The organism is Buttiauxella cochleicola (assembly GCF_021282405.1).
In the GTDB taxonomy this organism is placed as follows: Bacteria; Pseudomonadota; Gammaproteobacteria; order Enterobacterales; family Enterobacteriaceae; genus Buttiauxella; species Buttiauxella massiliensis.
The window spans coordinates 402,816-459,651 of the sequence record NZ_JAJSOU010000001.1 but is presented as its reverse complement, the minus strand read 5'-3'; the positions used below and the strand labels follow the sequence as shown (position 1 = coordinate 459,651).

The window sequence follows — 56,836 nt, the reverse complement described above, 5'->3', positions numbered from 1 at the left end:
TTTTATCAGGCGTTTAATCTCTTCAATGCGCAGGATATCTTCGTCATCAAACTGGCGGTGTCCGCCTTCACTGCGTTGCGGCTTGAATAATCCATAACGGCGTTGCCACGCACGCAGCGTGACAGGGTTGATTGCGCATCGTTCGGCAACTTCACCGATACTGTATAAGGTCATTAATCCCTCGTTGTGAGCTTAAAACGTCCATGTTGAAACTAACGACTCCGTGCTGGTTGTACAACCTTTTTTACATTGTACAACCTGAATTAGAGATCTGCTTTCCTTTCAGGCCAGGCTACGGCAGATATGCCACTGAGTTGGGCACAGGCAAACAAGTTGCCCTGAAAATGCGAGATTCCGGCTGATTCCAGCCACATCCACTCCTCAGCCTTCTCCACTCCAACCGCCGAAATGGATATCTCAAGCGATGCGCAGCATTTGATAATGGCCTGGATAATTGCCTGCCGTGGGCCACTTTTATGGACATCTTTAATCAGCGCGCGGTTAATTTTAATTCTGTCTGGCTGAAACTGTGACAGCAACAAAAGCCCACCAAATCCGGCGCCAAAGTGATCTATTGCTACGCTAATCCCTGCTGCTTTGAGTTGTCTGATTCCATCGGTGAACTCGTCAATGCGCGATATCACCTCGCTCTCAGTAAACTCTACGGTTACTTGCTCTGGAACAAGTCCATTTGTCTTAATTTCTTTTAACAAGAATTCAACCGCATCAGGAATCATCACCAGCGTCATTGGCAACAAATTAACCGAAACAGACTGCTCGCCAAGTTTGAGCGCACTCGCCATCGCAAAGGCGACTTTTTTGCTATTGAGATCCGCTTCGTAAAGTGCATTACCGCTTAATCCTGCAAAATAGGTGGCTGTGGAATCTCCGCTCGGGGTGCGTAGCAAAGCTTCAATGGACAAGATTTTCTGAGCAAACGGGTCAACCATAGGCTGGAAAGCGAAACTACAATCTGCCGTGTTATCAGCAATAACAGCTTCGGTATGACCCCCTTTTTTGTCGGGGATAAACACCCAGGAGTCCGCTGGCGGAATTTCAAAATAGTTTTCTTTTTCAGTGGCTTCAACAAATGTACGCAAAAACTTAAGCGCGCGATCGTTGTAGAATAGCTGGTACTTCGAAGTCCCTTTATCCAGTACAGCCTGTAGCACTTCATCCCTGTCGTACTCTCTTAAATCAAAGAGTTCCATACCGGTTTTTCCAAATCGCCGTGCGGGAGCGTAATCACAAAGCAACTCAACAATGTTGTAGTGGCGATTATCCTGGCAAATATGTTGGTAAATACTTAAAACGCTCTCTTCCGGGCCTTCAATCATCTGAAAGAAATGCGTGCCGTTGAACAGCAGTATGCCAGTCACGTCGGCCTGGTCATTTTTAACATTTGCAGCGGCAACCATATCTGTAACAGATTGAAACGGTAAGTTTTTACAGATATGACTGCGGTAAATGATGGTTGTAAGCATGCTGTGTCCAATAGAAAGCTGTTTAGGCATTTACAGTAGCAGATGACTTGCCAAACCACCCATTTAAAATACATTAAAATTAATAACTTATTAACAATAAATGAACATGTGTACGCATGAACTCGCATGTTTTTGGTCATTGCGGAGGCCATGAAATGCTTAACCTATACAGTAAACGTTGCAGACCCAAACTACTTATCACGCTAACTAATTGAAATTAAATGTATAGCATTTAATGCTTAAGCTTTTAAGAAAAATCCTTACACTTTTTTATGTACAACTTTTTAATCATTGTATAACTTTATTTGTACATATTACTAAATACTGCATATTTACAGGAGTGACTGATGCAACAGAACAACTACGTACCCGATACAGCTAACGCTATCACCCGATATTTCTCCAAAGCAGCCCTGCCTTCTCAGCAGGAAACACTCGGGCAAATAGTGGTGGAGATCCTGAGCGACGGACGCAGTTTGAACCGCAAAGCAATCTGCACAAAATTGTTACGTCGGGTGGAAGAAGCATCAGGTCCTGAAGAAGAGAGTCACTACCACACTTTGATTGGCCTGCTTTTTGACCGTTAAGTTCAAACGGCCCTATAGCGCAAATTACTGGCTTTTTAGATCAACACTTGCGGGAGCATTATTTCGGGCAATATAGAAAGCCTGGCAACCTTCAGCTGACCTCCTGAGCGATGGCTGATTTCAAGCCACATTTCGGTAACGAAACAAGGTGGCAAGAAGAGACGCAGTTATGAGCAGAAGTAAAAGAGAGCAACAAATCGATCAACTGATTGGAGAAGCAGTTTTATCAATCCTTTACGATAACGGACCCATCAGTACCCGGTCCCTGATTGAAAGACTGCAAACAATGGAAGCCTCAGAAAGAGATGCACAGAGGCGAAATGTGATAGCGGATGTCATTGCCGATATCAGTCACCAACGCCTGGGCATTTCTCGACGTACTTCAGTTTCGGCTCAACAGCAGTGGGACATGGAGAGCCCGATAAAACATAAAAACAAGGCATATCCGTTATTCGACGATAGCCCTGATCCTGGCAGCAGTAAAAAACACTGACTGCCCTACACACTCAACTTACTCATGGTGAAAGTAAATGACCCAGATGACGCTTCATAAATCAGAAATTTATGCCACCCTGCCAAACACAGCTTTGACCGCATATTTTCGTAACGCTGGCGACATGCTGGCTGATGAGGCCGTATTACTCGGAGCGGTAATACGCAGCATTCTTGCTACTGATGGACATTTAACTAATAAAGCCATAATTCAGCGTTTGATTGAGGCTATTGAATCCACTGATGATGTCGTCACCATCGACATCGTGCGTAAAACCCTTGAGATTGTTGTTGACCATACTTTTGATGATATTTAATCGTGCAGCAATAGTATCAATTTTCCATTTCTTGAATGCTCGACTTCAGAAAATAGAAAAGTACGCTGTCATCCCTACTCCGGGATGACAGCAAAATCAGCATGCTAATTGCACAGCGTTATTACGTAATGAAAATACTCCCACCATCAATATAGTGATATTAATGATTTTTATAAAAGTGGTAGCATAAATACTTAGCCGACATAGAATCGAAACGTAAAGAAATGAAAATATCACCTATCATTATTAATGATGAGATTTTTTATCATTTGACTGTTTTTGGCAAAAGGCTAAACGTCTAAGTCATGGTTACAGTGTTTAATAATGATACTTATCAACCTATTATATTACCCACCCTCACCTAACCCCGTAAGAAAAACTTGCTACCAAACCCCCATCACATTAAGAAAATAACGTATTGTGATTACTGTTTGTCAGAATTGTTTCAACTTTTATTTTTTCTCATAAAAAAGCATGAGAGAAGTAACTCAAAGTAAAACCATAGTTATTAATATAACAAATGTATCATATAGGGTAAAAACCTCAGCCATCCAGATGAATCATTAATATTTAAAACCCTCCGCCTTGAATGCACCTGCAAATTCAAAAGGCTGAGGCTGTCTGTAACTTAATTAAAATTATCTTTGCAAGCGAGGAAATAAACTTATGCAGCTAAGTATTTCCACAGGGAGAATAACTCTTATAAGGTAGCCAATATTTTAATTACATAAAAAAGGACCTTGGTTGCGACATTGCAACTCGATAACTCATTTCAATACACACGGTTCATTCTCCTGCCTTTTTTGAAAAAGACGGGACGAGTGATGATAGCTAGTTCAAGGTAAAGATAGGGGTAATTATTTATGGCCTCACAATATGACTTTACTGTCACGCTGCACGATCTTGCTTTTATTCTCAAGCAGATAAAGATATCTGAAGCAGCGACAAACCCAGATGGAAGTGTCAATGGCGATGCACTTCGAGATTTAGTTTCCAGTCCGTTATTACCCTACGGTATCCGTACCGTAGATGGCTCGTGGAATAACCTTCTTCCGGGTCAGGAGCTATACGGTTCAGCCGATCAAAACATGCCAAGACTAACCGAGTTGAACTGGCAGGATGCAGATGCCATGACCAGTTATACCCAACTCGGTGGCACGGTCGTTGATGCCGACCCGCGCATTATCAGTAACTTGATATCGGACCAAACCGCGTCCAACCCGGCTGCGGTCGAAGCGCATAACGGGTTACAAGATGCCCCTGGAGGAGGAACCACATCGGCAAATGGAAGCTTGTCGATTCCTAACCTGTCTCCGGATGTGGGTTTATCCCCTGCTTTCAATGGCTGGATGACATTATTCGGGCAGTTCTTTGACCACGGTCTGGATTTAATTCCAAAGGAGGGAAACGGCATTGTATTCATTCCGCTGCAACCTGATGACCCCTTATATGTAGAAGGGTCGCCCACTAACTTCATGGTATTAACCAGGGCAAAAGTTGATGCTAACCATGAAACTGTCAACCTCACCACCCCCTTCATCGATCAAAACCAAACCTATACCTCCCACCCTTCACATCAGATATTCATCCGCGAATACGTCATGATAGATGGCAAGCCTGAACCTACCGGCAATTTATTAGGTGGTGCGAACGGTGGGCTGGCAACCTGGGCTGATGTCAAAAACCAGGCTGAAACCATGCTTGGAATTAAACTCACCGATCAGGACGTGTTTAATGTTCCGCTGCTGGCCACTGACCGTTACGGCAACTTGATCTTAAGTGAAAATGGCAAAGTGCAGATCGTTACCACTTCCGGGTTGGTTGAAGCGAATGGTGATTTCCTACCCCCAGGAACGTTGCGCACCGGGCATGCTTTCCTGGACGACATTGCTCATACCGCTGCACCAAAAGCAGGGTTGTTGGCCGATGACGATGATGTGATTGGTGGCGTTCAGGTCGCCGGAACCTACGATGACGAATTGCTCGACCGCCACTTCATCACCGGTGATGGACGTGGCAACGAAAATATCGGTTTAACCGCAGTGCATGCCGTCTTCCACAGCGAGCATAACCGCCTGGTGGAAGAGTATAAAACCACCCTGCTGGCAACCGGTGATATCGATCTTATCAACCAATGGCTGATGCCAGCGCACCAGATAACTGAGCTTCCAGCCGATACCAGCACCCTGGTCTGGAATGGTGAGTATTTATTCCAGGCAGGTCGTTTCACCACGGAGATGCAGTATCAGCACCTGGTCTTCGAAGAGTTTGCCCGCACCGTACAGCCTGCTGTTGACCCGTTTGTCTTCTCCAATACGGCAGACATTAACCCGCTGATTTTTGCTGAGTTCGCACACGTGGTTTACCGTTTTGGCCACTCTATGCTGACAGAAACCGTAGCGCGTACCGATATCGATATGCAAAACGGTGACATTGGTCTGATTGAAGCGTTCCTGAACCCGGTCGCCTTTAATGAAATTAACGGTGGTGCGGTTTCCGATGAACAAGCAATTGGCGCGATTGTTCGCGGTATGACACGGCAAGTCGGTAACGAAATTGATGAATTTATTACCGATGCGCTGCGTAATAACCTTATCGGTTTACCGCTTGATTTAGGTGCTCTTAACATTGCTCGTGGCCGTGATACGGCAATGCCAACACTGAACCAGGCCCGTGAGCAGTTCTTCGAACTTAGCGGCAACAGTGAGCTGCGCCCTTATACCAGTTGGGCCGACTTCACTACATACCTGAAAAACCCGGCCTCCATCATCAACTTTATGGCCGCCTACGGCCAACATGAGTTGATTCTTGGCGCAACCACCATTGAAGGCAAACGCGATGCGGTGAACTTCCTGCTGTTTGGCGATGGCACTTCCCAACCGCCTGCCGATGCGATGGATTTCTTCAACAGTACCGGCGCGTGGGCCACTAAAGAGTCTGGCCTGAACATGGTCGACTTCTGGATTGGTGGGCTTGCTGAGCGGAAGAACGAGTTTGGTGGGATGCTGGGTTCTACCTTCAACTTTGTCTTTGAAACGCAAATGGAAATGCTGCAAGACGGCGACCGCTTCTACTATCTGAGCCGAGCTCAGGGTCTGAACATGCTCAACGAGCTGGAAGCCAACTCATTCTCCGCGCTGGTTATGCGCAACAGCGACCTTGGGGAAAATGGTTCATCTCACCTGCCCGCTAACCTATTCCAGACTCCAGACCATATTTTCGAAGTGAACCGGGCTCTGCAAACAGAAGCTGACCCAACGTGGGGTAACCCATTAAAAGATCTCTTATCGCCTTTGCTGACACGACGCGCTGCCACTCAGGATGTTAACGGCGATGGCGCAGCTGACGGCGCTTACCTTAAATACACCGGCGATGGGCATGTGGTGCTCGGTGGTTCTGCTGGTAACGATACGTTAATCGGCGGTAAAGGCATCGACAGCCTGTGGGGTGATGGTGGCGATGACCGCCTTGATGGTGGCGACGAAGCGGATGTGGTTCACGGTGGTGATGGTAATGACATTATTACCGACACCGGCACGCCAGTTGGCGATGCAGACTTCCTGCACGGCGACGCAGGTCATGATGTCATCTTCTCCGGTAACGGTAACGATCTGGTATTCGGCGGCAGTGGCAGTGATTTTGTGGTGGTTGGCGAAGATGCCCAGGAAGTCTTTGCTGGCCGGGACAATGACTTTGTTCTGGGTGGCTCCGGCGCTGATGCTCTGCTCGGTAACGAAGGCGATGACTGGCTGGAAGGTGGTGACGGGTTTGACTCACTGACGGGTGAAAACTCCGAGCTGTTCTTCAACAGTACGATCGTTGGCCACGATGTGCTTAACGGCCAGGGTAACGATACGGACTACGATGGCGAAGCTGGCGACGACATCATGGTTCAGGGCGCCGGAATTCAGCGCAACAATGGCATGGCCGGTTTCGACTGGGCAATCCATAAAGGCGATCCGCATGGTGCTAATTCCGACCTCGGTATTCCAATTTTCGTTAACCAACAAGAGTTTATCCTGCGGGATCGCTTCGATTTGGTTGAGGGGTTATCGGGCTGGAAACACAACGACGTGTTAGTTGGCACCGAACAACCTCTCGGGACTGCACCGGTTCTGGGCACCCCGCTCTCCAACAATCTTACCCAGGAAGGTGCTGACAGGATTAGCGGTCTGCAGGCCATTCTCGGTGTTGCACACTCCGCGGACCCTAATGCAGTGTTGGTTAACCCCGATGATGGCAGTGATATTTTGCTCGGCGGTGGTGGCAGCGACCGCATAACCGGTAAAGCGGGCAACGATATTATTGATGGCGACTCGTGGTTGAACGTGCGAATTGCCGTCAGCGGAATGCCGGGCATCACCAGTGCAGACAGCATGAACGAACTGAAATCTTACATGCTGGCAGGCACCTTAAAACCGCATCAACTCTCGATAGTGCGTGAGATCTTGCGTGAGGGTAATGGCTCTGAAACCGACGTTGCGGTGTACCGCGATGTCAGTAGCAACTATGCCTTTACCCGTATGCCAGATGGTAGCCTCCGGGTTGACCATGCTACCCCCGACGCCGCATTGAATTTTGATGACGGCGTTGACCGCCTGCTGAACATCGAAAAAGTGGAGTTTGGCAACGGTGAACAGTTGTGGGTAACAGCACAACAGGCTACAGGCAATCTCACCATTGATAACCCAACACCAGAAGTTGGCGACCTCCTGCGAGTCAACCTGGCGAATCTGCAGGATGGGAACGGTATTGCGGCTAACGCAGCTATCACGCTGACATGGCAGGCATTTACCAATGGCCAATGGCGTGATCAGGCCGTTGGTGAGGAGTTCAGAGTCCCTGGCGCTATTTTGGGTGCTCCACTGCGTGTGGTGGCCAGTTTCAATGACCGTATGGGAGATGCTGAAACCCTGGTTTCGGCTCAAACCCAGGCCGTTATGGTGCGCGACCAACCGACTACCGGTGCTCCGGTGATTAATGACCTGACACCGACCGAAAGCGTCACGCTTACTGCTGTTGTCTCCGGTATTGCTGATGCGGACGGTTTGACCGGCGGTAACTTTAATTATCAATGGAGAATGAGCACTGCGACCGGGTTTGTGAATATTGTTGGCGCCACAGCGGCAACCTTCACTCCGGCTCAGGCGATGGTTGGCAGGACTCTGCAAGTGGTGGTGACAGTCACAGATGATGAAGGAAACGCCCCTGTTGTCCTCACATCTGCCGCTACACAGCCGGTTGGCGATCTTATTATTGGATCTAACGCTGGTAACACTCTCATCGGCACCGCCTGGAGTGACATCCTGCGTGGTGAAGGCGGCAACGATACCCTGCTTGGACGTGCGGGTGACGATTTGTTGGTTGGTGGTGCAGGCAACGACAGCCTGGCAGGTGAAGCAGGACAAGATATCTTGCAAGGAGATGCTGGCAACGATGATCTCGATGGTGGTCTGGGAGCTGATAGCATGGCCGGCGGTGCCGGAAATGATACCTATATCGTTGATAACGCGGGCGACATCGTTATCGAAGGTCTTAATGCCGGAACAGATATTGTCCGAACCAACCTCGCAAGCTACGACTTGACCGATAACATCGAAGAACTGGTGTTTACCGGCCAGGGCAGCTTCATCGGTACCGGGAATGCTATTGCCAACACCATTACTGGCGGCAACGGGAATGACTTTTTGTTTGGAATGGGAGGCAATGACCAATTAACCGGAGGGCTGGGGAATGACTTCCTTGATGGTGGCGATGGTGCCGATAACCTCCAGGGTGGGATTGGCAACGACGTGATGATTGGTGGAGCAGGTGCTGATGTTCTTTCTGGCAGCATAGGCAACGATATCCTCAACGGCCAGGCGGGTAATGACACCATGGACGGTGGCACAGGTAATGACATCTTCGCCTTCAGCGCAAGCTTTGGACAAGACCGCATCACTGGTTTTGATAGTAACGCCGTTGGCGGGCAGGACTACCTCGATTTAAGTTTGTTAGGTATTACTTCGGGTAGTTTTAACGGCAATGTCGCGATTACAGGAAACAACGGTAATACCGTCGTTACCGTTGGTGCTGATGTCATTACTTTAGTCGGGGTGAACTCAACCAGCGTTAATATTGGTGATTTCATTCTCGAATTACCATCAACCTTTGCCGCTAATAATGGCAATAACTCACTGATTGCGTAAGGAGAAGACTATGTCGCGCCAGCATACGCCAACAGAACTGAAGAGTGCATTAAAGGGGACTAAACCGACCTTTATAATGTTATTGTTTTTTAGTTGTGTAATTAACATGCTTATGCTGGCGCCGGCAATATATATGCTGCAGGTCTATGACCGTGTTTTGGTCAGTAAAAACACGACGACTTTATTGATGTTGACGTTACTTATTGTCGGTATATACATCGTTATTGCGATGATTGAATCGGCCCGTTCAAGCGTTATGATCAGGCTTGGCAATCGGCTCGATGTCAAAATGAATAAGTTAGTTTTTAATGCTGCATTTAAACGAAAAGTTGCTACAGGCGATAGTAACCCTGCCCAGGCGTTAGCCGAGTTGGACCAAATTCGTCAGTTTCTTTCCGGTAGTAGTTTATTTGCGCTGCTGGATATCCCCTGGACACCGGTATATTTATTTATTGCCTTTCTTGTCCACCCACTGTTGGGATACCTCTCTTTGGGAGGCATAACAATATTATTTATCCTGACCCTGGTTTCGGAATTTTCGACTAAACGCCCTATTCAGCAAGCACATGCGTTAACCATCAATAACGCCAGCAAACTCAATAAGCAATTACAAAACTCCGACACTATAGAAGCGATGGGAATGCTTTCCACCCTAAAACTCCACTGGGGGGAACAGCATGACAAAGTGTTGGTATTACAAACGCAGATTGCCGATAAAACAGCCGGGTTAAACAGTTTAAGCCGCTTTGTGCGTGTGCTGCTGCAATCTATTGCGCTGGGAGCCGGGGCTTTACTGGTGATCGGAGGCCAAATTACCCCAGGGCTGATGATTGCCGCTTCTATCATTCTAGGGCGCGTACTTAACCCGGTAGAACAAATCATCGGAAGCTGGAAGCAGTTTGTACAATTTCGTAGCGCATGGCATCAGATATCAACACTGCTGAAGGAGTATCCGGTGCCCAAAGAGGTCCTAACCCTGCCACGCCCTAAAGGAAATATTAGTGTTGAAAGTGTTTTTGCCGCAGCACCAGGCCAACATGCTCCACTGCTACGTAATATCTCATTTCAACTCGAGAAAGGTGAAGTGCTGGGTATTATTGGCCCTTCGGCCTCAGGGAAAACCTCACTAGCGAAGTTACTGGTCGGCGTCTGGAAACCTTTATCCGGTAAAGTTCGCCTTGACGGCGCAGATATTTGCCAGTGGGATAAAGAGTTGCTTGGTCCATCCATCGGTTATCTCCCACAAGATGTTGAATTATTCGACGGCAGCATCGCGCAAAATATTGCCCGTTTTGCTGAAAACGATAGCGAACTTATCGTCGCTGCCGCAACTTTGGCTGGCGTGCATGACATGATCCTACGTCTCCCCCAAGGCTACGACACGCCTCTGGGTGCAGGCGGGCACCAGTTGTCAGGTGGGCAACGGCAACGAGTAGGGTTGGCGCGTGCGGTCTATAACAATCCTGCATTCATCGTGCTGGATGAGCCAAACGCTAATCTGGATGATGCTGGTGAGTTTGCCCTCGTCAAAGCGATAAATACGCTGCGCACCCAAGGCCAAACCACCGTCATTATCTCGCACCGGCCGACGCTGCTTGGCGTGGTCAATAAAGTCTTACTGCTCAATGACGGAGCCATGCAAGAGTTCGGCACCCGCGACCAGGTTTTTGCCAATCTACGGCAGGCCAATATATTAAAACCGGTAGCGGCCTCCTCTCCATCAAGTACTGAACAGCAACGAGAGGCCTGATGATGAAAAAGAATAATAAAGACGCGCAAACCCCCGGTTCCGGCAGCGTTGATACCAATATATGGCCTCCAATACTGCGAGGGATCATCGTTATAACACTTGGCGTTGGTGGTTTCTTATTATGGGCGGTACAGGCTCCTTTAGATGCTGGTGTGGTGGCTGACGGGACGGTGACAGTTTCAAGCCACCGTAAAACTATTCAGCATTTAAGCGGTGGGCGAGTCACCGATATCTTTATTAAAGAAGGCGACCTGGTTAAAAAAAACCAGGTGTTAGTACGGCTGGATAAAATGCAACTTGGCATGCGTTACAGCACGTTAAATGCACAATATATGTCAGCAAAAAGTATTGAAGACCGTTTGCTGGCAGAACGAGGCGGCCTGGAAACCATTGCTTTTGATAATACATTGACACAAAAATTTGCTGATAATAAACGCCTGATTGAGGTCAGAAATCTGCAAGAAAAGTTATTCGATACACGCAGAAAAAATATCCAGGATGAATTATCAATGATTCAGGAGACGCTTGATGGCCTTATTGAGCAGACTAACAATCTAAATAAAATAAAGGGCTATCGTGACCACCAGTTCAGCCTGATTAACAGAGAGTTAGGTGCCATAAGAGCGCTAAGTGAAAAAAACTATTACCCTAAAGCACAATTGCTGGTGCTTGAGCGTGAGGCTGCTGAAATATCAGGTAGCGTTTCAGAAGATATTCTGAATATCGCAAAATTAAAGTCACAGCAAAATGAACTGAAGATCAAAGCGTATCAGGTACGTCATCAATATCTGCGGGAAGTAGAATCAGAGCTTACGGAAAAGCAAAAAGAAGTCTCCATGCTTGAAGATGAGTTAGTTTCAACTCGGCATGAACTGGATAATACGGAGATTCGTTCACCTATTGATGGCATCGTTCTGGATGTAAAAGTCAGTACTGTGGGCGGCATTATTCAGCCAGGAGAACATTTAATGGATATTGTTGCCGCCGGGCAACCTCTGCAAATAGATGCAAAAATACCGGTACATGCCATTGATAAACTGGTTCCCGGGTTGACGGTTGATGTGCTGTTCCCTGCCCTTAACCATGCTTTATTACCGTCAGTTCCTGCGCGCGTGTTAACTATTTCGGCTGACCGGTTAATCGATGAGGCCACACAGCAGCCCTATTACCTTGCCGAAGTTCAGGTCTCTACAGAAGGTGTGCGTTTGTTGGGCGACTACAAAATTAAAGCGGGCATGCCGGCAAGTGTGACGATTAAAACCGGAGAGCGAACATTCTTGAGCTATCTGTTCAAGCCATTAATTGCTCGTCTGGAACTGGCGTTCAAGGAGTACTGATGCCATCCTATTTAAGGCGAGTGGCCATAGTGCCACTCGCTACTATTTTTTCTTCTATATATACCCGTCGCCCTTCAAAATGCAGGGGTGTTGGCTACACTCACTCACCCGAATCACTTACTTCAGTAAGCTCATCGGGATTTGTTCGTTTGCCGCCTACCTGCATCTCGAAGTTTCTCGGGTATAGTCTTCCCGATGCTAATTAACATAATCTACATCATTGACTTAAATGCGAATCAGAAGAGAATATTCGTTCCTGACTATGTGCCGAAAAAATGGAGTCTACCATCAGCCGCTCTCGTAGCTTTCCGCTTATGACAAGAAAAGTGAAAACGTCAGGCGCCTTTGTTATCGCCGCTATGTTACTTGCCAGCTGTTCTTCAAAACCACCGGTCTCACTCGTGACCCCAGTGACTAAACAGACGCATCCGGCATCGCCTTCGCAAAATAAAGAACCAGTACGAGGCGTATGGCTCGCAACAGTATCTCGTCTTGATTGGCCCCCTGTTGCATCAGTAAATCCCAACAACGCTTCCACTCGCGTTAGCCAGCAACAGCAAGCGCTAAAAAACAAATTAGATAATCTGAAAAGTCTTGGAATTAATACCGTATTTTTCCAGATCAAACCCGATGCCACAGCGCTTTGGCAATCAAAAATTTTGCCATGGTCAGATGTACTGACGGGAAAAATTGGTGAAGATCCAGGTTACGACCCACTGCAATTTATGCTCGATGAAGCACACAAGCGCGGTATAAAAGTTCACGCCTGGCTTAACCCTTACCGTGTTTCCACAAATACCAAACCGTCGACCGTTGCAGAACTCAACAACACTTTGTCGGACCAGCCACCGAGCGTGTTCGTGCTGCATCGTGACTGGATTCGTACATCAGGCGATCGTTATGTATTAGATCCTGGGATTCCGGAAGTTCGTGACTGGATTACCAGCGTCGTTGCTGAAGTGGTATCGCGTTATGACGTTGATGGCGTGCAGTTTGATGACTACTTCTATACAGAATCCCCAGGGTCCTTCATCAACGACAACCCGACATTCCAAAAATATGGCCAGGGATTTGATTCAAAAGCGGACTGGCGTCGGCACAACACGCAGCAATTAATTGAACAAGTTTCTCGCACTATCAAACAGTTAAAGCCGGGTGTTGAATTTGGTGTGAGCCCTGCTGGCGTATGGCGTAACCGTTCATTTGATCCGGCTGGTTCCGATACCAGAGGTGCAGCGGCATATGATGAATCTTTTGCTGATACACGAAAGTGGGTGCAACAGGGCCTATTGGATTACATCGCCCCGCAGTTGTACTGGCCATTCGCGCGAGATGCCGCCCGGTATGATGTGCTCGCAAAATGGTGGGCCGACGTGGTGAAACCAACAAATACGCGGCTCTATATTGGCGTTGCGCTCTACAAAATCGGCGAACCGTCCAGGAAAGAGCCGGACTGGACTGTAAATGGTGGTGTACCCGAGCTGAAAAAACAGCTCGATCTGAACGAATCTTTGCCACAAATCAGCGGCACCATTTTGTTCAGAGAGAATAATCTTAACCAGCCACAGACCAGGGAAGCCGTTAGCTACCTTAAAAACCGCTGGGGCAGTTAATATCTACTATATAACCTATTGAATAAAATGGGTTTGTTTTAAAATAGCGTCGCTACGTGAATTCTGCTGTTTTGGCAGTACATCGGTGCAGCAGAATTCACGTAAATGCATCAAAAAATTGGGCTTCATTTATTCCCAACATGAGACAGCGTTGCCCAACTCTTCTTGTATCCCCACTGCGGTTCAAAAACGCCAATCGAAATAGTCTTATTTTGTTCAGCGATTAGCATATCAATTCAGCCGTATTAATTATTTGTTATATTTAATTATGATATGAATATTAATTGAGCAATATTGAGGAGAATGTGAAGGGGATGAAATTGAGTTTTATCTGGTTGTTCCAGTTTTATATCAACCGATAATCACTGGTAATGTTAACAGTGAGAAACGGTTTTAATCATGAAGAAATTTGCATTAATTATCAGTAGTATAGTAATTATCATGAGTCTGTCTGGCTGTATTTACAGGGATGGAGGCCATCACCACGGCTGGCATCATCATCATTATCGCTAATTAAAAATAAACCCCGGAATAATCCGAGGCTATTTATTTAACCGTTAGGGAAGTGACTACACTTCCCTATTATTCTTAATTGTTGGGTTTTACACTGTAACCCGCACCAACCGTTTTTTCGTGACGGTTTGGCTCAACTTCGCGCAGCGGTTCAACCTGGTGCATCGTTTGCTGGCAGCGGATTACCAGATCCTGATACTCACGTGTTCCGTGCTTTTTCCACTCAATCTCATCCGCTCGCAACTCGCGAACCACTTTTGCCGGACTGCCGAGGATCATCTGGTTGGCGCCAAACTCGGCCCGTGCTTTAACAAAAGCGGCAGCGCCGACAATACTGTTCTCACCGATCTGCGCCCCATCAAGGATCACCGCATTCATGCCGACCAGCGCATTTTTGCCAATTAAGCAGCCGTGCAGAATTGCACCGTGGCCGATATGCCCGTCTTCTTCAACCACTGTGTCCTGTTCGGGGAAACCGTGCATCACACAGTTATCTTGTACATTCGCCCCATCTTTGACGATGATGCGCCCAAAATCGCCACGTAAACTGGCATTCGGGCCGATATACACGCGATGGCCAAGAATCACATCACCAATCAGCACCGCCGTTGGATGTACGTAGCTATCTTCAGGTACCACGGGGATGAGTCCATCAATTTGATATACGGGCATAATTTCTCCTTACGGCTTCAGGCTGAGTCCACCAAAACGCTGGAAATAACCGCTTCCCGGCTGTGGCAAGTCTCCTACTGAGGTTTCACCATGTTCGCTAACAAAAGCCAGTGCCTCTGGTGCAACACGCTGATAAATGTTGATACACAGCTGGCGGGCGCTTTGCCCCAGCCAGTGCGGCGGCAGTAATTCATCAGGAAGCAATGGGTCTTTCAGCACGACGCGGCGGTAGAAATGGATAAGCAAAAGTTGAATCTGGAAGCAACGTAGCGGTGTAAGTTCGCTTGCATCTGCCTCACGCAATAACGGCAACAACGGGCGAAACGAGTTTATAAACTCGCCATAACGCTCGTTTTTATCGGTGAGTAACCAGCACTCTTCCACGCGGGCTTTGAGTGCGGTTTTGGAAGTTTGAAGCGGTGAACTGGCTTCAAAACAGATAACGTTATCCGCCACACCAGCTTCATGCAGTAGATTTTGTACATCGGCAAGATTTTGCGAAGGCGATGCCATCAGACTTGGGGCCAGTGTGCCAAACCCTTGCCAGATAAGCTGATTTTTCACTTGTTGCAGCGTGCTTTTTTCAAGCCCTTCAGAGAGCAAAAGCAGCCACTTACCGTCCCATTCAGGTTGCCCCGCACGGTAGATTTTCGCTTCCGCCCGGCGAGTCATGCGCTGGCCCATTTCTGTCAGGCGATAAAAACTACGCCGCCCTACGCGCTCCACATCCAGCCAGCCCTCTTTATTAAGTCTGAACAGTGAAGTACGGACAAAACGCTCACCAAAACCCAGCGACTCAAGCATTGTGGCAAGGCTTCCGAGCCAGATTTCACCGCCGCGATGCGCCAGCGCATCACCGTATAAAGAGACGATCAGTGACGTTCCGCTTATAGGAACGGCACTGACCGCCTGCTCTATAAACTGTTCCAGTTTGTTGTTCATCATCTTCCAGAAATTCCGTGTTTAAAGCTCATTACCAAAAACATAGCATAAGAAAGATAATAAAAATTATGTCACTAACAATGTGATTCACATTTTTGCATTTATAGTTTTTTATGGAGTGCATGGCGGATAAGTGCTGTGCCACCCGCCATTGTCTGTTATTGGTTCGCAGCCTGGCGTAAATCACAAACGCGAGTCGCTTTTCCTTCCGAACGAGGCAAACTGCCGCAATTCACAATGCTGATATCGGTTGAAATCCCCACCATCGACTTAATTTGGTGGCGCAACTGGTGGCATACGGAACAACGCTGTTCATGGCTTAAATGCAAACTGCTCTCTTTGAGCTCAACTTTCACTGCCAGCGTATCGAGATGGCCATCGCGATGCACTTCCAATTGGTAATGTGGTGCCAGGTGCTCGAACTTCACGATTTCCTCTTCCAACTGCGATGGGAACACATTCACACCACGGATGATGAGCATGTCGTCTGAACGCCCGGTGATGCGGTCCATGCGTCGCATGGTTCGGGCTGTTCCTGGCAGTAAACGCGTCAGGTCGCGAGTACGATAACGAATCACCGGCAGCGCTTCTTTGGTCAGCGTAGTGAACAGCAACTCGCCCTGCTCGCCATCGTCGAGCACAGCACCGCTTATCGGGTTAACGATTTCTGGGTAGAAATGATCTTCCCAGATTGTCGGCCCGTCGGTGGTTTCCAGGCACTCCATCGCCACGCCCGGGCCCATCACTTCTGACAGACCGTAAATATCCAGCGCGGTAATGCCGAGGCGGCGTTCAATTTCCCGGCGCATAGCATGGGTCCAGGGTTCTGCGCCAAATACACCGACGCGCAGCGAACAATCGCGGGCATCGCCCCCCATCTGGCGCTCCAGCTCTTCAATCAGGTTCAGGCACCATGATGGCGTGACCATAATCATGTCAGGGCGAAAATCGCGGATCAGTTGCGCCTGCTTCTCAGTTTGCCCACCGGACATCGGAATAACGGTCGCCCCGAGGCGCTCAGCGCCATAATGCGCGCCCAGCCCGCCGGTAAATAGCCCGTAACCATAAGCGATATGAATTTTATCTTTCGGCGTACCGCCAGCCGCACGTAGCGAACGGGCGACAATATCGGCCCAGGTATCAATATCTTTCTGTGTGTAGCCGACTACCGTAGGTTTCCCGGTAGTGCCGGATGAGGCATGAATACGTACAACCTGCTCCATTGGCACAGCGAAAGTGTCGAATGGATAGTTGTCGCGCAGATCTTGTTTAGTCGTGTAGGGAAAAAGCCGAATGTCTTTCAGCTCTTTAAAATCATCAGGATGCACACCCACCGCATCAAATTTGCGTTTGTACATCGGCACATTGTTATAAGCGTGATTAAGAGTCCATTTCATTCGCTGCGTTTGTAAAGCCTGCAGCTCATCAACTGACGCGGTTTCAATCGGTTCCAGCTTTGTAGTAGAGGTTATCATTATAGGATACTCGCAGGGTTGATTAGCTCACACGCTCAAGGATCAGGGCAATGCCCTGGCCAACACCGATACACATCGTACACAGGGCATAGCGCCCTTTGCGGCGATGAAGTTCGTGGCTGGCGGCAAGCGCCAGTCGGGCTCCACTCATACCTAACGGATGGCCTAACGCAATCGCACCGCCGTTGGGGTTAACATGTGGGGTGTCGTCAGGCAGCCCTAACTGTCGTAATACCCCCAAAGCTTGCGCGGCAAAGGCCTCATTCAGTTCGATAACATCCATATCGTTGATGGAAAGCCCTGCGAGCTCCAGCACCTTGCGGGTTGCGGGAACTGGCCCAAGGCCCATCAATCGCGGCTCAACGCCTGCGGTCGCCATCGCCACAATGCGTGTTTTCGGCGTTAAACCGTGGCGCTGTGCAGCGGACGCACTGGCGATAATCAGCGCGGCGGCACCGTCGTTAACACCGGATGCATTCCCCGCCGTAATCACGCCGTTTTGGCGAAATGGCGCTTTCAGTTCATTCAGTTGTTGCAGCGTTGTTTCCGGGCGCGGATGTTCGTCTTCGCGAATTTCAGTCACCACACCTTTTTTACCCTTGAGCTGCACAGGCACAATTTCCTGCGCCAGAATGCCATTTTCGCGAGCGAGCTGTGCACGTTGCTGGCTGCGCCATGCAAAAGCATCTTGATCGTCGCGGCTTATATTTAACAACTCCGCTACATTCTCTGCCGTTTCTGGCATGCTGTCAGTACCAAAGTGTTCAGCCATGAGCGGGTTCACAAAACGCCAGCCAATCGTGGTATCGAACATTTGCGCCTGGCGCTGAAACGGTGTGTTGGCCTTGCCCATCACGAATGGGGCGCGTGACATCGACTCCACGCCGCCGGCAATCATCAGTTCGGCATCACCCGCTTTAATGGCACGCGCCGCCATGCCTAACGCATCCAGGCCGGAGCCGCATAACCGGTTAATCGTGGTACCGGAAATAGCCTGTGGCAGCCCGGCGAGGAGTGTCGCCATTCGCGCCACGTTACGGTTATCTTCCCCTGCCTGGTTGGCGCAGCCGAGAATCACATCGTCTACTGCATTCCAGTCAAGGTTCGGATAACGAGCCATCAGTTCTTTTAGCGGGATCGCGGCAAGATCATCGGCACGAACTGACGAGAGTGCGCCGCCGTAACGGCCAATGGGCGTGCGTACCCCGTCACAGATAAAGGCATCTTTCATAATTTGGCTCCGGATAATGTTGTGCCAATACGGTGCGAACGCCCGCGAAACAGGGCGATTGTTTTCTCATCCTGATTGATAATTTCAATGTCGTAGACGCCGGTTTGTTTCCCCTGAGTACGCACCTGAGCTGTCGCCGTCAGCACATCACCTGCTTTTCCAGGTCGAACGAAATCGATACTGCAGCCGGAAGCCACAGCTGCCAGACCTTGACTGTTGCAGGCATAGGCAAACGCAGTATCAGCCAGCGTAAAAAGTTGTCCGCCATGACAGGTTTTGTGGCCGTTAAGCATCGCGTCGGTGATGGTCATCGTCAGGCGTGCAAACCCTTCGCCCATTTCCTGAATCTCAATTTCCATCTGCTGCGCACAGTTGTCGCGAGCGTACATTTCCCGGGCATTCGCCCATGCATTAGTGCTCATGTTGTGTCTCCAGAAGTGTGCGTTGGCGCAGCAGTGACGTTGGGCGGTAACGTTCCTCGCCGTAATGTTGTTGCAGATTTTCCAGCAGGCGCAGCACCTGTTGCCAGCCGAGTTCAGCCCCCCACGTAAGCGGGCCGTGAGGATAATTCCCCCCAAGGCGCATCGCGGTGTCGATATCCTCTTCACTGGCGACACCCTTTTGTGCAGCATCGGTCGCTTCGTTTGCCAGCATCGCTACAGTGCGCCAGACCAACATTCCAGGATAATCATTGATCATCAGTACCTGTTTGCCCTGCTGCTGGAAGAAATGAACCGCTTTGGCGGTCTGTTGCGCGGTGTTACTGGCTGCGGCTGCCAGCACAATCAATGGCGAGCGCTGCCAATCATTAACCAGGTCAAGCAGCACTACCGGGCGCTGCAAGCGTTTAGCCAGTTGAGTCGCTGTTTCGCCTTGCGTTACCTGCACCAGAACATCGTCCAGTTCAAGATAAGAATCAGTGACACTGTCACTAGAATGATGATTGTTCAGCCATGCTGCGTAACCATGGTGCCGGATGTCCTGTGCACATGACTCAGCGGTTTCTACGGGCTGGTAAGGTAATGATTCGTTGAGTGGCCAACTGTAAACCCCCTGCCCAGTTTTCTTGCCAAGGCGCTTACCAAATACCAGCTCCTGCTGGATAAGCGACGGTAAAAAGCGGCGCTCTTGCCAGAAACCGTTGAACACCGAACAGGTCACGGCAAAGTTCACGTCCTGGCCAATCAAATCAGTTAACGCCAGCGGCCCCATCGGAAACCCGCCGCAGTCGCGCAGCGCCGCATCAATCACGCCAGCCGGAGCCACCTGTTCCTCCAGTGCGCGCCAGGCCTCTGCATAAAATGGGCGCGCCACGCGGTTAACGATAAACCCAGGCGTTGAGTGGCAACGCACCGGTTGTTTCCCCCAGCGCAATGCCAGCTCAGTCAGGCTCTCCAGCACCGCCGGCGCGGTTTCCAGTCCACTCACCACTTCCACCAGTTTCATTACTGGTGCCGGGTTAAAGAAATGCAGCCCTGCCACGCGTTGTGGTTGTGGAATGCCACTGGCAATCGCAGTAATGGAAATCGACGATGTATTGCTGGCAAAAATCGCCTCTGCTGAACAGAACTCTGCTAGCTCTTTGAAGATTGCCTGTTTGATGTCGATTTGTTCGGCTGCGGCCTCAATGACCAGCGCCGCATCCGCCAGTTCACTGATGCTTTGTGCGGCGTTTAAACGGCTTTCAACGTCATGCTTTTCGGACGCCGTCAGTTTGCCCTTAGCCATGCGGGCACTCAGTGCTGTGGCAATTGCGTCAATGGCACGCGCCGCAGCGCCGGGTTGAATATCATAAATTCTGACCTGATGCCCAGCCTGAGCGGCAACCTGCGCAATGCCAGCCCCCATGGTGCCGCCGCCAATCACGGCAATAATTGATTGTGGTGTCAGCATCATCATTTCCCCTTAAACACCGGTGTGCGTTTAGCCAGAAATGCCGACACCCCTTCGCGGTAATCTTCGCTACGTCCGGCCAGGCGCTGGTAATCGCGCTCCAGATCCAACTGCTGCGAGAGCGTATTTGTTTCGGAAGCGTTCAGTGCCTTCTTCACCAGTCCCAGACCAAAGGTTGGCTGGCTGGCAAAATGCACGGCGAGCTGGCGAGCGGTATCGTTGAGTGCTTCATCATCAACTACTTGCCAGATCATGCCCCACTGCAAGGCTAGCTCGGCGCTAAGTTTGTCACCCAGTAACGCCAGCCCCATGGCCCGCGCACGTCCGGCAAGGCGCGGCAAATACCAGGTACCGCCGCAATCAGGAACGAGGCCTAATTTGCTAAAAGACATAATGAAGTTTGCCGAACGTGCCGCAATCACCATATCGCAGCCCAGTGCAAGCGTTGCCCCGGCCCCTGCGGCGACACCGTTTACCGCGGCAATAACCGGTTTTGGTAATGCGGCCAGGCGCTTAATCAGCGGGTTGTAGAAATTCTCAACCGAAGTGCCTAAATCTGGTGCAGCTCCGCTTGGGTCAACATTGCGGTCATTGAGATCTTGTCCGGCACAAAACGCACGGCCCGCGCCAGTTATCAGCAGGCAGCGAATGGTGTCGTCACGTTCGACTTGCGTCAGCACATCGGCAAGCTGGCGGTGCATTTCGTCATTAAAACTGTTCAGGCGCTCCGGGCGGTTTAAAATCAGTGTCATCACGCCGTTTTGCACATCGCTAACAATGAATGTCATGGTTATCGTCCTTTAAACGCAGCGGGTCGTTTTTCGAGGAATGCAGCAATGCCTTCCTGGCGGTCTTCGGTGGCTGCAAGCAGCGTGAAAAGCTGCCGTTCATGAGTTAAGCCCTGGCTGAGTGACAGTTCATGTGCCTGGCGCAACGCCGTTTTCGCCGCCTGTAATGCCAGCGGCGCATGTTGTGCGATGCGGGCCGCCAGCTTCTCGCTGTATTCAAGCGTTAACGCCGCAGGGCAGATATCTGCAACCAGTCCGGCTTGTAGCGCCTGCTGCGCGGTGATGGTTTCGCCCGTCAACACCATTTTGTAGGCCAGCGCTTTGCCGACACTACGAATCAAACGTTGCGTGCCACCCGCACCAGGCATAATGCCGAGGGTGATTTCCGGTAGGCCAAAGCGTGCGTTGTCACCCGCGATTACGATGTCGCACAACATCGCCAACTCGCACCCTGCGCCTAGTGCATAACCATTTACAGTTGCGAGTAACGGCTTGTTAAAACGTTCGATACGCGCCCAAAGCTGTGGCCTTGGATCGTTAAGCGTGGCGGGCATATCACGGCTCGCCATCTCCTTTAAGTCAGCACCGGCAGCAAAAAATCGCTCGTTGCCGGAAATAACCACCGTGCCAATACTTTCGTCGTTTTGAGCACTTTCCAGTGACAGGGCAATTTGCTCGAGCAGTGAGTTGTTTAACGCATTACGCGCCTGCGGACGGTTTAACGTCAGCGTCAGTACGCGCCCGTTCAGGCTAACCAATAGTTCGCTCATCACAGCCCCTGCGCATCAAAGTCGAGCACCACGTCGTCACCTTTCGGCAGCGCCTGGCAACTAAGGATGTAACCCGCCGCCAGTTGATCTGGCTCGAGACTGTAATTGACACCCATCTCCACCTCTCCGCTCACCACTTTGCAACGGCAGGTGGCGCACACCCCGCCTTTGCAGGCGTATGGCAAATCCGCGCCCTGGCGCAAAGCCGCGTCGAGAATGCTTTCGTCATGGGAGTCGAGGGTGATTTTGCGGTCGCGTCCGTCCTGGCGAATCGTTACCATTTTACCTGCCGCCAGTTCACGGCGGCGCAAGCTCGGTGTAGAGCCTGGCGTGTTGAAGTGCTCGATAAAAATGTTTTCAGCTGCGACGCCCATCTCCAGCAGTGCCGCTTCAGTTTCTTGCATCATGCTTTGCGGGCCGCAAATAAAGGTACGGTTAAAGCCTTTTAAATTGAGCAAGTTGTCGCCCAGTGCTTTGATTTTTGCGCCGTCTAATCGCCCGCTGAGCAGCTCACTTTCCTGCACTTCCTGGCTGAACAGGTAGATCAGTTGCAAGCGTTGTGGATAACGGTCTTTCAAGTCGGCAAGCGCCTGGCGGAACATCATGCTGCGGCTACTGCGATTACCGTAAACCAGAGTCACGCGGCTATTCGTTTCGGTGGCAAGCGTGGCTGTGACAATCGCCAACATTGGCGTAATGCCGGAGCCGACTGCCAGCGCCAGATAATTACCCTCTGTTTCAGGCTGCGGCTGGTAGCCGAATGTTCCCTGTGGGATCATCACGTCCATCGCCATACCAGCCACCAAATCGCTCACCGCATATTGCGAAAAGCGCCCGCCGTCGATGGCTTTGACCGCCACACAGATTTCGCCGGGTTGCTCAGCGCGACAAATGGAATAACAGCGGCGTAACTCCTCGCCACCGAGGCGAGTTTTTAGGGTCAAATGCTGGCCAGGTTTGAAAGTAAAGTGCGTCTGTAACTCCCCTGGCACTTCAAAAGTGATGGCCACCGCTTCAGGAGTTTCCTGCTCAATGCGCGCCACCTTTAGCGAATGAAACGTTGTCATGGCTACCTCAAATACATTTAAAGTAATCAAAGGGTTCGCGGCAGCTGTCGCAGCGGTATAACGCTTTGCAGGCCGTGGAACCGAATTCGCTGATAAGCGAGGTGTGCAAACTGCCGCAGCGTGGACAAACCACGTCACCACTCACGGATGATGCGTGGCAAGCATGGCCCTGCGGTGGACTGATGCCATATTCACGCAGCCGCGTTTTGGCTGATGGCGTCATCCAGTCGGTCGTCCATGCTGGATGAAGCACCTGCTCGATGTGCACCGGGCGCAGCTGCGCGTCTTCCATCGCTTCATGAATTGCCGCCAGCAAAAAATCGGTTGCCGGGCAGCCGGAATACGTTGGCGTGAAACCGATGTGCCACCCGTCATCACGGTGGTGAACGCTGCGCACCATGCCCAGATCGGTGATAGTCAGCACCGGGATTTCCGGGTCGCTGATCTGCCCAAGGATGCGCCATACATCGCGGGTCTGCGCCGGTTCAACCACATCGAGAATTTGCATGTTTACCTCATTACCATTGCTGATTGGGGTATGCGCGTTGCAGGTACTGCATTTCTGCCAGCAGCGGGCCAAGATGCTCGGTATGAAGCCCCTGTTTGCCGCCGGTGCGATATTGCGCTTCTTGTGGCTTGACCAGTGCTGCATCCCTTAATCCGCCAAACACTTCTTCTTCCCACGCGGCTTTCAGCGTGCGTGGGTCAACGCCTATTCCCTGCTGTGCCAGCTCGATTTCCAGCTCATCGGCATGAAACATTTCGCCGCTAAAGCGCCACAGTTTGTTGAGCGCCTGCTGAATTTTGTGCTGAGAAACTTCAGTGCCGTTGCCCAGACGCACTAACCAACCACGGCTAAAGCGCAGGTGGTATCGCACCTCTTTGATGGCTTTCGCGGCAATTGCAGCCAGTTGGCGGTCGCGGCTTTGTGCCAGTTGGCTGAACAGTTCGACATGCCAGGCATCCAGCAGATACTGGCGTGCCAGGGTGTCGGCAAAATCCCCATTCGGCTGTTCTGCCAGTAGTAAATTGTGGAACTCACGCTCATCGCGGCCAAAAGCCAGTTTGTCTTCATCAAACTGGTCGCCCTGAAGTTCGGCGGCGTAAGTCAGGAAATTGCGCGCCTGGCCGAGTAAATCCAGGCCGATGTTCGCCAGCGCGAGATCAATCTCCAGTTCTGGTGCATGCCCACACCAGGCACTTAGTCTCTGTGCCAGCACCAGGCTAGTGTCGCCAAGACGCAAGGTATAAGTGGTTAACGGGGAATTAGTCATGTCACGCCTCACATGTGCTCGATGCCATCAGGGATGGCGTAGAATGTTGGGTGGCGATAAATCTTTGTTTCAGCAGGGTCAAAGAAGGCGCCGCGCTCTTCGGGTTGTGAGGCGATGATTTCGCTCGCTTTTACCACCCAGATTGAGCAGCCTTCGGCTCTACGTGTGTAGGCGTCACGGGCGTTTTCCAGCGCCATTTGTTGGTCTGCGGCATGCAGGCTACCGACGTGGCGGTGCGATAATCCTTGTTTGCTGCGAATAAACACTTCGTATAATGGCCAGTGAACATTGCTCATAAATTGATCCTTCATATCTGATGTAAATGATGAATGACGCTAGCGCTTATCCACCCTACAAATTCTGTTTTTCTGCGTACGCCAGCGCCGCTTCACGAACCCATGCACCCTCTTCCCACGCTTTGCGCTTGGCGCTCAAACGCTCTTCGTTGCACAACCCGCGCCCGGCAATCACTTCGTTAAATTCATGCCAGTCGATTTCGCCGAATTCGTAATGCCCGGTGGCTTCGTTGAACGTAAGATCGCTATCCGGTACTGTCATGCCGAGCATTTCCACTTGCGGCACGGTGTTGTCGACAAAGCGTTGGCGCAGTTCATCATTGCCAAATCGTTTAATTTTCCATGCAAGGCTTTGGGCGCTGTTCGGGGAGTTGTCGTCGTTTGGACCAAACATCATCAATGCAGGCCACCAGAAACGGTTGATCGCGTCTTGCAACATCTGGCGCTGCTCTTCGCTACCCTGTGCCAGCACCATGCAGGCTTCAAAACCCTGGCGTTGATGGAAGCTCTCTTCTTTGCAGATCTTCACCATGGCGCGGGCATACGGGCCGTATGACGTGCGGCACAGTGCCACCTGATTTACGATCGCCGCGCCATCAACCAGCCAGCCAATCACACCGATATCGGCCCAGTTCAGCGTCGGGTAGTTAAAGATGGATGAGTATTTCATCTTGCCGTCGAGCATCTTCTGGTAGATGTCTTCTCGCGCGCAGCCCAGTGTTTCCGCCGCGCTGTAGAGATAAAGCCCGTGTCCGGCTTCGTCCTGCACTTTTGCCAGCAAAATTGCTTTGCGTTTCAGGCTCGGTGCGCGAGTCAGCCAGTTACCTTCCGGCAGCATGCCGACAATCTCAGAATGGGCGTGCTGCCCAATCTGTCGAATCAGCGTCTTGCGATATTCATCCGGCATCCAGTCCTGGGGTTCAATCGCGACTTCCTGTGCGATTCGCTCATCAAAACGGCGTAGTTCTGTCACGGCATCACCCTTTATGATTCAAAATTAATTCACTAAATGCGGTTTTGTGAATCACTTAATACGTTAAAGTTACAGATAAGTTAAGCGTAACAGCAAAAATAACACGTATGCTTTGTGAGCGTTATCACGATAAATTTTCACAAACTCTTATTATTCAAATGAATATGATTTCAGTGACAACGACCACTAATCACATTGTTAATAAATTATTAAATTACACCTTGCTTTTTATGATTCACAAATCAAACATTAGTGTCATTAAACGTAATGCTTAACGAGGTGTTTGATGCAGCAGTTAACAAGTTATCTGGCAGGCAATTGGGTGATGGGCCACGGCAAAGAACGTACGATAAATCATGCAATTAATGGCGAAGCTTTGTATCAAGTCACAAGCGAAGGGCTGGATATGGCACAGGCACGCCATTTTGCTATCGAGTCTGGAGGTGCTGCATTACGCGCTCTGACCTTTGTGCAACGTGCGGCGATGTTGAAAGCGGTGGCAAAACACCTGCTGGCAAACAAAGAAACGTTTTATGAAGTTTCTGCACAGACAGGTGCGACCCGCGCTGACAGTTGGGTTGATATCGAAGGCGGTATCGGCACCCTTTTCGCCTATGCCGGTATGGGAAACCGTGAACTGCCTGACGATGTGCTGTGGCCAGAAGATGAGATGATCCCGCTTTCTAAACAAGGTGGGTTTGCCGCCCGCCATGTGCTGACATCGAAATCCGGCGTGGCGTTGCACATCAACGCGTTTAACTTCCCTTGTTGGGGCATGTTAGAAAAACTGGCTCCGACCTGGCTTGCCGGAATGCCAGCCATTATCAAACCGGGTACCGCCAGTGCACAATTGACCCAGATAATGGTGAAATCCATCGTCGATTCTGGACTAGTACCGGAAGGTTCAATCAGCCTTATCTGCGGTGGCGTAGGTAATCTGTTTGAACTGCTTGATGAGCAGGATGTTGTGACCTTTACCGGCTCCGCCAGTACCGGACAAAAGTTACGTTGTCATTCAAATATTGTTGCCCGCTCTGTACCTTTCACCATGGAAGCCGACTCGCTTAACTGCTGCGTGCTGGGCGAAGACGTGACACCAGAACATCCTGAGTTCGCGTTGTTTATCCGTGAAGTGGTGCGTGAAATGACAGCCAAGGCCGGGCAAAAATGTACCGCGATCCGCCGTGTTATCGTCCCACAGGTTCAGTTGGAAAATGTTATTCAGGCGCTGAAAGCCAAACTAGAGAAGATCCAACCCGGCGATCCTGCGCAGGAAGGCGTGAAAATGGGCGCACTGGTTAGTCTTGAGCAGCGTGACGATGTGCAAAGCAAAGTGAATCAGTTGGTTGCCGCTGGTTGTCAGATTGTGATCGGTGGCAAAGCGGATAACTCTCGTCCCGGCGCCTTCTTCCCGCCAACGTTATTGCTATGCCAGCATCCAGGTGAAACGCCAGCGGTGCATGAACTGGAAGCGTTCGGCCCAGTTGCTACCGTGATGCCTTATCACAATTCAGAACACGCGATGGCGCTGGCACGTGCAGGCCAGGGTAGCCTTGCGGGAACGCTGGTCACGGCGAGTGGCGATATTGCGCGCCAGTTTGTTCTGGGGGCCGCCCGCGCTCACGGGCGCATTCAGGTGCTAAACCAGGAGTCATCCGTGGAATCTACAGGTCACGGATCGCCGCTGCCGATGCTGGTTCATGGCGGCCCTGGTCGCGCTGGTGGTGGCGAAGAGCTTGGTGGCCTGCGAGCAGTGAAACATTACATGCAGCGCACGGCGATTCAGGGCAGCCCATCAATGCTGGCGGCGGTAAGCAAACAGTGGAGTCACGGAGCGGCGGTGCATGAAAGCCCGGTTCACCCTTTCCGTAAGCATTTTGACGAACTGGAAATCGGTGAGAGTTTACTGACCGCGCGCCGGACCATTACAGAGGCTGATATTATCAACTTCGCCAATCTGAGTGGCGACCATTTTTATGCTCACGTCGATAAAATTGGTGCGGCCGAGTCGTTCTTTGGCGAGCGTGTAGCACATGGCTACTTTGTGGTATCAGCTGCAGCGGGCCTTTTTGTTGACCCAGGTGTTGGGCCCGTTATTGCCAACTACGGTATGGAAAACCTGCGCTTTATCGAACCGGTGAAAATTGGCGACACTCTGCAAGTGCGGCTGACGTGCAAGCGCAAAACTGCCAAACCGCAAAAGAATGCGGAAGACAGACCGGTTGGTGTGGTGGAGTGGGCAGTTGAAGTGCTGAACCAGGATAAACAATCCGTGGCGCTCTATTCCATTCTGACGCTGGTTGCGCGTAGGGTTTAGCAGACCAACTGAAAACTTCCGCCCGGTTATTGCCCGTGGCGGAAGTTTTCATAAATGGCTAATTAAGACGCCGTTACACCAGGATTGTCTGATAACGAGATGAATTTACCGCATTTGCTATCGAAAGCTTCAATACATCCTGATTCAATATCATAAACCCAGCCGTGAAGCGTGATGTTGCCCTTCGCAAGCGCTAACGCAACACAAGGGTGAGTACGTAAATTCCCCAGTTGAGCGATCACGTTTTGGTGCACCATGCCGTCCACGCGAGATTGGGTTGAGCTATGCTCTTCAGCTTCGTTAATGGCTTTTGCAGCATCGGCATAACGTAACCAGTGGGCAACGGCTGGCATATGGTCAAGACACTGGCAGTTGGCGACAGCTGTCATTGCTCCACAGTCCGAATGCCCGCAAACCACGATGTCACGAACGCCAAGCGCCATCACCGCATATTCAACTGAAGCTGAAACACCACCAGGCTCAGGCCCGAACGGTGGCACAATATTACCCGCGTTTCGAATGACAAACAGTTCACCCGGTTCACGCTGTGTCACTAATTCAGGAACCAGTCGGCTGTCAGAACAGGAAATAAAAAGTGTTTTAGGATTTTGATTTGATGCGAGTTTTTTGAAGAGTTTGGAACGTTGCGGAAATGCTTCTTTCTGAAACCTCAAAAAACCGTCAATAACGTCTTTCATCGTAAGCCCTATATATCTTTTGTGCCGATATGATGCCACGCTGATAATGGCAGATCAATTAACTGTCATGCGATATATATATACACATATTTATTGTTATTATAATTCACCCTTCTTTTCATGTTGCTTTATATCCGCTTGATTCGAATAATCTGCATTGGTTCCAGGTCACTATCATGTCTCCTCACCCAACCGCGTTATCACCCTGCGCAAATAAGTCAGCATTGCTGTTGCCGTTTCGCTCAGGGAGGATTCAGCAAGCGTTACCGCGCCAACATCCATGTAGGTGGTGCTGTCGGCAATGCTGCGCCGCATCACGCGTAACCCTTCGAGCGACCACGGGCGGTAAACCAGATCCGACAATATCGTCACACCCTTTCCTTTTGCGACCAGACTGCGCACCGTTTCGAACGATGTGGTGGTGAAAGAGATATTTGGGCTGCCACCACGTGTGCGCCAGTGCTCTTTAATCACGTCAGGATATTCATCAGTATCCAGTAGCAAGAATGGCTGGTTTTCGATATCTGCCAGATGAATGACGGACTGGTTCAATAGCGGGTGGCCTTGTGCGGCCCAAAGTCGACGTGGTGAACGAATAAAGATTTCTGTTTTCAGGGCGTTGTCGTGCGCAATATTTGAGGTTAACAGCAGCGAGAAATCAATATCCTTAAGTTTTAATGATTCGGTTAATTCCTGTGGATTCTCCTCAATGAAATTAATCGTCATTAATGGGAAGTGCTGTTCAACTTCAAGAATAATCGCCGGAAGCAAATAAGCGGAAAGCGTTTTGGCGATGCCAATATTCACTGTGCCTTGTTCCAGTTGCGGTTGGTGTAGCAAATCGTCGATGGCAAGCTGGCTATCATTAATAATCTTACGGGCGTAATGCAGGAAGCGCTCACCTGCGGCGGTGAGTTCAATACCTTTTGGCTGGCGCAAAAACAGCTGGTTGTTTAACGAGGCTTCGAGGTTGCGCATGGCGACCGTCATCGACGACTGCGAGATATTACAGCGTGATGCCGCTTTGGAAACTTGCTGTGTTTGCGCAAGCGCGATGAAAAACTCAAGCTGCCGCAGTGTGAATCTCATAGTTTTAAACTATACCTCGCCATGAAAAAGATGAATTAGATTTGATTGTCTCACAACCCTACCATGGTCCTAAGAAAGCCAATGATTCAAGCAAAAACAGGTGTCAAACCGCTAGTTTCACGCAGTCTTTATCAGCTGCGTGAAATCGCCTATATGAATTGAATCTATAGCTGAGTGTATTAAACCATTTTCTGGAACTCAAATTATGCCGTATTTACTGTTAAGCCTTGCCGCCTGTTTCTGGGGTGGAAACTACGTTGTGGGCCACGAACTGGTCGCGCAGGTTGACCCCATTGTGCTGTCGGAGGCCCGCTGGATGCTCACTGCCCTGTTGCTCATCAGCCTCTATTTCCGGCAGATAAGAGCGCAATGGCAGGCGATGGTTGAGGCAAAATACACGGTGTTTTTCCTCGCTTTATGCGGGCAAGTGTTATTCCCGGTGACGCTATATATCGGCCTGCAATACACCTCATCATTAAATGCAGCGATATATTTATCCACCACGCCTGCATTAGTGTTGTTGATTAATAATTTTATTTTCAAAGAGGATATTTCACGACGCAATATTTATGGTGTGGTGCTTAGCTCTTTGGGTGTGATCTATCTGGTGATGCAAGGCGACCTTCTGCATATGGATACGCTTAAAAACCTCAATCGTGGCGACGTGTGGACCATGGGTTCGGCTGTCAGCTGGGCCTTGTACTGCGCGTTCTTGCGCCTCAAACCCAAACAGGTTGGTGGGAATGCATTTGTTGCGGTAAGTGCCGCGATTGGCGCAATAGTGCTGCTACCGGTGTTATCACTCTATTCGGCGGCCCACTATGCATCTGAGATTAATGCCTACTTTAATTCAGGCTTCTTATTAGGGCTGGGTTACCTGGTTATTTTCCCGTCATGGCTGTCATATTTGTTGTGGAATAAAGGTATTCAGGCCATTGGGGCGACGCGTGGTGAAGTTTATTCGCACCTTATTCCACTCAGCGGTGGCGTGTTTAGTGTGCTGTTTCTCAATGTACCGTTACACGGTTTTCATCTCGTCAGCGCTCTGCTTATCACGCTGGGAATTGCACTTTGCTCGATGGCTACAAAGCAGAAGCTTTTAGCTCCTGACCCATACAGTCGATAAAATATTCGTAAGCCGGAGTCAGTACCTGGTCTTTTCGCAGCATAAAACCAAAGGTGATATCGGGTAGTTGCCTCTGAATATTGAGCGGTACTAATTTGCCTTGCCCTGAGCGAGCGTGCAGCAAAAAATCTGGCCAGATGCTGACGGTGTTAGCATCCTGCGCCAGTGCGGAATAAAGCCCCCAGGAGGTGCAAATATTCACCTGCTCAGGTTCCTGTACGTTTTGCTCCCCCACCAGTTCTTGCCAGAACGGTTGCCAGCTTTCCCGTGTGTGGCTGCACAGCCACTGCGCTTCAGAGAGTTGATTCAGGTTTGTGGCGTTGACCAGCGGGTCGTCTTCCGCCACCGCCAGAATTTGTGGCCAGTGCTGCAAAGCAATCAGGCGAAACTCAGCAATCGGGTCGGTTTGCGCCACAAATGCCAGGCACAAGTCAAAATCGCCATTGCGTAATCCATCAATGATTTGCCCAGGCATGCCTTCGTGAACGTTAACTCTGGCCTGCGGGAAGCGTAAGCGAAAGCGACGCAAAGCCTCGTAAACCGGAACGGTTGCCGAAAGCAAAGAGACACCAATATTCAAACTGGCATGGGATTGCGCTTTCATGGCGGCAATTTCATGTTCTGCGCGGCTGATTTCTGTCATTACGGTGCGCGCGTAACGAAGTAGCGTGTTGCCATATGCAGTGAAACGCACGCCAGCTCCACTGCGCACCAGTAACTGCACACCTAATCTGGATTCGAGTTCTTTGATACTGCGCGTTACGCCCGGTTGAGATAACCCCAACTCACCAGCGGCACCGATCAGCGTTCCGTGTCGGGCAACTGCCACTAAGATCCGCAATTGAGATGTTTTGATAAACCCTCCGCTATAACTGTTTGTTATAGGCATAAGAAACTGGAAATTGACCAATGATTTCAGTCTCTTCTAGCATCATAAAGCCGGCCGTTTTGCGAACTCAGTATAATAGAGGGCTTTATAAGTGGTGAACAATAACCTTGATTTGACGGTAAATATTGCTGAGTTAGTAGCACTACGCCGTGATTTACATGCCCATCCCGAAATTGCTTTTGAAGAAACTCGCACCAGTGAACGTGTCGCAAATTGCCTGCAGCAATGGGGAATCACCCATTGGCGCAATATTGGCGGCACGGGTGTTGTTGGCGTGGTGGAAGGCGAGCGCGGCCAGGGGCGCACTATCGCTCTACGAGCGGATATGGATGCGCTGCCGATGGAAGAAGAAGGCAATCCGGAATATCGCTCAACTCATGCGGGCGCTTTTCATGGCTGTGGGCATGACGGGCACACCGCCATGTTGTTAGGTGCGGCGCAGTGGTTTAGCCAAAACCGCGATTTTGCCGGGAAAGTAGTGTTCTTGTTCCAACCTGCTGAAGAAAACGGCGGTGGCGCACTAGCGATGCTGGAGGCTGGTGCTGAAACGCAGTTTGACTGGGATGAAATTTACGGGCTGCACAATGCCCCACACTTTGCGCCAGGGACTTTTGGCGTGCTGGATGGCGCAATGCTCGCCTCATGTGACGATGTGTTGATAAGCATCGATGGCGTGGGTGGGCACGGTTCCGCGCCAGAGCTAACTCGCGACCCGGTGATTGCCGCAGCACAACTGGTCTGCGCATTACAAACGGTAGTCAGTCGCACCATCTCTCCTTCAGAAATGTCGGTGCTGAGTATCGGTAGCATGCATGCCGGTAGCACGCCGAACGTGATCCCAGCCCATGCAACACTTGCTGGCACCTTGCGCACCTTTAACGAGGCGGTGCGCGCCCAGGCAAAACGCCGTATTGAGGCAATTTGCGAAGGGGTGGCCAAAACCTGCGAATGCGCGATTAGCGTTGGTTTTGCCAATGGCTCACCGGCAACCGTTAACCATCCGACCCAGGCCGAGGCCGCAGCAAAAAGTGCCGAAAAGGTGTTTGGCAAAGACAATGTTTTACGCAGTTTCCCGCCAATGAACGGTTCTGAAGATTTCTCAGAGTTTTTGTTACGCAGGCCAGGTGCTTACGTGCTGCTTGGCCAGGGCGGCGTTTTTTGCCATCACCCAGAATACGATTTTAACGACGATGTACTGCCGCTGGGCGTGCGCTATTTCATTACCCTCGCCCTTGACCGCCTTTGTGCATAACAGCGCTAACTGACTATCACCGGAGTAAAAGATGAACAAATACGTTGCAGGAGTTTGTGGGTTGCTGGCATTGACGGTCTGCCAGTCCGTTCAGGCGCAAACATTACGTTTTGGTACCGACCCCACTTATCCACCTTATGAATCGAAAAAGCCTGACGGCAGTTTGGTTGGCCTGGATATTGCGATTGGTAATGAGATCTGCAAAACCGCAGGCGTCACCTGCCAGTGGGTGGAGTCCGGTTTTGATGGCTTAATTCCGGGGCTGAACGCCAAAAAATTCGATGCGGTTATCTCCTCGATGGCCCCGAATGCACAACGCCTGAAAGTTATCGACTTCAGCCAGACATTGTATGAAGACGACAGCCGTTTAATTTCCGCCAAAAGTGCACCACTGAAGCCTGAGGCAGCATCATTGAGTGGGAAAAATGTTGGCGTATTACAGGGCTCAGTGCAGGCGAAATATGCTGATGCGAAATGGCGTTCGCAAGGTGCCAACGTGACAGAGTACCCGGATCAGCAGTCGATTTACGGCGATTTAGCCAATGGCCGACTGGATGCGACCTTTGTCATTGCCACCTCAGGGCAGTCTGCATTTCTCGACCAACCCATTGGCAAAGAGTACGCCTTCTCTGGTGAGCCAGTGAAAGACCCGATGCTTTCAGCCAATAGCGCCATCGGTGTGCGCAAAGGTGATGATCAGACGCTGAAATTCATCAATGATGCTCTCACCAAAATGATGCAGGACGGCACTGTTGCCCGGCTGGAAAAAGAGTATCTTGGCAAGCATTAATCTTTGGCTGCCTCAGTTAGTGTTGAGGCAGCGTTTTATTTTACTGTTTGAGTTATCGGCGTGAATTCTGAAGACTGAGACAATAATTCAGTACGGCAAAATTCACGCATCCAAAGGGGCATTTCTATTTAGTTATCGCAGTGACCTTGCTGGGCCAGTTTCACTTCCGGTTTGGAAACTACGCGCTTACCTTCGGTTTCAGAAGATTCGCTCAAACCTGCGCCACCGACAAAAGCCCCCATCTTGATATATTGTCTGATGAAGTAGTTTTTTCCTGCTTGCATGAATAACGACAAATCATTTGGAGAGAATTCGGACTCAGTAGAAATTTTGTGCGTCTGGTTACCTGTTACCTGCGTATAGAAGAACGTTCTGTCCGCGGTTTCACCCACACATTTCCCATCGACATACACATCTTTTTTAAGCGATTTACCCGCAAAGCTATCGCGATAAATATATAGCCCAGCTTTATCTTGCTCTGGAGCAGGGAATGCTTTGGCATTAATAGATTCTTGCTCTGGAGCCAAAGGGACGCTTGCACAACCACTGAGAAGTAAGGCGGCTAAAACAGAGGCAGAGAGAAATAAATTTTTAGTTTTCATTTGCACAAATCCTTTTATATAAGCTGTATGTTTTTTATTTATTGCACGCAAAAAGCCACAAGTATCTGAAAGACACTTATTTACGCTTGAGAATTTAAGACGGAATAATGTCGCCAATAATAAATAAAACGTCAAGCAATCAATGGGATAAACACCAATAATGGTAGGGTATGTATCTGACCGTTCCTTAACTACAATTTCCCCAAGAATCTTCCTGGTACAATAAATAAAGACTCGCATTCACTACCGGTCTGAATAATATGAGCACCAACAAAATATCGTAAACATAAAATTACACCTCATGTAACTCTCATTTGACGGAGTCGTAACAATCCCTTACCCTGCGCGGCATAATCTCGTTATTACAAGCGTAAATTCAGAGGGAAGCGTGAAGAATCGCACTCTTGGCAGTATCTTTATCGTCGCCGGTACCACTATTGGCGCAGGAATGTTGGCAATGCCGCTGGCTTCAGCAGGTGTTGGGTTTGGAGTGACTTTCCTGTTGCTCATCGGTTTGTGGGGGTTGATGTGTTACACAGCACTGCTTCTGGTCGAAGTTTATCAACACGTTTCCGCAGACACCGGGCTTGGCACCCTTGCCCGTCGCTACCTTGGACGGCCGGGGCAATGGCTTACCGGCTTTAGCATGCTGTTCCTGATGTATGCGCTGACGGCGGCGTATATCAGCGGTGCGGGCGAATTGTTATCGGCAAGCCTGAGCCAGTGGTTTTCTACTAACATTTCGGTCACCACTGGGGTTTTGCTGTTCACGATTGTTGCCGGAGGCATTGTTTGCATCGGTACCCATATGGTGGATATGTTCAACCGCGTGTTGTTTAGCGCCAAGGTGATTATGTTGGTGGTGATGCTGGGGCTGATGATGCCGCACATCCATCATACTAATTTGCTGACATTGCCGCTGGAGAAAGGCCTCGCACTTTCGGCGATTCCGGTGATCTTCACTTCGTTTGGCTTCCACGGCAGCGTACCGAGTATTGTCAGTTACCTTGATGGCAACCTGCGCAAACTGCGTTGGGTGTTTATCATTGGCAGCGCAATCCCGTTAGTTGCCTATATCTTCTGGCAAGTTGCCACGCTGGGTGCGATTGATTCGGGTGTGTTTAGCGGGCTGTTAGCTAACCATTCAGGGCTGAATGGTTTATTGCAGGCGGTTCGTGAAGTGGTGGCCTCGCCGCATGTCGAATTGGCGGTGCATCTGTTTGCGGATCTGGCGCTGGCAACTTCATTCCTGGGTGTGTCGTTAGGATTGTTTGATTACCTGAGCGACCTGTTCAACCGTAAACGTAATGCATCGGGCCGTGCGCAAACAGGTTTGATGACGTTTGTGCCGCCGTTGGTTTTCGCCCTGTTCTACCCGCAAGGGTTTGTGATGGCGCTGGGTTATGCCGGTGTTGCTTTGGCAATACTGGCGCTAATCATCCCGTCACTTTTGGTCTGGAAAAGTCGCCAGACTCAAAAAGAGCCTGGCTACCGTGTCGCTGGTGGCAAACCGTTGCTGATTCTGGTATTTGCCTGCGGTATCGCCGTGATTGTGATTCAGGCGTTGATTGCATCCGGCGCATTGCCGGAAGTGGGTTAATTACACAAGCCCTGTGTTAACGCGTTTGCCTATCTCTTTAAGCTGCGAGTACTTCTCAAGCAGAGATGGGCCATCATCAAGGCTCATGGCAAACATCCACATGTAGGTCATGACAGAGTAAATATGCCCGGCGTTCCCGACACCTTTCACGGTCATAAGCCAAATGGTCATCGCGAACAGGAACGCTGCGGCAATACCAATAGATAAATAGCCGTATGCCTCCCGGTCGGACAAACGAATACGCACACGCGCCAAAAAGTTGTAATGCTTGTTCAGTGTGTTTTCACTGGCTGTGCCGACAAAACCCACCTCTTTTTCCAGCCTGTCGTTGAGTTTCTCATACAACATTTCGTTCTTGCGCGTATAGCTCGGCAGAAACATCGCGAAGAATATCAACACGCCAAAACAAGCGACACCTGCCCAAAACTCGATAGTCAGCAACATAATCACTGCGCCGATAATTGACGCGACAGAGGTAATCAGTAGCGGCAGGTGTGTTTCGAAGAAATTGACAAATTCACGTGACAACGTCACGCGAGCAGCGATGGTCGAATGACTATGATCATCCTCGCGCTGTGCAAGGATCACCGGTACGGCAAGACCGGCATAGATTCTGGCAAATGTCCGGGTATCCATGCTGCGGCGTGCAGCGCCTATCGCCCACATCACAAAGACCACCAGCGCATACAGCAATGCATGTAGCGGTTGCCCTTTAATGATGGCGTTGATGGCAAAACCCGCCATCAGCGGATAAAGCAGGTAGATAATATTTTCGGCGACCACCAGCATCAGCGTCACAACGAGCTTTTTTCTGTGGAGTCTGGCGAGTTTTTTTAAGGTGTTTAATGCACCGCGCGAAGGTTTAAGTTGAGCGGTTTGTAAGGTTTCCATGACTTTAATTTCTTAGATTGTTATCCTTGAGCGGTTGCTCAACGAATGGAAAGAGTCTATTTGAGCACTTGCTCAAAGTCAACGAAGGTACTGTGATGAAAGAAAAAGCGACTGTTCTAAAAGAGAATATTCTTGATGCGGCGATTGCCCTGTTCACCGAAAAGGGCGTAGAAAAGGTCACCACGCGTGAGCTTACGGAGCAAGTTGGCATCGCCCGTAGCCACATTTATCACTACTTCCCGGACTGGCAGACACTGTGCATCGAGGCGTTTTCGCGCTTTATGTACGCGGATCTGGAAACCTTTACCCAAAAGAGCCGCGCGCTGCCGCCGGAGCAAGGTTTATCCGTTTTTATCGAAGACTATTTACCCGACCGCGCGGATGCCGTTTGGGAGTTGTACAGTTCGCTGTGGCGACTGGCGGTGCATAACAAGGTGTATGCCGATTTTGCGCTGGCGTTAACCGAAAAGTGGGATGCGTTGCTGGCGAGTATTATTCATGACGGCATCGAAAGCGGCGTGTTCCGCCAGACGGATGTTTTGCGTGTCACCCGCCAGCTTGGCGCATTGCTGAACGGGTATTCGGATCAACTGATTATCGACAGCGCGCCGCTCGCCAGAGAGCAGGCGCTGGAGGATATTCACGGGTTTATTGAGCAGGTACTGCTTAGGGATAAGTAATGCCCGGCGGGTTAATCTCAGACGCCGCAACTTCTTCGCCCTTTTCTCCCCAACGGTCGAGAACTTGCTGATATTCGCCACGTTTCACCGCGCCATCCAGCGCGGCCTGTAGCGCATAAACCAGACCATTACCCTTTTTGGTAGTCGTGGCGACATACGCTTTTTTAGGCCCAAGCCCCACAACACGCGTTTTCCCGGTTAATGCCGCTTTGTAGGCGGCGACACTTTGCGGGCCAAACGTTGCATCTGCACGCCCCGCCTGAATATACAAATTGCCGGAAGCGTCATCCGTCAGGTAAATAGGCTGCGCAGGTTTACGCCCTTCACGTTCGTTTTGTTCATTCCAGCCCAGGAGGATTTTTTCCTGATTGGTTCCAGAACCCAAAATAATACGCAGGCCGGAAACATCTGCTGGCCCGGCAATCTTTTGAATTGGGCTGTCTGATTTCACCGAAAATGCCAGCGAATCTACGCGATAGGTCGCAAAATCAAACTTGGTTTTACGCTGCTCGGTTACCGCAATATTCACCAGTGCCACATCGTAGCGACCGGATGTAATGCCAAGCGGCCAGTCTTCCCAGGCGGTAGGCACCAGTTTGAGCTTCAGCCCTAAACTATCGGCCAGCAAACGTGCAATATCAGGATCGCTGCCGATCCTTGTGCGGTTATCACTCGCCAGCATCGCCAGCGGTGGCGAATTTAGTGCTGAAATGGCGACTGTAAGCGTACCCGGCTCAACAAATTTATAGCCCTGAGGAATTTTACTGATAGCCACCGGGTCTTTAGCCGTATGTATCGGCACTTCATTAGCTTTAAGATCGAGACTTCCCTGTGCAAAGCTCGCCGAACTCACTATCAACAGCGCCAGTGGGACAAATTTCATAACTGCTCCTTAGAGAACTTTTGATAAAAACTGACGCGTTCGCGAATGTTGTGGATGGTTAAGCACTTCGTCGCTGCTGCCTTGCTCAACGATTTTCCCGTCGACCATAAACACCACGTTATCCGCCACTTCCCGGGCAAAACCGATTTCATGCGTCACCACCACCAGCGTGGTGCCGGAACGGGCGAGTTTTTTAATCACGTCTAACACTTCGCCCACCAGCTCCGGATCGAGTGCGGACGTAGGTTCATCAAACAGCATCACGCGTGGACGCAGTGCCAGCGCTCGCGCAATGGCGATACGTTGTTGCTGCCCACCGGAAAGATGGCGCGACCAGGCATCCGCTTTATTACGCAGTCCCACCACATCGAGCAGTTGGTAGGCTTGTTCAATCGCCGCTTTACGGCTCAGCTGTTTATGAGCAATCGGTGCTTCAATCAGGTTTTCCAGCACCGTGAGATGCGGGAACAAATTGAAGTTTTGAAACACATAGCCGACGTTAATGCGCTGACGCAGGATCTCTTTTTCTTTGAGTTCATACAGTTTGTCGCCAGCCTGACGATAGCCAATGTAATCACCATCTATCTGGATGAAACCCTCATCTACACGTTCAAGATGATTAATCGCCCGCAGCAAGGTTGATTTGCCGGAACCTGACGGCCCAAGTATCACCGTGACCGAACCTGGTTCCAGTTCCAGTGAGACGTTATCCAGCGCTTTATGGCGGCCAAAATATTTACTCACACCGGTAATCGAAATTTGGCCAGTCTGGTTATGGGGTTGGTACATGGGCGGCCTCCTGAGTCTGCAGCACCGGTTGATGTGACGGATTACGAGCGGGAGTTTGTTGATTAATCGCCGAGCGGCGCTCACTACGTGCCAGCCAACGTTCGACCAGATGTTGAATCAGCGACAGTACGCTTGTGATAACCAGATACCAGACCGCCCCCACCATTAGCAGTGGGATCACTTCCTGAGTGCGGTTGTAGATCATCTGAATGGTGTAGAACAGCTCAGGCATCGCCAACACGTAAACCATCGCCGTGCCTTTAGCGAGACTGATAATTTCATTAAAACCTGAAGGCAAGATGGTGCGCAGCGCCTGCGGCAGAATAATACGCAGCGTACGTCGCCATGCGGGTAACCCTAATGCCGCTGCCGCTTCATATTGCCCGTGATCCACGCCAAGGAAACCACCGCGAATAATCTCGGCTGTATAGGCACTTTGCACTAACGTCAGCCCAACCACGGCGGTAGAAAACTGCCCCAGCACGTTTATCGTTTGGTAACTTCCCCACTGAATTTGGGTAAACGGAATACCAATCGAGAGCGTGTCGTACAGATAGGAGAAGTTATAGAGAATAATCAGCACCACGATCAGTGGCAGTGAACGAAACAGCCAGATATAGCTCCACGCAAGGCTATTTAGCAGCCACGAAGATGAAAGCCGTGCCAGCGCCAACATTCCGCCAATCACGACACTCAGCACAGTCCCTATTAGCGTCAGCAGTAAAGTTTGTGCCAGTCCTTCAAGAATCACCGGGTCAAAGAACCAGCGGGCAAAGACGCTCCACTCCCAGCGGGGGTTAAATGCAACCGACTGGATAACCACAGCCAGCACAAACAGAGCGATAATTGCACCGAGTGTTCTGAGTGGATAGCGCGCAGGAACCACTTTTATCGTTGATGGGGTATGCATAAGTATTCCTCAGGCCGTTTTGCTCAGACGAGCCAACTCTTTGGTAAAACGTAAGCGGCCGTCGAACGGAGCCACACTGTATTCTTCCCGGTTACGGTGAATATCAAACTGCGGTTGGTAGCCAAGACTCAGATAAAGCTTCACCGCTTCTGGCTGGCGAAAACCGGTAGTCAGATAGATATGGCGATAACCGGCAACCTGCGCCCGACTTTCCAGTTCACGCATCACACGCTGAGCAAGCCCTTGTTGGCGTAATGCAGGATGCGTCCAGATACGTTTAACTTCGGCTGTCTGTTCGTCGAATGGCTTATAAGCGCCTGTGGCAATAATTTCACCGTCACGCTCCAGAACAATAAACAGGCCCTGCGGTGCCAGGTACCATTCGGTAAGTTCTACTTCGGCATCACGGGAAAAATAGTCCCCGTATCGCGCTTCATATTCGCCAAATAACCCAGCAATGATCGGCTGTAGCTCTGGCGCCTCAGGTGAAACATCACGAAATTGTTCACGCATGTTCTGCTCCTTAATCGCCAAGACCGGCTGGGTTAACTTCTGATGAAGGGATTTGCTCTACACCTTCTCCCCAGCGATTCAGTACTTTGTGGTAATCACCATTTTTGATGACGCCATTAAGCGCGGTTTGTACCGGTTCCACGAGTCCACTGCCTTTCTTCAACGTGACGGCGATATGCGCAGCTTTCGGCCAGCCGCCATCAACCACGCCAACTAATTGGGTTTTCTGCGTGAGTGCTGCCTTCCAGGCTCCCGTTACATTGGGGCCAAAGAACGCATCCGCGCGGCCGGACTGCAATGCCAGCGTTTGTGCCGCATCGTCTTTGGTATAAACCGGGGTGAAAGGTTTAAGCCCTTTCTTCAGGTTCTCTTCATTCCACGCCAGCAAAATAGATTCCTGGTTGGTTCCCGAGCCGACAATAATGCGCAGCCCGGCAATATCCTCTGCTTTCTCAATCTTCTTGATTGGGCTGTTGGCTTTCACGTAGAACCCTAGTGAATCTTTACGGTAGGTGGCGAAGTCAAATTTCTGTTTGCGCTCTTTGGTCACGGTAATATTGCTGATTGCCGCATCGTATTTCCCCGATGCCACACCCAATGGCCAGTCTTCCCAGGATGTGGGTACAACGTTGAGCTCAAGTCCTAAGCTGTCAGCCACCAGACGGGCAATATCGACTTCGCTGCCGAGCAACGTTTTGTTGTCTTCAGCAAACACGGTCAGTGGTGGTGAGTTCAGCGCTGCAACTGCCACGGTGAATTTACCGGGAACCGCAAAATGATGATCTTTTGGCAGCTGTGCCACAGCCGATGGATTCACGGCCGTGTTAATCGGCGTTTTATTGGCTTCGAGGCTGACGCCAGTGCCGTTAATGGTGACCTCTTGCGCCAGAGTTTGTGCCGAAGAAAGTGCCAGAGCGATAGCAAGGATTAGCGATATTTTTTGCATAGCAGGTTCTCTTTTTTATTGTGATGTTTGGTGTTTGTTACGAAAACTGATTTACGGGTTCTGCCAGGCCCAAACTTTCGCGCAGCGTGGCGCCGGGATACTCCCTGCGGAACAACCCGCGAGCTTGCAGAACCGGGACCACTTCATCGACAAAGCGTGGGAAGGTATCTGGTGTACCGCCCTGAATAATGAAACCGTCGGCGGCATAGCTTTCAAACCACTGCTGCAACCCATCTGCCACCTGCTGTGCCGTCCCGGAAAAACGTGGGCGCGGTGATGCGGCTTCAAGTGCCACCTGGCGTAGCGTCAGATTGCGAGTGTGAGCATTACGTTTGATTTCATCTGTAGTACTGCGGAAGCTGTTCTGCCCCAGGTCTCCGAGATCCGGGAACGGCTCATCAAGCGGATACTGGCTAAAATCGTGGTGCTCAAAGTAGCGGCCGAGGTAATTCAGAGCATCGTTAATTGAGACCAGTGCGGCGGTCGTTTGATACTGGTTCTCCACATCGTCAGCATCTTTGCCAACAATCACGCTCACACCCTGGAATATGTGCAGGTCTTCATGACGGCGGCCATGAGTTTCCAGCTGTTGTTTAACATCCCGATAGAAATGTTGCGCTTCTTCAAGGGTTTCATGATGGGTGAAAATAGCATCTGCATGGCGGGCGGCTAATTTCTTGCCGTCGTCTGATGCGCCAGCCTGGAATACAATCGGACGCCCTTGCGGCGTGCGGGAAATATTCAGCGGCCCTGCTACCTGGAAGAAATCTCCGCGATGATCCAGCGTATGTAATTTATTGGGGTCAAAGAATTGCCCACTGGCTTTATCACGGATAAATGCATCTTCTTCCCAGGAATCCCACAGCCCTTTCACCACATCCAGATATTCATCAGCAATGCGGTACCGCAGCGCATGTTCCGGATGTTTTTCACGGGAGAAGTTCTTCGCCGAGCCTTCCAGTGGCGATGTCACCACGTTCCAGCCCGCACGCCCTTTACTCAAATGGTCAAGGCTTGCAAACTGGCGAGCGACGGTAAAGGGTTCACTGTAGGAGGTAGACAGTGTGCCAACCAACCCCAAATGCGAAGTGACGCTGGCTAATGCTGACAGCACCGTTAATGGCTCAAATCTATTCAGGAAGTGAGGGATCGATTTTTCGTTAATATATAAACCGTCTGCGACAAATAAAAAGTCCAGCTTGCCCGCTTCTGCTTTTAACGCCGTATCTTTCACAAATTCAAAACTAATGCTGGCATCAGCAATAGCTGCCGGGTGACGCCATGCCGACATATTTCCTGATGCGCCATGTAAGATTGTTCCAAGACGCAGTTGTCGATTATTTGACATATGTACCCCTATATTTTGGCCGCACGCATCCCGGGGAGTGATACCCCTGCAAATGAGCAATAGTTAATTTTTTAGTAATGCCTGTTCGGCAAGTGTCGCGAAATATCGCGCCGCATTCTCAATTAATGCCTCATCCGGATTAAACGCCGAATGATGTAAACCATAAGGGCTGGCGCTACCAATACTGACAAACGCACCGGGAATGGTTTGCAGATAAACAGCAAAGTCTTCGCCACCCATATGCAGTTCGGAGGTTTGTGTGTTGTAACCCACGCTTTCTGCGACCTGCATAGAAAATGCCGCCCATTTCTCATCGTTGATTAACGTCACCGGCCCGTTAAACCACTCCACGTCAATCTGAGCACCAAATGCACTGGCTAAGCCGGAAGCAATTTCGCGGATGCGTTTCTCGACCTGTTTTTGAATATCGCCATGATGCGTGCGCACCGTTCCTTCAAGCTCAACGTTTTCAGGCAGTACATTCCAGGTATTACCTCCCTGTATGCGTGTCACACTTACGACCACTGAATCCAGCGTATCGATATCGCGACTGGCGATAGTTTGCAGTGCGATAACCAGCTGGCTTGCCAACACAATAGGGTCGTGGCCTTCATGTGGGCGAGCGGCATGCGCACCTTTCCCTTTCACCCGCAAAACAAAGCGATCGACATTGGCATAGAATGCGCCGCCTCTGGTGGCAAAGGTGCCGACAGGTAAACCGGGTTCGTTATGCATTCCAAAAATGGCTGAGACATTTTCCAGCGCACCGGCCTTAATCAATGCCTTTGCGCCGGTAAAGTTTTCTTCTGCCGGTTGAAACAGCAAGCGAACGCGACCCGCCAATTGGTTTTCACGCTCCTTAAGTAACAAGGCTGCGCCGAGGATCACGCTGCTGTGAACATCATGCCCGCAGGCATGCATCACGCCGTCATGTTGTGAGCTAAAAGAGACGCCGCTGGTTTCATGAATAGGCAGTGCATCAATATCAGCACGCAGCGCAATCACCTTATCGCCGTGCCCTACTTCAGCCACCACACCAGTGGCTAGTGTGTACGGCAACAGACGCAGCCCTGCGGATTCCAGCCAGTGCCTTATACGAGCGGTAGTTGCCACTTCCTCGCCGGACAGTTCAGGGTTTTGGTGGAGCTCACGTCGCCAGTCGATAAGCTGTTGTTCGAATGTCTGTGGGGCAAATGTCATTGTCATCCCCTTACCAGGCTTCATGCTGTGCAGTAAAGGAGGTGGCAAAATCAGACACGGGTTTCTCGGTCGTTTTACCTGCCAACAAACGCAGCGACTGCAAACGTGCTGTCGGGTCGGCAATTGGGGTATCAATAATAAATTCGTCGATGCCAAACTGCTGGCTTAATGCCGCAAGCCCGGCTTGAACTACCTCGGCGGTGCCTTTAAGCAGCGAGGGATCGCGGCGTTCGATTTTTTTGATGGCGCTGCCCGCCTGGCGAGAAAATGCGTGTGCCTGCGCTTCACTGGCGACACTAACGCGTTGGTTGTTTTCAAGCTCAACGCTCCAGATTTCAACCAGACTTGCCAGTGCGTCGGCAGTATCCGCATCCGCTGCCACAATCACCTGCACAGCCACCTGCGTGTCGCGCTGGCTTTTGCTGTGCCAGGCGTTAAGAACGTCGCGCATTAGAGTTTTATCGCCATTCAGATGGGCGGCGTAGACGAAATTCCAGTTAAGATTTGCGGCAAGTTCTGCGCTCTCAAGGCTTGCACCCAGCAAGAAACGCTCAGCGCTTTGTGCAGGAACGGGGGTTGCACGTAAGGTTTCCTCGTCATCCTGCGCTGCTGGTAATGAGAGCCAGTTATCAAGCTGAGTGAGTTTTTCCGCGAACGACTCTTTATCTTGCCCGGCACGTTGCAATGCTTGCGTGGAAAGCGGCAACCCACCCGGCGCTTTACCTACACCGAGATCCACACGACCCGGAGCAAGACTTGCTAATAAATTGAAGTTTTCCGCCACTTTATAAGGGCTGTAATGTTGCAACATCACCCCGCCGGAGCCGACACGAATGCGGCTGGTTTGCCCAACAATCCAGGCAATCAGTAACTCAGGAGACGGACTTGCCAGACGGGAAGTGTTGTGGTGCTCGGCAATCCAGAAACGGTGATAACCCCAGTCTTCGGCCTGTTGAGCCAGATGTAACGTGTGTTTCAGAGCGTCGCCAGGAGTGCCATCCTTTGCGACCGGACTTTTATCCAGCAGGCTGATTCGATAAGACATGCGACAAACTCGTATTGTTTAACATGCCTTAATTAATAAGGTTTTCGCCAACACGAGTGAAACAATTAATTTACATTTGGTTATCCAGTTTCTGGATAAGCCGATTTTCATGACGCAGATAAGGTCATAAATGGTCTATTTTTATATTTGTGAATCTAAGTAAGGTCTTTAATAAACCATTAAAGCCCTATCAGACCAAATATGAGCTATTTGAATTAAAAAAAGACAATAAAGCTCATGCATGATACATTTTTGTATCACAGGCTCACATTTAACCGTTTCCCTGCCTAAATTAAGAGAAAGGGGTCAAAAATGAACTACGACACAGCCACGCTTGCCGACAAACTCCACGCTATGGGCGAATTACTGAATGACGTTAAAAAGGTGGTGATTCTGCGGGCGCAGGAATCTGATCTCACTTTTGATGAACACGTCATTGCTGAATCCGCGCAGTTGGGGCAGCAGTTGAACCAGCGCCGCAAAGAGCTTGATATCGATCTGGCGACGCTGGAACTGCAAACCGGCGTATCCGCATCAACGCTCAAACGCCTGTTTAAAGATCCCGACCAGGTCAAATTCGGTACCGTGTTGCGAGTTGCTGACGCATTAGGAGTGAAGCTGTGCGCCGCCGTGTAGAAGTGTGGTTATACGGTGAACCTGTGGGTGAACTGCGCCAGGACGATGACGGTTTTGCGTTTAGCTACTATGCCGACTATATCGGGCCGCCGCTCTCCTTAAGTTTACCGGTGCGTGTCGGCCACTTTCACAGCCGAACACTACCGCCCTTTTTTGCATCATTAGCACCGGAAGGTTGGTTGAAAATGCGTTACAGCCAACTGCAACAACGCGATGAGCATGATCTACTCGGTATGCTGATTGATAACGGCAAAAACTTGATTGGCGCAGTACAGCTGGTCAACACCCAGGAGGATTAACAATGCGCTGCCACATTCTTTTGACTCCGTTGGTACAGGCCAAAGAGCAGGCGTCAGGTTATTCGAACAAAGGCCTCAAGCACCTGACCAGCTCCGGTAAGGTCAACCCGCAGCTGAGTTTTACGCGCAGTGAATTTATTCACGAATTGCCAAAAGCCCAGCGCGGAATGAGTATTTCCGGGTATCAGCCGAAACTGCAAATGGTGGTACGCGATGGCGAATTTGCGGTGGTAGAGCATCAGGGTGAATACATACTCAAACCCTCTCCGGCCGAATTCCCTCATCTTGCGGAAAACGAACACGCCACAATGACGCTCATGTCGCGACTGGGGTTTGACGTACCACCACATGGATTAGTAAGTTTTGCGCCCGAAGGAAATGATACCGAGCGTGAGTTGGCCTTTGTTATCCGCCGCTTTGACCGGGATATGATAACCGGGGTGGCTATTCACCAGGAACAACTTGATGCGGCGATGAATGTTGGTGAAAAGTACGGCAAAACCGGCAGTGACGGAAAGCAATATGTCAGTTATCAGCAACTGGCTGCGTTCCTGACCCAGCATGTTAACAGCAACCTCGCCTTTAAAATCGACTTGTTCCGCCGTATCGCCTATGCCTATTTGCTGGGTAATAACGATATGCATCTGCGCAATTTCGGGTTGATGCACCCGAGAGTTGGCGAACCCACGCTATCCCCGGTTTATGACTTTGTCTCTGTTGCACCCTATCCGGCTATTTTTAGTTCCGGATTTATGGCGCTGCCCCTGCTTATCTGTGAAGAAGGCGACCGGGAGTTAGCGCCGGGTTTCAAAACGGCATATGGAGAATATCTGGGAATGGATTTCCGGGAGCTTGGGTTAGGAATGGGTTTAACCGAGAAGCTTATTGTGAAACTGCTTAACGATTTGCAAAAAGAGAGCCGGGTTGTGGAGTCCGTATATCGTGATTCATTTATGCCAGCCGAGGCAATTGATGCCACGCTGCGTTGCTACCATCAGCGCCTGGACCGTTTAATGCGGTTAGATGAAGCAGTATTGTAGAGAGATGTCGGATCTCGCTTGCGCTAATCCGACATCTTAATGGCGTATGAACGGGTGGATAACGCATGCGCTTATCCACCGCAGTCACATGACGAAAATCAGAACGTTTCCCAATTCTCGTTTGAATCGCTCACCGAGGCTTTGCGATTTTGTACAGGAGTGAGAGTCAGCTTCGGCTCAACGCTACGGGGTTCTTTTTTGGTTTCCTGGCCAATACGGAACACGGCAACAGCCTGAGTCAGACGGCTTGCCTGATCTTCAAGAGCCGAAGCAGCAGCGGCAGATTCCTCAACCAATGCGGCGTTTTGCTGCGTTACACGGTCCATTTCAGAAACCGCCAGCCCGACCTGGTCGATACCACGGCTTTGCTCATCAGACGCCGAGGCAATCTCACCCATAATATCCGTCACACGCGTGACCGCATTGACGATTTCGCCCATGGTTTCACCAGCACTTTCAACCAGGGTTGAACCGGTATCTACTTTATTGACGGAATCTTCAATCAGCCCTTTAATCTCCTTCGCCGCCTGTGCACTACGCTGCGCCAGGTTACGCACTTCACCGGCAACAACCGCAAAACCACGTCCTTGTTCACCGGCACGTGCAGCTTCGACGGCGGCGTTCAGTGCCAGGATATTAGTCTGGAAAGCGATACCGTCAATCACGCTGGTGATGTCAGCAATTTTCTTCGAGCTACCGGCGATGTCATTCATGGTACGCACCACGTTATCCACCACTTTGCCGCCCTTCTGCGCAGTTTCTGATGCACTTAATGCCAGCTGGCTTGCCTGACGCGCATTTTCCGCATTCTGTTTCACGGTCGCGGTTAACTGTTCCATGCTGGCAGCAGTCTCTTCAAGCGAAGCCGCTTGTTGCTCAGTACGGGAAGAAAGGTCGTTATTACCGATAGAGATTTCGCTGGCACCGCTATAAATCGCATGTGCGCCGTTACGAACTTCGTTCACTGTGCTCACCAGCTCCGACTGCATATGACGCAGGCTTGCTGCCAGTTGGCCCATTTCGTTGGTCCCATGCACATCAATAGAATGCATCAGGTCACCGTCCGCAATATGGCGGATGTTATCAATCAAGCGATGCAGCGGTTCGATAAGGGTTTTCTTGATACCCAGCCAAACGGTAATAATCGCCGCAACAACCAGTGCCAGAATCACAGCGAGGATCCAGATGGCCTGCGAGTAAGACTGGTTATTGTCGTCTACCGCTTGTTGATACAGGCGGTCATTTTGTTGCAGGTAGGTGACGTACTGCTGTTCGAAGCCATCCTGATATTTTTGGGTTGGCTGGTCGAAGAATTCGTTGATTTTTCCTGCGCCAAGCAGTTGAATCAGCTCGGCCAACGCACCGTGGTAAATCACATAGTTGCGTTTGATTTCGTTGATAGACTCTTCGCTCTGACGCGGGTCGCGTGGCAGGGCTTCATATGCCGCCCACTCTTTTTCGGCCTGCTTTAACGACTGGCTGGCAATCAGCATCAGCTCATTTACCGTCGCACCGCTACCGATATTGTTGGTATCCATCATATGGCGGATACCGGCACGGTTTAGCGTGTTACGAGTCTGCAGTAACGCAACCCAGCTGCCGTTGAGTGTGGATTGCTGCTGGCGAATAGTTTGCAGTACGGTGAAGTTTTCTTTGTCGTTTTTCAGCGCGTTGAAGAACAACCCGCCAGACGTCATTTGTAAAATACCGAATAAACCCAGCACAAACAGAAGGCTGGTTACAACTTTTATGCGATTTAACATGCTAATTTGTTCTCATGGCAACAGAAGCATATAGTTTCGGCAGATTTGGGCGAATCTTTATGCTTCATTGTCGAGAACCGGCGAAATTAACTGCGTTCGATATCCTTCGCGGCCTGATCCAGGGTATCGATGATTTTATACAGCGTCTCTTTTGGCAAATCGCTCTGGCCAAGTTTGGTATTGAGCGCCATTTTGAAGTTATGGATGGCGCGCTGTATTTCAGGAAGCCGGCGGTTATCGCCTAATACTCCTAACGATTCAAGCTTCGAGATAAGATGGCCAAGGTGCTCATGTTGTTGAGCGAGTTCGGCATGTCCCTCTTCGGTTAGCATCCACGCTTTTTTGTTACTTTCGCTCTGCACGGCACTGATAAACCCCATCTCCTCAAGCAATGAGAGGTTCGGGTAAATAATCCCAGGGCTTGGCACATACTCGCCTTTTGCCGTGGCCTCGATGGATTTGATCAGCTCATACCCGTGGGCTGTATTGACTGAGAGGAAGTGCAGGATCAGCAGACGAATGTCGTTGGCATCAAACAAACGTTCACGGCGCATCCGAGCTTTGCCTTCCAATCCCCCGTGTTCGTGATGACCATGATGACCACCGTGTAAACCATGCTGTTCATGGCGTTCGTGTTTTGCACAAAAACGATGATGAATATGTTGGATTTTCATGTTCGTTTCCTTATTTGTTATGCCAGTAAGCGACAGCTCGAACGTAATCGGCGTCCAGACCACGGCTTTCCAGCAGCTCATCGCTCAGTTGTTTCACATCGTGCCCTTCGCCGGTAATCCAGACGAAATAGTCAGTCTCCGGGAATTCAATGGTACGGACGTTGCTTGCGATGGATTCGGTATCAAGCCACTCAACGCGTGCATGTTCAAAATCGCTGAGATATTCATGAGTTTGTGCATGGTGACTATTGACCAGCACGACAGGTGAAATGTGTTCGGGTAAGGAGAGCAAGCGGCGACGGACTGCGGGTAAACCACTTTCATCACAAATATAGAGTTGGAATGCGTAATCGGTTGGGATAACGAGAGAGCCTCTTGGCCCGCCGATAAGCAATGTATCGCCCACTGCGGCTTTATCAGCCCACATGCTTGCCACACCGCCGTCGTGAATATAGAAATCGAGCGTCAATTCGATATGTGCGGCATCAAAAGTCAAAGGCGTGTAATCGCGAGAAATGGGACGCAGCCCTTCGCCCCAGACAATGCCGTCGTCGGTAACTGATGGGCGCACAAAGTCGCCGTTTTCAGGTGGGAAGAAGACTTTTACATGGTCATCAAACCCCTGGGAAGAAAAGCCAACCAGTTCAGGACTGGTAAAAACAATACGGTGGAAGCAGCCGGCGACCGTTTGTTTGCTTTTAACGGTTAATTCACGGAATTTGAGCTCGTTTTTTACGCGCTTAGGAAGTTTAGGTTTGGTTTGTGTGGTCATCGGTTTCTCATTATTCATTGCATAAGATATATCATAGATATGTTTTAGCACATGAATATGAGATTGTCGTTATCAATTTTTGCGATTATACAAGTTGCATTCCGCTGAAAATTTAATCAATTTAACTAACTCGTCTCACGGGTCGCAAATTGACAAACCCTTACCAAGCGGCGCTTTCAATTTGCTTTAAGTGGTGCATACACTGGGGCTGGCAGTGACTGCCAGCAAATTCCATTCACCCACCCTCTACCCTAATAATTCGCCATTGAAGCATGACGGGTAGAACAGTCCAGGAGGTTCGCAATGTTTCCTGAGTACCGTGAATTGATCAACGAACTAAAATCCGCTAACCCACGTTTCCTCAGCTTGTTTGACAAGCACAATCAACTCGACGATGAGATTTTACGCCAGGGGGGACCAAAAGGGACGGGATACAACGAAAAGGTCGTGCAGATGAAAAAAGAGAAGCTGCGGCTAAAAGATGAGTTGTATCAGATGTTGAAGAAAGCCAGTCATTAGGTTCGTTGTCAGGAAGGGGGCGCTCCCCCTTCCTTTATACCCGTCATACTTCAAGTTGCATGTGCGTTGGCTTTCCTCTCTCACCCCAGTCACTTACTCAAGTAAGCTCCTGGGGACTCACTGCGTCGCCGCCTTCCTGCAAATCGAATTATTTAGGGTATACCAAGCTAAATACAATCGCGTAAAGCTCATTCAGACCCGGATAAATTTCAGCAATCACTTCCTTGAGCTCTGGCAGCGTCATGTTTTCCTGCCGTGCATGCTCATCGGTCAGTTGGTCAAGAGCCACTGGCGTCACGCTGACCACTTCAATAGTGCAAAAATAAACGTCATCTTCATAACGCCCGACGCGCAGTTGTTGGCCTGCGCTAAAGTGCGATTCAGAGGCATCACGCAATGTAATTGTTTTGCGCCCGGCGACAATATCGCTCTCGAAACGCTGGAAAAAAGTTATGTCATTCATGGAATACCTGGTTAGCTAACCCAAAATCATTCGAGTTGTAGTGATTCGGCTTGAATTATGACGGCTTTTAGAACAAAGAAAACATTAAAGCCACTGGAAAGCTCATTGGCCAGGTCGCACCCACCAGCACAGAGCTTAATAGTTTAATTCGTTTGGTATCATGAGCCAAAAACCAGGTAACAGAAGCAGTGATTAACGACATTACAGCGTAAAAAACCAACATATCTTGATAAAGAGTCATTTTTATAATGGGTAGTTTGAAAAATTTCCCGCAAAATATGCTCTTTTTTATGACTCAGATCAAGTTTTTGCTCCCATCAAACTCCCCTGACCGTCTCGCTTGTTGATTGCACTATATTTAAGTTATCCCACAGGCATTGGGCCTTGGGTAACTGCGGAGATTTTCTATGGGACACTATGTTTTAAAGAAATCAACGAAAGCGACAGCGGAGCCATTTTATTTCGTGCTGAAAGCGTCAAACGGGCAAGTTATTGCACAAAGCGAAATGTACTCATCGAAAGCGGCGGCCCATAAAGGGATTGAATCCGTTCAAAAAAATGCCTCGTCGACGGATGTACGCGACGAAACCGAGTAATTAACAGAAGAAAAAGGATGACGCCAGTTCTCATTATTACGATTTTTCAGGAAAGAAAATGCCGGCGTTATCCTGGTCATTAGGGTGGTAATTAATTATTCCGGGTGAAATTTTACTGATTCATAAACCCTGAGTTAGATAACGACTATCTTTAATAAAAACGGCGGTTTCTCAATCGAGGTCACTATGTTCCTCAACTATTTCGCGCTGGGTGTTCTGATCGTTGTCTTTCTCATTATTTTTTATGGGATTATTATTCTTCACGACATTCCCTACCTGATAGCCAAAGCCCGCAACCACCCTCACGCCGATGCGATTCACGTCGCCGGCTGGGTAAGTTTATTTACTCTGCATGTTATATGGCCATTCTTATGGATTTGGGCAACGCTCTACCGCCCTGAACGCGGATGGGGCATGCAACAAAATGCCGACGCAACACTGGCTTCGTTACAGCAACGCGTAAGCGAACTGGAACAGAAACTGGATAACAACAAAATAACTCCATCGGAGTAATATCATGGATCTGCTCATTATCCTGACGTATGTTGCTTTTGCGTGGGCCGTATTTAAGATTTTTAAAATACCGGTAAATAAATGGACAGTGCCAACAGCTGCCTTAGGCGGGGTATTTTTAATTGGTGCGCTTATTTTATTAATGAACTACAACCACCCTTATACTTATCTCGCACAAAAAGCGGTTATTTCTATTCCACTTACTCCACAGGTAACGGGAATTGTCAGTGAAGTCACCGATAAACAAAATATGATGATTAAAAAAGGGGAAGTCCTTTTTAAAATAGACCCTACGCGCTATCAAGCTCGTGTCGACAGGTTGCAAGCTGATTTAATGACGGAAATTCACAGCACAGAGTCACTCAAATCTCAACTTGATGCTGCTGTGGCCAACACGACCCGCGTCACCGCCGAACGCGACAGACTGTATAAAGACTACCAACGTTATCTTCAGGGCAGCAAAGCCCGTGTGAATCCCTTCTCTGAAAGCGATATTGATAACGCGCGGCAAAACTACCTCGCACAAGATGCGCTGGTAAAAGGCTCAGTTGCTGAACAGTCACAGATCAGAAGCCAGTTAGACAGCATGGTGAACGGCGAACAATCACAGATTGTCAGCCTGCGCGCCCAGCTTGCCGAAGCCAAATATAATCTTAACCAAACCGTTATTCGTGCCCCCAGCGATGGTTATGTCACGCAAGTTCTGATTCGTCCGGGAACCTATGCAGCCGCACTTCCGTTACGTCCGGTGATGGTGTTTATCCCGCAACAAAAACGCCAGATTATTGCCCAATTCAGACAAAACTCTTTGTTACGCTTAGAAGCTGGTGACGAAGCCGAAGTGGTGTTCAATGCGCTACCGGGGCAGGTTTTTCAGGGTAAACTGACAACGGTTCTGCCTGTTGTTCCAGGCGGTTCTTATCAGGCTCAAGGTACGTTGCAATCTCTAACGCTAACCCCCGGAAGTGACGGCGTATTAGCGGTGATTGAGCTCGCACCAAATGCGCAAGTGGATGCCTTACCCGATGGGATCTTTGCACAAGTTGCCGTCTATTCCGACCACTTTACCCATGTCTCTGTGATGCGTAAGGTTTTATTGCGGATGACCAGTTGGATGCACTATTTGTATCTGGATCATTAAGTTGTAAAAAATAATCACCACCTCTCCCGGAGGTGGTGAGATAACGCTAGTGCTTAATCATCACGTGGCGAATAACGGTGTAATCCTCAAGCCCGAATAACGACATATCCTTGCCGTAACCTGAGAGTTTTTGCCCACCGTGCGGCATTTCGCTTACCAGCATGAAATGAGTGTTCACCCATGTACAGCCGTACTGCAAACGAGCACTCAGGCGATGTGCGCGACCGACATCTTTTGTCCAGACTGATGAAGCCAATCCATAACTTGAGTCGTTAGCCCAACCCAGAACCTGCTCCTCATCATCAAAGGTCGTGATACTGACCACCGGGCCGAACACCTCTTTTTGCACGATGTCATCTTCCTGCTTCGCACCGGCAAGCAGAGTTGGCTGGAAGTAATATCCCGGCCCTTCTACTTTCGAGCCCCCCGTCACCACTTTAACGTGCGCCAGCGCTTTGGCGGCATTCACCGCAAGGCTTACGCGCTCAAGGTGAGCGGCGGAACTTAGTGGCCCGAGCTCGGTGGATTCATCGTCTGGCGCACCATATTTCAGGCTGCTGACCGCTTCCCCCAGTTTTTCCACCAGTTTGTCGTAAATACCCTTCTGGGCGTAAATTCGGCACGCGGCAGTACAGTCTTGCCCGGCGTTGTAATATCCGAATGTGCGTACACCTTCGACGACGGCATCTAAATCCGCATCATCAAAGACAATCACCGGCGCTTTGCCGCCCAGTTCCATATGGGTGCGCTTAATCGAAGGGGCAGTATGGCTGATAATATGCTCGCCGGTGGCAATTGACCCGGTTAAGGAGACCATGCGTACTTTCGGGTGACCGGTCAGCACATCACCCACCGTTTGCCCACGTCCGAACAATACGTTCAATACGCCAGCCGGGAAAATATCTTTTGCCAATTCAGCGAGTTTGAAAGCAGTAAGCGGTGTGATTTCGGAAGGCTTGATCACTACACAGTTACCCGCGGCGAGTGCCGGGCCGAGCTTCCAGGCCGCCATCATTAGTGGATAGTTCCAGGGTGCAATAGATGCCACCACGCCCACAGGGTCACGGCGAATCATCGAGGTATGGCCACTGAGATACTCCCCCGCCGCCAAACCATTCAAACAGCGGCTTGCTCCCGCAAAGAAACGGAATACATCCACCACAGCCGGGATCTCATCATTCAACACACAATGATAGGGTTTGCCGCAGTTTTGCGATTCCAGGCGGGCAAATACTTCGCCATTTTGCTCGATAACATCTGCCAGTTTTAGTAGATGTTCCGAACGCTCTTTTGGCGTGGTTTGCCCCCAGGTAGCAAAAGCAATATCTGCAGCCCGTATCGCATCGTTTACCTGATCCGCGCTGGCTTCCGCAATCTCAAGCAGCACTTCCCCAGTCGCCGGATTGTATACCGGCAATTTTTCCCCAAGGCCTTGCACTAACTGGCCGTTTATTAATAGCTGGCTTTGCATAGTGATACCCTTTTCAACATTATTTACCGCTGCCCGCGACTTCATCTCCACCACGGCTCAGCCAGTACGCCCCTAAAATCGGAATGGTTGTCATCAACATCACCATTAGCGCCACCACATTCGTGACCGGAACTTCGCGCGGACGCCCTAATTGGTTGAGCAGCCACAGCGGCAATGTGCGTTCATGTCCGGCGGTAAAGGTAGTGACGATAATTTCATCAAACGACAGCGCAAATGCCAACATGCCTCCGGCGAGTAATGCAGACCCCAAATTAGGTAAAATGACATAGCGAAAGGTCTGCCAGCCGTCGGCACCAAGATCCATCGACGCCTCAATCAAACTGTAAGAGGTACGACGAAAACGAGCGATGACGTTGTTAAACACAATAACGACGCAAAACGTTGCGTGCCCAACCACGATGGTGAAAAAGCCCGGTTCAAAATTCATCATCTTGAAGGCGGTTAACAGCGCAAGACCCGTGATAATTCCCGGCAAAGCAATCGGTAACAGCAACAATAACGAGATGGCATTTTTGCCGAAGAATTCACGCCGCCACAGTGCAGCGGCAGCCAGTGTGCCAAGGATCAAAGCAAGTATAGTTGCCAGTGCGGCAATTTTAAGTGACAACGTAACAGCATCAAGAATGTCACTGCGCGATGCCGCTACGCTGAACCAGTGCAACGTCAGTCCTTTTGGCGGGAAGCTAAATGCCGCCTCTTCGGTGTTAAACGCGTAAAGAGCGATTATCACTAGCGGGAAATGCAGGAAGATAACCCCGCCCCAGGCGGCAATTTTTAGCAGTAATGGTGCGCGTTCAGAGTGCATCGAAGGCCCCCAGTCGTTTCACCAGTGAAAGATAAATAGCGATTAATACAATCGGCACCAGGGTAAACGCAGCCGCCATCGGCATATTGCCTATCGCGCCTTGCTGGGAATAGACCATATTGCCGATGAAATACCCTGGCGGCCCCACTAACTGCGGCACAATAAAGTCACCCAGCGTGAGCGAAAACGTAAACACTGAACCTGCGGCCACACCAGGAATTGCCAGCGGTAAAATCACATGGCGGAAGGTTTGCGACGGGCGTGCGCCTAAATCTGCCGATGCCTGTAATAATGACGGCGGCAAACGCTCAAGAGCGGCCTGAATCGGCAAAATCATGAACGGCAGCCAGATGTAGAGGAACACCAGGAAGCGCCCAAAACCGGATGTGGATAGCGTATTACCGCCCACAGCTGGAATGGTCAGCATCAGGTTTAATAGCGGTTCCAGTCCCATATGGTTAAGAAACCATTGCGCTACGCCTTCACGGGAAAGTAACAGCGTCCAGGCGTAAGCCTTAACAATGTAACTGGCCCACATCGGCAGCATCACGGCGATATAGAAAAACGCTTTCAACTTGCCGGTGGTGTAGCGCGCCATAAAGTACGCCATCGGGAAAGCCAGCACGGCGCTTGCAAGCGTGACCGCAATTGCCATCGTCAGGGTACGCAGAATAATGTCGTAGTTAGCCGGGTTAAATAGCGCCGCGATATTGGCAAAGGTCAGGTCAGGTGTGACCGACATGGTGAAATCATCGAAGGTGTAAAATCCCTGCCACAGTAGCGTGAGTAACGAACCAAGATAAATAACACCGAACCATAACAGCGGTGGCAGGAGCAGTAAGGCCAACCAGAATCCTGGACGCTGCCACAAAAATGTGGCAATGCGCCGCATC

At 50.2% G+C, this 56,836-nt stretch carries 56 protein-coding genes (2 of these 56 only partly in view); 20 read left to right on the top strand and 36 right to left on the bottom strand.

Annotated features, from left to right (window positions below):
• Together LVQ79_RS02135 and LVQ79_RS02130 are read right to left on the bottom strand one after the other, a co-directional pair.
• Positions 1–174 carry the start of a MerR family transcriptional regulator gene (locus LVQ79_RS02135; RefSeq protein ID WP_232863737.1) on the bottom strand. 567 nt of this gene lie to the left of the window's left edge, so the window shows 174 of its 741 coding nt (coding positions 1–174); the start codon lies at positions 172–174; the stop codon falls past the left edge of the window.
• 89 nt (positions 175–263) lie between these two features.
• Positions 264–1,484 (bottom strand): diguanylate phosphodiesterase, encoded by a 1,221-nt coding sequence (locus LVQ79_RS02130; protein ID WP_232863736.1) that lies wholly within the window; start codon positions 1,482–1,484, stop codon positions 264–266.
• Between the two features lie 347 nt (positions 1,485–1,831).
• Between LVQ79_RS02130 and ycgZ the strand changes: the two genes are divergently transcribed.
• From ycgZ to LVQ79_RS02095, 7 genes are all read left to right on the top strand, one after another.
• Entirely contained in the window at positions 1,832–2,071 is a 240-nt protein-coding gene (gene ycgZ / locus LVQ79_RS02125) for a regulatory protein YcgZ (protein WP_064518920.1), read from the top strand.
• Positions 2,072–2,240: 169 nt separating this feature from the next.
• Positions 2,241–2,564 carry a hypothetical protein gene (locus LVQ79_RS02120; protein ID WP_232863735.1) on the top strand — a complete coding sequence of 108 codons (324 nt, stop codon included), beginning with the start codon at positions 2,241–2,243 and terminating at the stop codon, positions 2,562–2,564.
• Between the two features lie 37 nt (positions 2,565–2,601).
• Positions 2,602–2,880, top strand: a complete 279-nt coding sequence (locus tag LVQ79_RS02115; RefSeq protein ID WP_034455564.1) for a biofilm development regulator YmgB/AriR family protein — start codon at positions 2,602–2,604, stop codon at positions 2,878–2,880.
• Between the two features lie 863 nt (positions 2,881–3,743).
• Positions 3,744–9,068 carry a peroxidase family protein gene (locus LVQ79_RS02110; protein ID WP_232863734.1) on the top strand — a complete coding sequence of 1,775 codons (5,325 nt, stop codon included), beginning with the start codon at positions 3,744–3,746 and terminating at the stop codon, positions 9,066–9,068.
• Positions 9,069–9,078: 10 nt separating this feature from the next.
• Positions 9,079–10,818, top strand: coding sequence for a type I secretion system permease/ATPase (locus LVQ79_RS02105; protein WP_232863733.1), 1,740 nt, complete (start codon positions 9,079–9,081; stop codon positions 10,816–10,818).
• Positions 10,818–12,155 (top strand): HlyD family type I secretion periplasmic adaptor subunit, encoded by a 1,338-nt coding sequence (locus LVQ79_RS02100; RefSeq protein ID WP_232863732.1) that lies wholly within the window; start codon positions 10,818–10,820, stop codon positions 12,153–12,155. The genes LVQ79_RS02105 and LVQ79_RS02100 overlap by 1 nt, the downstream gene beginning before the upstream one ends.
• 314 nt (positions 12,156–12,469) lie before the next feature.
• Positions 12,470–13,768: a glycoside hydrolase family 10-like protein gene (locus LVQ79_RS02095; protein ID WP_232863731.1), complete on the top strand. Its 1,299-nt coding sequence runs from the start codon at positions 12,470–12,472 to the stop codon at positions 13,766–13,768.
• A 588-nt stretch (positions 13,769–14,356) separates the two neighbouring features.
• Here LVQ79_RS02095 and paaY read toward each other — a convergent pair.
• The 13 genes from paaY to paaA all read right to left on the bottom strand — a co-directional run bounded on the left by paaY (position 14,357) and on the right by paaA (position 25,662).
• Entirely contained in the window at positions 14,357–14,953 is a 597-nt protein-coding gene (paaY, locus tag LVQ79_RS02090; protein ID WP_232863730.1) for a phenylacetic acid degradation protein PaaY, read from the bottom strand.
• Positions 14,954–14,962: 9 nt separating this feature from the next.
• Positions 14,963–15,895 carry a phenylacetic acid degradation operon negative regulatory protein PaaX gene (gene paaX, locus LVQ79_RS02085; protein ID WP_232863759.1) on the bottom strand — a complete coding sequence of 311 codons (933 nt, stop codon included), beginning with the start codon at positions 15,893–15,895 and terminating at the stop codon, positions 14,963–14,965.
• A 158-nt stretch (positions 15,896–16,053) separates the two neighbouring features.
• Entirely contained in the window at positions 16,054–17,370 is a 1,317-nt protein-coding gene (gene paaK, locus LVQ79_RS02080) for a phenylacetate--CoA ligase PaaK (RefSeq protein WP_232863729.1), read from the bottom strand.
• Positions 17,371–17,392: 22 nt separating this feature from the next.
• Positions 17,393–18,601 carry a 3-oxoadipyl-CoA thiolase gene (gene pcaF / locus LVQ79_RS02075; RefSeq protein ID WP_232863728.1) on the bottom strand — a complete coding sequence of 403 codons (1,209 nt, stop codon included), beginning with the start codon at positions 18,599–18,601 and terminating at the stop codon, positions 17,393–17,395.
• Positions 18,598–19,023, bottom strand: coding sequence for a hydroxyphenylacetyl-CoA thioesterase PaaI (gene paaI, locus LVQ79_RS02070; RefSeq protein ID WP_232863727.1), 426 nt, complete (start codon positions 19,021–19,023; stop codon positions 18,598–18,600). The genes pcaF and paaI overlap by 4 nt, the downstream gene beginning before the upstream one ends.
• On the bottom strand, positions 19,013–20,497 hold the full coding sequence (gene paaH, locus LVQ79_RS02065; RefSeq protein ID WP_232863726.1) for a 3-hydroxyacyl-CoA dehydrogenase PaaH: 1,485 nt from the start codon (positions 20,495–20,497) through the stop codon (positions 19,013–19,015). The genes paaI and paaH overlap by 11 nt, the downstream gene beginning before the upstream one ends.
• Positions 20,497–21,282 carry a 2-(1,2-epoxy-1,2-dihydrophenyl)acetyl-CoA isomerase PaaG gene (gene paaG, locus LVQ79_RS02060; protein WP_232863725.1) on the bottom strand — a complete coding sequence of 262 codons (786 nt, stop codon included), beginning with the start codon at positions 21,280–21,282 and terminating at the stop codon, positions 20,497–20,499. The genes paaH and paaG overlap by 1 nt, the downstream gene beginning before the upstream one ends.
• A gap of 2 nt (positions 21,283–21,284) precedes the next feature.
• Positions 21,285–22,052 carry a 2,3-dehydroadipyl-CoA hydratase PaaF gene (gene paaF, locus LVQ79_RS02055; protein WP_232863724.1) on the bottom strand — a complete coding sequence of 256 codons (768 nt, stop codon included), beginning with the start codon at positions 22,050–22,052 and terminating at the stop codon, positions 21,285–21,287.
• On the bottom strand, positions 22,052–23,119 hold the full coding sequence (paaE, locus tag LVQ79_RS02050; protein WP_232863723.1) for a 1,2-phenylacetyl-CoA epoxidase subunit PaaE: 1,068 nt from the start codon (positions 23,117–23,119) through the stop codon (positions 22,052–22,054). Before paaE ends, paaF begins: the two co-directional genes overlap by 1 nt.
• Positions 23,120–23,126: 7 nt before the next feature.
• On the bottom strand, positions 23,127–23,627 hold the full coding sequence (paaD, locus tag LVQ79_RS02045) for a 1,2-phenylacetyl-CoA epoxidase subunit PaaD (protein ID WP_232863722.1): 501 nt from the start codon (positions 23,625–23,627) through the stop codon (positions 23,127–23,129).
• Between the two features lie 10 nt (positions 23,628–23,637).
• The gene (paaC, locus tag LVQ79_RS02040; protein ID WP_232863721.1) at positions 23,638–24,393 is read right to left on the bottom strand and encodes a 1,2-phenylacetyl-CoA epoxidase subunit PaaC; all 756 of its coding nucleotides are present in this window, start codon (positions 24,391–24,393) and stop codon (positions 23,638–23,640) included.
• A gap of 8 nt (positions 24,394–24,401) precedes the next feature.
• On the bottom strand, positions 24,402–24,689 hold the full coding sequence (paaB, locus tag LVQ79_RS02035) for a 1,2-phenylacetyl-CoA epoxidase subunit PaaB (RefSeq protein ID WP_232863720.1): 288 nt from the start codon (positions 24,687–24,689) through the stop codon (positions 24,402–24,404).
• 55 nt (positions 24,690–24,744) lie between these two features.
• Positions 24,745–25,662, bottom strand: coding sequence for a 1,2-phenylacetyl-CoA epoxidase subunit PaaA (gene paaA, locus LVQ79_RS02030; RefSeq protein WP_232863719.1), 918 nt, complete (start codon positions 25,660–25,662; stop codon positions 24,745–24,747).
• A gap of 286 nt (positions 25,663–25,948) precedes the next feature.
• On the opposite strand from paaA, the gene paaZ reads away from it, so the two are divergent.
• Positions 25,949–27,979 (top strand): phenylacetic acid degradation bifunctional protein PaaZ, encoded by a 2,031-nt coding sequence (paaZ, locus tag LVQ79_RS02025; protein WP_232863718.1) that lies wholly within the window; start codon positions 25,949–25,951, stop codon positions 27,977–27,979.
• Between the two features lie 62 nt (positions 27,980–28,041).
• Here the strand turns inward: paaZ and LVQ79_RS02020 are convergent, their stop codons facing one another.
• On the bottom strand, positions 28,042–28,677 hold the full coding sequence (locus LVQ79_RS02020; protein ID WP_064518959.1) for a carbonic anhydrase: 636 nt from the start codon (positions 28,675–28,677) through the stop codon (positions 28,042–28,044).
• 174 nt (positions 28,678–28,851) lie between these two features.
• The gene (locus LVQ79_RS02015) at positions 28,852–29,766 is read right to left on the bottom strand and encodes a LysR substrate-binding domain-containing protein (RefSeq protein WP_232863717.1); all 915 of its coding nucleotides are present in this window, start codon (positions 29,764–29,766) and stop codon (positions 28,852–28,854) included.
• Between the two features lie 205 nt (positions 29,767–29,971).
• Between LVQ79_RS02015 and LVQ79_RS02010 the strand changes: the two genes are divergently transcribed.
• Entirely contained in the window at positions 29,972–30,892 is a 921-nt protein-coding gene (locus LVQ79_RS02010) for a DMT family transporter (protein ID WP_232863716.1), read from the top strand.
• Here LVQ79_RS02010 and LVQ79_RS02005 read toward each other — a convergent pair.
• Positions 30,849–31,781: a LysR family transcriptional regulator gene (locus LVQ79_RS02005; protein WP_233337884.1), complete on the bottom strand. Its 933-nt coding sequence runs from the start codon at positions 31,779–31,781 to the stop codon at positions 30,849–30,851. The two genes, LVQ79_RS02010 and LVQ79_RS02005, sit on opposite strands and share 44 nt — an antisense overlap.
• 91 nt (positions 31,782–31,872) lie before the next feature.
• Between LVQ79_RS02005 and LVQ79_RS02000 the strand changes: the two genes are divergently transcribed.
• Complete coding sequence (locus tag LVQ79_RS02000; protein WP_232863714.1) at positions 31,873–33,033, top strand: amidohydrolase; 1,161 nt, start codon at positions 31,873–31,875, stop codon at positions 33,031–33,033.
• A 31-nt stretch (positions 33,034–33,064) separates the two neighbouring features.
• Complete coding sequence (locus tag LVQ79_RS01995; RefSeq protein ID WP_232863713.1) at positions 33,065–33,823, top strand: transporter substrate-binding domain-containing protein; 759 nt, start codon at positions 33,065–33,067, stop codon at positions 33,821–33,823.
• Between the two features lie 128 nt (positions 33,824–33,951).
• Here the strand turns inward: LVQ79_RS01995 and LVQ79_RS01990 are convergent, their stop codons facing one another.
• Positions 33,952–34,665, bottom strand: a complete 714-nt coding sequence (locus LVQ79_RS01990; protein WP_232863712.1) for a DUF2846 domain-containing protein — start codon at positions 34,663–34,665, stop codon at positions 33,952–33,954.
• Between the two features lie 148 nt (positions 34,666–34,813).
• On the opposite strand from LVQ79_RS01990, the gene tyrP reads away from it, so the two are divergent.
• Positions 34,814–36,025: a tyrosine transporter TyrP gene (gene tyrP, locus LVQ79_RS01985; protein WP_232863711.1), complete on the top strand. Its 1,212-nt coding sequence runs from the start codon at positions 34,814–34,816 to the stop codon at positions 36,023–36,025.
• Here tyrP and LVQ79_RS01980 read toward each other — a convergent pair whose 3' ends face one another.
• Positions 36,026–36,916, bottom strand: a complete 891-nt coding sequence (locus LVQ79_RS01980) for an ABC transporter six-transmembrane domain-containing protein (RefSeq protein ID WP_232863710.1) — start codon at positions 36,914–36,916, stop codon at positions 36,026–36,028. It lies immediately after the preceding gene.
• Between the two features lie 95 nt (positions 36,917–37,011).
• On the opposite strand from LVQ79_RS01980, the gene LVQ79_RS01975 reads away from it, so the two are divergent.
• Complete coding sequence (locus tag LVQ79_RS01975) at positions 37,012–37,596, top strand: TetR/AcrR family transcriptional regulator (RefSeq protein WP_232863709.1); 585 nt, start codon at positions 37,012–37,014, stop codon at positions 37,594–37,596.
• On the opposite strand, the gene LVQ79_RS01970 is transcribed toward LVQ79_RS01975, so the two are convergent.
• The 8 genes from LVQ79_RS01970 to LVQ79_RS01940 all read right to left on the bottom strand — a co-directional run bounded on the left by LVQ79_RS01970 (position 37,583) and on the right by LVQ79_RS01940 (position 45,230).
• On the bottom strand, positions 37,583–38,479 hold the full coding sequence (locus LVQ79_RS01970; protein WP_232863708.1) for a transporter substrate-binding domain-containing protein: 897 nt from the start codon (positions 38,477–38,479) through the stop codon (positions 37,583–37,585). The two genes, LVQ79_RS01975 and LVQ79_RS01970, sit on opposite strands and share 14 nt — an antisense overlap.
• A 9-nt stretch (positions 38,480–38,488) precedes the next feature.
• Complete coding sequence (locus tag LVQ79_RS01965; protein WP_232863707.1) at positions 38,489–39,268, bottom strand: amino acid ABC transporter ATP-binding protein; 780 nt, start codon at positions 39,266–39,268, stop codon at positions 38,489–38,491.
• Positions 39,252–40,178, bottom strand: coding sequence for an amino acid ABC transporter permease (locus LVQ79_RS01960; RefSeq protein ID WP_232863706.1), 927 nt, complete (start codon positions 40,176–40,178; stop codon positions 39,252–39,254). The genes LVQ79_RS01965 and LVQ79_RS01960 overlap by 17 nt, the downstream gene beginning before the upstream one ends.
• A 9-nt stretch (positions 40,179–40,187) precedes the next feature.
• Positions 40,188–40,691 carry a GNAT family N-acetyltransferase gene (locus LVQ79_RS01955; protein WP_134182543.1) on the bottom strand — a complete coding sequence of 168 codons (504 nt, stop codon included), beginning with the start codon at positions 40,689–40,691 and terminating at the stop codon, positions 40,188–40,190.
• 10 nt (positions 40,692–40,701) lie between these two features.
• Complete coding sequence (locus LVQ79_RS22645; protein WP_151993536.1) at positions 40,702–41,637, bottom strand: ABC transporter substrate-binding protein; 936 nt, start codon at positions 41,635–41,637, stop codon at positions 40,702–40,704.
• Between the two features lie 37 nt (positions 41,638–41,674).
• Complete coding sequence (locus tag LVQ79_RS22640; RefSeq protein WP_502258305.1) at positions 41,675–42,985, bottom strand: LLM class flavin-dependent oxidoreductase; 1,311 nt, start codon at positions 42,983–42,985, stop codon at positions 41,675–41,677.
• 63 nt (positions 42,986–43,048) lie between these two features.
• A complete protein-coding gene (locus LVQ79_RS01945) occupies positions 43,049–44,185 on the bottom strand; it encodes an amidohydrolase (protein WP_232863705.1) in 1,137 nt (378 codons plus the stop codon).
• 10 nt (positions 44,186–44,195) lie between these two features.
• The gene (locus tag LVQ79_RS01940) at positions 44,196–45,230 is read right to left on the bottom strand and encodes an MsnO8 family LLM class oxidoreductase (protein ID WP_232863704.1); all 1,035 of its coding nucleotides are present in this window, start codon (positions 45,228–45,230) and stop codon (positions 44,196–44,198) included.
• 312 nt (positions 45,231–45,542) lie between these two features.
• Here LVQ79_RS01940 and LVQ79_RS01935 point away from each other — a divergent pair, with 312 nt between their 5' ends.
• The 3 genes from LVQ79_RS01935 to LVQ79_RS01925 are packed head-to-tail and all read left to right on the top strand — an operon-like array spanning position 45,543 to position 47,205.
• On the top strand, positions 45,543–45,866 hold the full coding sequence (locus LVQ79_RS01935) for a helix-turn-helix domain-containing protein (RefSeq protein ID WP_232863703.1): 324 nt from the start codon (positions 45,543–45,545) through the stop codon (positions 45,864–45,866).
• Positions 45,851–46,165, top strand: coding sequence for a HipA N-terminal domain-containing protein (locus LVQ79_RS01930; protein ID WP_232863702.1), 315 nt, complete (start codon positions 45,851–45,853; stop codon positions 46,163–46,165). Before LVQ79_RS01935 ends, LVQ79_RS01930 begins: the two co-directional genes overlap by 16 nt.
• 2 nt (positions 46,166–46,167) lie before the next feature.
• Complete coding sequence (locus tag LVQ79_RS01925; protein ID WP_232863701.1) at positions 46,168–47,205, top strand: type II toxin-antitoxin system HipA family toxin; 1,038 nt, start codon at positions 46,168–46,170, stop codon at positions 47,203–47,205.
• A gap of 98 nt (positions 47,206–47,303) precedes the next feature.
• Here LVQ79_RS01925 and tsr read toward each other — a convergent pair whose 3' ends face one another.
• The 3 genes from tsr to LVQ79_RS01910 all read right to left on the bottom strand — a co-directional run bounded on the left by tsr (position 47,304) and on the right by LVQ79_RS01910 (position 50,414).
• A complete protein-coding gene (gene tsr / locus LVQ79_RS01920) occupies positions 47,304–48,968 on the bottom strand; it encodes a methyl-accepting chemotaxis protein (RefSeq protein WP_232863700.1) in 1,665 nt (554 codons plus the stop codon).
• Between the two features lie 86 nt (positions 48,969–49,054).
• A complete protein-coding gene (locus tag LVQ79_RS01915) occupies positions 49,055–49,642 on the bottom strand; it encodes a PadR family transcriptional regulator (RefSeq protein WP_232863699.1) in 588 nt (195 codons plus the stop codon).
• Positions 49,643–49,652: 10 nt separating this feature from the next.
• On the bottom strand, positions 49,653–50,414 hold the full coding sequence (locus LVQ79_RS01910; RefSeq protein WP_232863698.1) for a siderophore-interacting protein: 762 nt from the start codon (positions 50,412–50,414) through the stop codon (positions 49,653–49,655).
• A gap of 303 nt (positions 50,415–50,717) precedes the next feature.
• On the opposite strand from LVQ79_RS01910, the gene LVQ79_RS01905 reads away from it, so the two are divergent.
• Positions 50,718–50,933 (top strand): HP1242/YdcH family protein, encoded by a 216-nt coding sequence (locus LVQ79_RS01905; protein ID WP_064518993.1) that lies wholly within the window; start codon positions 50,718–50,720, stop codon positions 50,931–50,933.
• A 148-nt stretch (positions 50,934–51,081) separates the two neighbouring features.
• Here LVQ79_RS01905 and yqfB read toward each other — a convergent pair whose 3' ends face one another.
• Positions 51,082–51,396 carry a N(4)-acetylcytidine aminohydrolase gene (gene yqfB / locus LVQ79_RS01900; protein ID WP_232863697.1) on the bottom strand — a complete coding sequence of 105 codons (315 nt, stop codon included), beginning with the start codon at positions 51,394–51,396 and terminating at the stop codon, positions 51,082–51,084.
• A 67-nt stretch (positions 51,397–51,463) separates the two neighbouring features.
• The gene (locus LVQ79_RS01895; RefSeq protein WP_151993548.1) at positions 51,464–51,637 is read right to left on the bottom strand and encodes a GhoT/OrtT family toxin; all 174 of its coding nucleotides are present in this window, start codon (positions 51,635–51,637) and stop codon (positions 51,464–51,466) included.
• A 166-nt stretch (positions 51,638–51,803) separates the two neighbouring features.
• Between LVQ79_RS01895 and LVQ79_RS01890 the strand changes: the two genes are divergently transcribed.
• The 3 genes from LVQ79_RS01890 to LVQ79_RS01880 all read left to right on the top strand — a co-directional run bounded on the left by LVQ79_RS01890 (position 51,804) and on the right by LVQ79_RS01880 (position 53,646).
• Positions 51,804–51,992, top strand: coding sequence for a YegP family protein (locus LVQ79_RS01890; protein WP_154154722.1), 189 nt, complete (start codon positions 51,804–51,806; stop codon positions 51,990–51,992).
• A gap of 186 nt (positions 51,993–52,178) precedes the next feature.
• On the top strand, positions 52,179–52,505 hold the full coding sequence (locus LVQ79_RS01885; RefSeq protein ID WP_072009402.1) for a DUF3302 domain-containing protein: 327 nt from the start codon (positions 52,179–52,181) through the stop codon (positions 52,503–52,505).
• Positions 52,506–52,509: 4 nt separating this feature from the next.
• Entirely contained in the window at positions 52,510–53,646 is a 1,137-nt protein-coding gene (locus LVQ79_RS01880; protein WP_232863696.1) for an HlyD family secretion protein, read from the top strand.
• Positions 53,647–53,692: 46 nt separating this feature from the next.
• Here the strand turns inward: LVQ79_RS01880 and patD are convergent, their stop codons facing one another.
• The 3 genes in view from patD to LVQ79_RS01865 are tightly spaced (at most 19 nt apart) and all read right to left on the bottom strand, a layout consistent with a single transcriptional unit that may run on beyond the window.
• Positions 53,693–55,117 carry an aminobutyraldehyde dehydrogenase gene (patD, locus tag LVQ79_RS01875; protein WP_232863695.1) on the bottom strand — a complete coding sequence of 475 codons (1,425 nt, stop codon included), beginning with the start codon at positions 55,115–55,117 and terminating at the stop codon, positions 53,693–53,695.
• Between the two features lie 19 nt (positions 55,118–55,136).
• A complete protein-coding gene (locus LVQ79_RS01870; RefSeq protein WP_232863694.1) occupies positions 55,137–55,943 on the bottom strand; it encodes an ABC transporter permease in 807 nt (268 codons plus the stop codon).
• Positions 55,933–56,836: the 3' portion of an ABC transporter permease gene (locus tag LVQ79_RS01865; protein WP_370639816.1), read on the bottom strand. Its footprint extends 35 nt past the window's final position; 904 of the gene's 939 nt are visible here — the last part of the coding sequence; its start codon lies beyond the right edge, outside the window — the gene reads right to left on this strand; its stop codon occupies positions 55,933–55,935. Before LVQ79_RS01865 ends, LVQ79_RS01870 begins: the two co-directional genes overlap by 11 nt.

Excerpts from the sequence above, each read along its gene's own strand:
- LVQ79_RS02130 (WP_232863736.1), bottom strand. The coding sequence starts at position 1,484 with ATGCTTACAACCATCATTTACCGCAGTCATATCTGTAAAAACTTACCG.
- ycgZ (WP_064518920.1), top strand. The coding sequence starts at position 1,832 with ATGCAACAGAACAACTACGTACCCGATACAGCTAACGCTATCACCCGA.
- LVQ79_RS02120 (WP_232863735.1), top strand. The coding sequence starts at position 2,241 with ATGAGCAGAAGTAAAAGAGAGCAACAAATCGATCAACTGATTGGAGAA.
- LVQ79_RS02115 (WP_034455564.1), top strand. The coding sequence starts at position 2,602 with ATGACCCAGATGACGCTTCATAAATCAGAAATTTATGCCACCCTGCCA.
- LVQ79_RS02110 (WP_232863734.1), top strand. The coding sequence starts at position 3,744 with ATGGCCTCACAATATGACTTTACTGTCACGCTGCACGATCTTGCTTTT.
- LVQ79_RS02105 (WP_232863733.1), top strand. The coding sequence starts at position 9,079 with ATGTCGCGCCAGCATACGCCAACAGAACTGAAGAGTGCATTAAAGGGG.
- LVQ79_RS02100 (WP_232863732.1), top strand. The coding sequence starts at position 10,818 with ATGATGAAAAAGAATAATAAAGACGCGCAAACCCCCGGTTCCGGCAGC.
- LVQ79_RS02095 (WP_232863731.1), top strand. The coding sequence starts at position 12,470 with ATGACAAGAAAAGTGAAAACGTCAGGCGCCTTTGTTATCGCCGCTATG.
- paaY (WP_232863730.1), bottom strand. The coding sequence starts at position 14,953 with ATGCCCGTATATCAAATTGATGGACTCATCCCCGTGGTACCTGAAGAT.
- paaX (WP_232863759.1), bottom strand. The coding sequence starts at position 15,895 with ATGAACAACAAACTGGAACAGTTTATAGAGCAGGCGGTCAGTGCCGTT.
- paaK (WP_232863729.1), bottom strand. The coding sequence starts at position 17,370 with ATGATAACCTCTACTACAAAGCTGGAACCGATTGAAACCGCGTCAGTT.
- pcaF (WP_232863728.1), bottom strand. The coding sequence starts at position 18,601 with ATGAAAGATGCCTTTATCTGTGACGGGGTACGCACGCCCATTGGCCGT.
- paaI (WP_232863727.1), bottom strand. The coding sequence starts at position 19,023 with ATGAGCACTAATGCATGGGCGAATGCCCGGGAAATGTACGCTCGCGAC.
- paaH (WP_232863726.1), bottom strand. The coding sequence starts at position 20,497 with ATGATGCTGACACCACAATCAATTATTGCCGTGATTGGCGGCGGCACC.
- paaG (WP_232863725.1), bottom strand. The coding sequence starts at position 21,282 with ATGACATTCATTGTTAGCGATGTGCAAAACGGCGTGATGACACTGATT.
- paaF (WP_232863724.1), bottom strand. The coding sequence starts at position 22,052 with ATGAGCGAACTATTGGTTAGCCTGAACGGGCGCGTACTGACGCTGACG.
- paaE (WP_232863723.1), bottom strand. The coding sequence starts at position 23,119 with ATGACAACGTTTCATTCGCTAAAGGTGGCGCGCATTGAGCAGGAAACT.
- paaD (WP_232863722.1), bottom strand. The coding sequence starts at position 23,627 with ATGCAAATTCTCGATGTGGTTGAACCGGCGCAGACCCGCGATGTATGG.
- paaC (WP_232863721.1), bottom strand. The coding sequence starts at position 24,393 with ATGACTAATTCCCCGTTAACCACTTATACCTTGCGTCTTGGCGACACT.
- paaB (WP_232863720.1), bottom strand. The coding sequence starts at position 24,689 with ATGAGCAATGTTCACTGGCCATTATACGAAGTGTTTATTCGCAGCAAA.
- paaZ (WP_232863718.1), top strand. The coding sequence starts at position 25,949 with ATGCAGCAGTTAACAAGTTATCTGGCAGGCAATTGGGTGATGGGCCAC.
- LVQ79_RS02020 (WP_064518959.1), bottom strand. The coding sequence starts at position 28,677 with ATGAAAGACGTTATTGACGGTTTTTTGAGGTTTCAGAAAGAAGCATTT.
- LVQ79_RS02015 (WP_232863717.1), bottom strand. The coding sequence starts at position 29,766 with ATGAGATTCACACTGCGGCAGCTTGAGTTTTTCATCGCGCTTGCGCAA.
- LVQ79_RS02010 (WP_232863716.1), top strand. The coding sequence starts at position 29,972 with ATGCCGTATTTACTGTTAAGCCTTGCCGCCTGTTTCTGGGGTGGAAAC.
- LVQ79_RS02005 (WP_233337884.1), bottom strand. The coding sequence starts at position 31,781 with ATGCCTATAACAAACAGTTATAGCGGAGGGTTTATCAAAACATCTCAA.
- LVQ79_RS01995 (WP_232863713.1), top strand. The coding sequence starts at position 33,065 with ATGAACAAATACGTTGCAGGAGTTTGTGGGTTGCTGGCATTGACGGTC.
- LVQ79_RS01990 (WP_232863712.1), bottom strand. The coding sequence starts at position 34,665 with ATGCGAGTCTTTATTTATTGTACCAGGAAGATTCTTGGGGAAATTGTA.
- LVQ79_RS01980 (WP_232863710.1), bottom strand. The coding sequence starts at position 36,916 with ATGGAAACCTTACAAACCGCTCAACTTAAACCTTCGCGCGGTGCATTA.
- LVQ79_RS01975 (WP_232863709.1), top strand. The coding sequence starts at position 37,012 with ATGAAAGAAAAAGCGACTGTTCTAAAAGAGAATATTCTTGATGCGGCG.
- LVQ79_RS01970 (WP_232863708.1), bottom strand. The coding sequence starts at position 38,479 with ATGAAATTTGTCCCACTGGCGCTGTTGATAGTGAGTTCGGCGAGCTTT.
- LVQ79_RS01965 (WP_232863707.1), bottom strand. The coding sequence starts at position 39,268 with ATGTACCAACCCCATAACCAGACTGGCCAAATTTCGATTACCGGTGTG.
- LVQ79_RS01960 (WP_232863706.1), bottom strand. The coding sequence starts at position 40,178 with ATGCATACCCCATCAACGATAAAAGTGGTTCCTGCGCGCTATCCACTC.
- LVQ79_RS01955 (WP_134182543.1), bottom strand. The coding sequence starts at position 40,691 with ATGCGTGAACAATTTCGTGATGTTTCACCTGAGGCGCCAGAGCTACAG.
- LVQ79_RS22645 (WP_151993536.1), bottom strand. The coding sequence starts at position 41,637 with ATGCAAAAAATATCGCTAATCCTTGCTATCGCTCTGGCACTTTCTTCG.
- LVQ79_RS22640 (WP_502258305.1), bottom strand. The coding sequence starts at position 42,985 with ATGTCAAATAATCGACAACTGCGTCTTGGAACAATCTTACATGGCGCA.
- LVQ79_RS01945 (WP_232863705.1), bottom strand. The coding sequence starts at position 44,185 with ATGACATTTGCCCCACAGACATTCGAACAACAGCTTATCGACTGGCGA.
- LVQ79_RS01940 (WP_232863704.1), bottom strand. The coding sequence starts at position 45,230 with ATGTCTTATCGAATCAGCCTGCTGGATAAAAGTCCGGTCGCAAAGGAT.
- LVQ79_RS01935 (WP_232863703.1), top strand. The coding sequence starts at position 45,543 with ATGAACTACGACACAGCCACGCTTGCCGACAAACTCCACGCTATGGGC.
- LVQ79_RS01925 (WP_232863701.1), top strand. The coding sequence starts at position 46,168 with ATGCGCTGCCACATTCTTTTGACTCCGTTGGTACAGGCCAAAGAGCAG.
- tsr (WP_232863700.1), bottom strand. The coding sequence starts at position 48,968 with ATGTTAAATCGCATAAAAGTTGTAACCAGCCTTCTGTTTGTGCTGGGT.
- LVQ79_RS01915 (WP_232863699.1), bottom strand. The coding sequence starts at position 49,642 with ATGAAAATCCAACATATTCATCATCGTTTTTGTGCAAAACACGAACGC.
- LVQ79_RS01910 (WP_232863698.1), bottom strand. The coding sequence starts at position 50,414 with ATGACCACACAAACCAAACCTAAACTTCCTAAGCGCGTAAAAAACGAG.
- LVQ79_RS01905 (WP_064518993.1), top strand. The coding sequence starts at position 50,718 with ATGTTTCCTGAGTACCGTGAATTGATCAACGAACTAAAATCCGCTAAC.
- yqfB (WP_232863697.1), bottom strand. The coding sequence starts at position 51,396 with ATGAATGACATAACTTTTTTCCAGCGTTTCGAGAGCGATATTGTCGCC.
- LVQ79_RS01895 (WP_151993548.1), bottom strand. The coding sequence starts at position 51,637 with ATGACTCTTTATCAAGATATGTTGGTTTTTTACGCTGTAATGTCGTTA.
- LVQ79_RS01890 (WP_154154722.1), top strand. The coding sequence starts at position 51,804 with ATGGGACACTATGTTTTAAAGAAATCAACGAAAGCGACAGCGGAGCCA.
- LVQ79_RS01885 (WP_072009402.1), top strand. The coding sequence starts at position 52,179 with ATGTTCCTCAACTATTTCGCGCTGGGTGTTCTGATCGTTGTCTTTCTC.
- LVQ79_RS01880 (WP_232863696.1), top strand. The coding sequence starts at position 52,510 with ATGGATCTGCTCATTATCCTGACGTATGTTGCTTTTGCGTGGGCCGTA.
- patD (WP_232863695.1), bottom strand. The coding sequence starts at position 55,117 with ATGCAAAGCCAGCTATTAATAAACGGCCAGTTAGTGCAAGGCCTTGGG.
- LVQ79_RS01870 (WP_232863694.1), bottom strand. The coding sequence starts at position 55,943 with ATGCACTCTGAACGCGCACCATTACTGCTAAAAATTGCCGCCTGGGGC.